We start from the raw sequence: 57,671 nt of genomic DNA on the forward strand, positions 1-57,671 counted from the left end.
CATCGAAACAGCAACAAATAAAATGTCTTTAAAAACAATATTAGTTAAGAAAAACACGATTTATCAGCAAAAAAAAGTTGCTTAATGTAAAAACTTTGTTATTTTTACTTAATCGATTAAGTAAAAATAACAACCCGCTGGGTAAGTAATCAACGAGGCACACAATGACAACATTCAACACATCACTATATTTACTTAGTTCTCTCGCTTTAGCTGTTAGCCAAGGGCTATACGCTGAAGAAGCACAAAAACCTGACCAAGCCCAAAAGGGTTTAGAAACGATTGTCGTAACGGGCGTACCAAAACGTACAACCATCATGGAGTCTAGCGTATCAGTTAGCAGTGTATCTTTAAGCGAAATTGAAGTGGCAACACCTCGTTCGACAGCTGAAGCATTTCGAATTATCCCCGGGGTTCGCTCAGAATCAACAGGTGGTGAGGGTAACGCAAATATCGCTGTTCGCGGTTTACCTGTCGCATCTGGTGGCGCTAAATTTTTACAATTACAGGAAGATGGCCTTCCCGTAATGCAGTTTGGTGATATTGCATTTGGTAATGCTGACATCTTCATGCGCCTAGATAGCACAGTGCAAACTGTTGAGTCTATCCGTGGTGGTTCAGCATCGACAGCCGCCAGTGATGCCCCAGGCGGTATTATCAATCTTATTTCAAAAACAGGTGAAGAAGAGTCAGGCAGTGTCGCAACAACGATTGGTTTAGACTATGACTCTTTAAGAACTGATTTTGAATATGGCACCTACTTAAACGACAGTGTACGCTTTCATGTTGGTGGCTTTATTCGCCAAGGCGAAGGTCCGCGTGAAGCTGGCTACACAGCAAATAAAGGCGGTCAAATTAAAGCCAATATCACGAAAGAGTTCGATACAGGTTATGTGAGACTTTACTACAAGCATTTAGACGACCAAAGCATAGGTTACCTACCTATGCCTATGTACTCTGATGGCAGTTCAATCGAAGGGTTTGACTCACAGTCAGATACACCACATTCAGCTCAGTTTTTATCAACAACACGCCTTGATGGTGATAACCAAATAAGTCGAGGAGACATGCGTAATGGTATGAATCCACAAGTTGATGCCGTTGGCTTTGAAGCTGCTTTTGACCTAGATAACGACTGGCGTATTGAGAACCGCTTTAGAAAATCATCAGTCAGTGGCAACTTTATTTCATTGATCCCTGCTGAGGTTGGCAACGCAAACAATATTGCCGCAAGCATTGCTGGCGCAGGTGCGACATTAAGCTATGCAACAGGTGGATCACAAGGACAAGCATTTACCGATGACCTTGCTATGCGTATTCATACTTTTGATGTAACCATGAATGACTTTGGCTCTATCGTTAATGACTTAAAACTAACAAAAGAATTTGGCGAAGATACCAGCCTTACATTTGGTTATTATGCATCAAGTCAAACCATTAGCATGTCATGGCTGTGGAACTCTTATTTAATGGAATTAAAAGGTGATAATGCTGCTTTATTAGACGTATACGCAGCGAATGGCGAGAGTTATTCTGACAGCGGTTTATATGCATACGGCACTCCTTTCTGGGGCAATTGTTGTCAGCGTAACTACGATACTGACTATGAAACACGCGCCCCCTATGTGGCTTTTTCGACAAAGTTAGGTGATGTAAGTATTGATGCCAGTGCCCGTTATGACAGTGGTGAAGCACGCGGCCATTATGCTGGTGCTGTAACATCAACAGTTGATATGAATCGTGATGGGTCAATTTCAATTCCTGAACAAAATGTAGCTGGTATTGATATTAGCAACCCAAGTATTGTTAATTACGACTGGGATTACGCATCCTATTCTGTTGGTGCAAACTACCAAATAGATCCAAGTTTTGCCGCTTTTGCCCGCATAAGTCAAGGTGGTCGCGCCAATGCAGACCGCTTATTATTTGGTAAAGTGGCAACTGATGGCTCTGTGGCTGATGAAGATGCTGTTGATGAAGTAAACCAGTATGAGTTTGGTGTTAAAAAGCGCTTTGATTCATTGTCTGTTTTCGCAACCGCATTTTATGCTGAAACAGAAGAGCAAAACTTTGAAGCGACGTCACAAACCTTTTTCGACCGCGAATATGAAGCAAAAGGGATTGAACTTGAATCAACCTATTTTATAAGCGCTTGGGATTTTCGCGGTAACCTAACTTGGACTGATGCTGAAATAGCTAAAGATGCCTTAACACCTGATGTAGTCGGTAATACGCCTCGCCGCCAAGCAGATTTAATTTACTCACTTATGGCTCGTTATAACTTTGAACAAGGTTCTGCTGGCTTGAGCTTTATCGGCACTACCGGTGCATATGCGCAAGATAGTAACGACCTTAAGTTTGATGGCTATACACAGGTAAATGGTTTTGTAAGCTATGACTTAACAGAAAACCTTAATATTGCATTTAATGTTAACAACCTCTTCGATACAGTGGGTATTACTGAAGCTGAAGAAGGCAGTGTACCTGAGAATAACATTATTCGAGCACGTGCAATCAACGGCCGTACTACATCACTCACATTAAAATACATGTTTAACTAATTAAGCTCACCTCCCTCTGTTTGTGCCCAGTCTCTAACTGGGCTTTTTAAGGTTTCAGAACATGAACAAATTACTAAGTTATGGCGAACTACTCATAGATATGTTGCCTCATGACAATAGAAATTCAGCCTACTCTCCGATACCAGGCGGAGCACCCGCTAACGTAGCTGTCGGCTATGCAAAACTTGGCGGTAGCGCTACTTTTTGTGGTGGTATGGGGGATGATAACTTTGCAAAACAATTAACAAAAGCGTTAATTGAGTACAACGTTGGCACTGATTACTTATTCACCATTAAAGATTCCCAAACTGCCATGGTCATTGTCAGTTTAGATGAGCAAGCCGAACGCAGCTTTAACTTTTATCGCCATGAAACAGCTGACTTATTAGTTAATGAACAACACCTAGAACAAATTCAGTGGCAGGATTTCTCTGTACTGCATTTTTGCTCAAATACCCTGACCGATCCCCTCGCAGCAAATGCGACCGTAACAGCGTTAGAGTATGCTTGTCAGCATAATATATTAATCAGCTTTGATGTTAACTTACGTTATAGCTTGTGGAAAACCCCCGACCAAATAGCGAAAGTTATAGCACGCTGCTATGGTTTTTGTGACATCATTAAATTATCCCGAGATGAACTACAATTCTTAGCGAATACAAAAGGTACAACTCCAGATTGTTATCTTGAAGAATTACTCACTCTGGGAGTTAAGCTAATCTTTGTAACTGACGGGCCTAACCCTTCCAAAGCAATAAGCCGTAAATTTTCTATAGAACAAAATGCCCCTAAGATAACAGCATTAGATACCACCAGTGCTGGAGATGCATTTATTGCCGGTGTTTTGTATTATTTCCACCATTTCAACTCGAACAGCCCAGTAAATGAGCAAATTACTAATGAGAAAATTGTCGCCCAAGCGATGGCTTTTGGCTTACGTTGCGGTTCAAAGGCATGCTTAAAGAAAGGGGCTTTTCCGGCATTACCCATTTTAGACGATGTAATTTAATCCACCTTACAGTATAAAAGCTATGCAGTAACTATGTTACTGCATAGCATCAAATACCACTTTACTATCTACTATTTGCTCAAAATGAGTAATTTTTTGATTTCTGAGCTGCCAAATGTGCACAACTCTTGCCTGCATTTTTTTACCTGTTTTAATATACTTACCTGAATATGTGCCATACACAACAACCGTATCATCATCAGATAAGTAATTTTGCGGTGTGAACATATAGTTATCCCATTCACTGGCAAGCTTTTGAAAAACGTGTTTCGCAATATCATCCACACCGTAGTAGGTACCGGCATAAGCAAAACCGTCAGCTTCTTTCCAAATAATGGTATCACTTGCATGAAGCGCGAAATTCTGGCTATTCTCTTGCGATGTTTTTCCTTTATACGTACTTTTAATAATGTCTAAGTTGTTCATTTTCGCCCTTCAACGATAAAAAGTTAACTCGGTATTACTACGATGTAAACCGAAAAATATAACGATAACTTAAAACTTCCAGCGCATTAGCCAAGAGCAAGTGATTGTCGCAAATAGTTGGACCATTGAGCCGTTTTTCCATAAAAACTTGCGATATCAGCGTATTGCCATTGACAATTGTCAAATTCAAATGCTGCACTAGGAAAGCCCTGCCCATTAATTTCACGTAATAAGCCTCGGCTTTGCGCGATATGTTGCGCTGTTGCATCCCCCTCAAGTGCATTAAAGTGAGTTTCGAAAGTACGTTTATTTAAACCCAGTTCAGCTGCAACCTCAGTAAGTACATTAAGCTGCATTATGTTTTGACCCTGAGCATAATAGGCATGCTGAACACTACTTAACATTTCACCAGCCGAGATTCCAAGTTCTTGCGCAGCTAATATAGCTGTAATAGCCGGGGCCGAGTCAAGAGTAATACCGCTCATCTTTAAAAGCCCATCGGTATAATTAGTACCAAACAATTGACCTGTTTTTTGTGCAATAATGCTATCGTTTTTAATTGCAAATTCACGCCATGCTGCACTAACCGGTTTTACATTGTGTCCAGTTAGCATACCACCGTTATGAATTTCCACAGTTAAACCAACTGTGCTTTCAGCCGCGATAATCAAAGGTACACTTGCGTAAGTCCATCCACATAGTGGATCAACAATAATATGTAACGTTATTTTTTTCATAAAGTATTTCCTATTAAAATAGCTACTTAGCATAGTTGCGCTTAGTGCCATTGCATTTCGCCCATAACCACTTTCGAGCTTAAATCTAAAATACTTTTTGCACCTAAGTCTGGATACGCTTGAGTCATTATCTCTACAAATTCAGCTGAATTTTTTGCACTTTTAGCTGCACCATCTGCTTTATTTAAATAATCTTTCATGAACGAAACAGCTGAAAGGTCTTGTTTACTACCAGCTAAAAAATGACCGGGGATCACCACTTCTGGTGCTAAACCTTCAATATTAGTCAAGGTTACTTGCCAAGTTTTACGCTCTGCTACAGTGCTAGAATCAGCTAACCATGCATGCATTTTATCAAACACCACAACCCCGCCGACAACTGTTTTTATAGATGGTATCCATAAATATGTATGCTTAGGGTCGTGCTGTAAATTTTTAATAAAAATATCAGTACCATCTATTGTTAGTGAATTTGATAGCGTCACCTCTGGCACAAAAAGTTGTGTAGGGGCATTGGCTTTTAGGATTGGTCCCCAGTAGTTTAATTTGCCTTGCATTGAATGTTTAATATTGTCTACCGTTGATTTAGTCGCCAATATTTTTGCATTCGGAAATGCGGTTTTTAATACATCTAAACCAAAATAAAAGTCAGGATCGCTATGACTAATAAATATAGTGGTCAATTTTTTTCCGCTTGCTTTTATCTTTTCAACGAGTGCTTGTGCATCGTTACGTTGAAACTGCGCATCTACTAATAACACTTCGCTATCACCACTGATAATGCTTGAAGACACAGCAAAAATGCTTTTATTTTGTGGGTTGTATATATCTACAGTTACTTGGCTTTGAGCTAGAACGGGCTGTGTTAATGTGCTTGCTAATAAGGTGCTTGCTAAAACTTGTTTAACTTTTTTCATTTTGAGTATCCTATTTGTTATTTCGTTAAGATGAAGCTATTGTATGTTGCAGTTTAAGAGTTAAAAACTAGAAATAGTGCAACCATCTGTTGCATATTTCGGTCATATAGGAGAGTGAATGGATAGGATAATTGCCGCAGATGTATTTATTAAAATTGTAGAGCAAGGAAGTTTAGCGAGTGCAGCTCGTGCTTTGGATATGTCTAGATCGATGGTGACACGGTATTTAAATCAAATGGAGGAGTGGGCAGATACACAGTTATTACATCGCTCTACCCGTAAATTAACACTCACACAGGAGGGTGAAAAAATACTTAATTACTGTAGAGAATTAGTTGCGATTGCCCAAAATATTAGTTCGCCCATAGAAAGCGACAATGCCATAAAAGGGTTAATTCGACTTTCTTGTTCACCATTTTTAGCACATGACGTACTACCAAATATGATACAACCGTTTTTAAGCGCCCATCCAATGGTCAGTATTGATATTCAAATAAGTAATCACGTTACAAACTTGGTAGAAGACCGAATAGATTTAGCAATTAGAATCACCAATGATTTAGATCCCAATATAATTGCGCGTTCACTAGGTAAATGCCATTCAGTATTGTGTGCAAGCCCACCCTATTTAAAGAAAAACACGCGACCTGTTACTATCGATGATTTAAGTCGGCATAATTGCTTAAACTATTCACGGTTTGAGAAAAGCGTGTGGCACTTTACACATAAAAAACAATCTCTATCTGCCGCCATCACAGGTAACTTTAGCGCTAATGATTCAAGCTTACTACTCAAAGCAGCTCTTCACGATCAAGGCATAACCTTACAACCAAAATTTGCCGTGCAAAATTACATAAATAATGGTCATCTTGTTCACTTACTTCCACACTTAATACCAAAAACGTTAGGCATATATGGTATTTACCGTTCTCGAAAACATCAATCACTTGCACTGCGTGAATTTATTGATAATTTAGTAATTTATTTCGATCAACTTGATACCTAACAAGAGATTTAGCCATTAAACCTCTCTATCGCTGCAGTGCTACTTGCTAAGAGAAGCTTTTCAGCTGTGTATCAACTAACACATTAAGAATTCGGTCTATCACAAAGATGATTATTTATTAGTCGTTACATATGTGTAACCTAGCTCTTAAGTTTAAAAAACGCTTATCCCGCACACTGAAAAGATATAGATACACCATCCGTTGTGTACCACAGCGTTAGGGGTGCTATTCAAGCAATTTAATTTTAGCGCACAAAAAACGAGCTATTTAATAGCTCGTTTATATTTAGCCAAATAACATAAGAAATTATATTATTTAAAGGTAATTATATTGCAGGTTTAGCCTTATGCTTTGAATGCACAACAGCAAGCCCTATTAGCCCTACTACCGTAACAACGGCACCAATTGGCTTGCCTAAATCACTTGATAAGTTAAAGCCTATAGCTGCGGTCATAATGTACGAAAGTGTCACAGCAGAAGCGATTACCGCAGGTACACTTGCTATCCAGTGGAACGCACCGCGATCAAATAAGTACTTAGTTGCAAGCCACAATACACTCGTCGACAACAACATATTTGAAAATGCAAAGTAGCGCCAAATAAGTGAAAAATCGAGTTTTGTCATAAAGTAAGCTATGGTCAAAATTGGCAAAGCTAACAATAAACGGTTACGTAGACTTTGTGGAATATTAAAGGCATCAACAACAGTCAAACGCAGTGAACGAAACGCTGTATCGCCTGACGTAATAGGGAAAACAGCCACCGCAATAATTGCCATAATACCACCAAGCACGCCTAAGTAACTATTGGCGATGTGATTAACCACAAGGCCAGGGCCACCCATATCAAGCATTGATTTTAAGCCTGCATAGCCCTCTGGAAATGCAGCAATACCGGCAAGTGCCCATACACAGCCCACAATGCCTTCACACATCATGGCGCCATAGTAAACTGGACGTACATACTTTTCATTAGTTAAACAGCGGGCAATGATAGGCGCTTGCGTTGAGTGGAAGCCACTGATCGCACCGCAAGTAATAGTAATAAACAATAATGGCCAAGTTGGTAATCCATCGGGGTTCGGTGCTAAGAAGTCATGAGCGTGATCGGCTTCAAAGTAGGCCAAAAAGTCACCCGCAACAGGTAGGTGTGGTGCATTCATTAATAACGACACAGCAACAGCAACTGTCATTACAATCATTAGCAAGCCAAAAATTGGGTAAAATTTAGTAATGATTTTATCGATAGGCAGTAAAGTGGCTAAAAAGTAATAAGCTAAAATAACCAATACCCAAAAGGTGTTGTTAGCTAAAAACGTGTCTTTAAATAGGTCTAAGTTACTTAACAAACCTGCTGGGCTCATAATAAAAACCACACCAACAAAAAACAGTAGCATAGCGGTAAATATGAGCATAAAGCCTTTAAATACAACATTGTAGTACTTACCGGCTATTTCTGGCAAACTTTTACCGTCTTCTTTGATGCTCATCACACCTGAGAAAAAGTCATGTACAGCGCCGCCCAAAACATTGCCGAGAACGATCCACACTAATGCCACGGGACCATATAAAGCACCAAGAATAGGTCCAAAAATTGGCCCTACACCAGCAATATTTAAAAACTGAATTAAAAAAGCACGAACAGGATGAATTGGCACATAGTCAACACCTTCGCTAAATCGTGTTTGCGGTGTTGCTGCTTTTGGGTCCATACCCGCTTGTTTTTCTACAAAGGGGCTATAAAACTTATAACCCAATATTAAAATTGTTAAACAGATAAAAAAGATGATCATTAGCACGTTTTCTCTTTTTGTATGAGTGATATAGAGCGTATTGTCGGCCGCTCCGCCTTTCGATCCATGAATAATCGACGCACGTTAACAGGGCTTATGAAAATGCACAATAAGACTATGTGATAAGAATGCTATTTACATCGGTACACAGTGTTCTGGCAACAAAAAATAGACAAAAAAAAGCGGCTTTTAAAAAACCGCTAACAAAATATTACTAGATCAAGCTGGATCCATAAAATCATTAATTTGCTTATGAGTTAATACTGGCGTGGCTCCTTGGCTCTGTGCAACCATCGCGCCCACGGCACATGCAAAGTCGACACTATACTGGGGGTCATCACTACTACATAATTGATATATAAGTGCGCCAAGAAATGAATCACCTGCACCAACGGTATCAACGACACTAATTAAATAACCTGAGTTATAGTAATTAACACCTTTAATTGAAAGCAATGCGCCATGACTGCCTTTTGTTACACATAAATAATCTGTGTTGGTTTGTTCAGCAATAAATGCTAGGTTCTGCTCCAATGAGTGATATTTACACCCCAATGCTTTTGCTATTTCATACAACTCATCATCATTAAGCTTTATAAAATCAGCTTTATTCATCAGCTTTAGTAAGGTGTCGAGCTTATAATGTGGCGCACGTAAATTTACGTCAAACACCTTAAAGTTCGCGACATTAAGCAACTGCTGTAAAGTATTATATGAAACTTCGCTTCGCCCTATTAAGCTACCAAACACAAATACATCATCACTGGACACTTTTGTTAATAGTGAATCAGTTAAGGAGATGTTATCCCATGCGGTGTCTACAATAATTTCATACGTTGCACTACCACTGCTATCTAGGGTTACTTCAACTGTGCTGGTAGGCTTATGTTCATTAAGCGCGATGTAATCACAACTCACTCCTCTTACAGTGATCTCACCTAGTAACTCTTGCCCTAATGCATCTTTACCAACAGCACTGATCATATCAGCCTTTATACCCAGCGCATTAATGCGAACACACATGTTCAAGGGGGCGCCACCTAATCGCTTACCTGAGTCAAAGCAATCCCATAACACTTCACCAAAACAACTAATTGTTAATTCGCTTGCCGCTTTTTGTTTTATCAATACGCTCATTTTCAATTACTCTTTTTAGCTAAAGTGGCCGCCATTACACTTTTTATTTGGCTACTCGGTGCATAGAGCGCTGCAATAGCTTGAGCATAGTGACTAACAAACTGTTCATTATTTACTAAATCGCCAAAAATACTACTAAGCTCAACAAATGAAGTTGTGTTTGTAGCGGTCAACTTTGCAGCAGCGTTAAGCTCTGCAGCCATCACATCATGAATTTCTAACGCTTTACTTTGTTGGTTGACTCTCTTATCACTGTACAAACACCAACTAGCAATTACCAATGTTGCCAACGATATATCCCTATTTTTAGCAAGGTTATCAGTGATAGTAGCGATTAAGAATTTGGGTAACTTAGCCGAACTCTCAGAGCAAATACGCGATAAGCTATCTTTAATATTTGGATTAGCAAAACGCTCAATTAGGGTGTCTTTATAGCTCTCAATATCGATACCTGGTAGTTCATCCAGCAATGGGGTTACTTCTAAATCCATAAATGCACGCAGATATTGAGCAAATAATGGGTCAGAAACCGTTTCATCTATGGTGCTGTAGCCATGAAGCTCCCCTAACAAACCAAGTACCGAGTGACCCGCATTTAATAAGCGGATTTTCATTTTTTCAAATGGGGTTACATCGCTAACAAATTGCGCCCCAACAGTATCCCAGTTTGGGCGACCATCACTGAACGTGTCTTCAATCACCCACTGGGAAAAAGACTCACAAGTAATTGGCCAAGCATCGGCAACACCATAAGCTTGAGTGACGTAATCGATATCTGATTGCTTTGAAATAGGGGTTATACGATCAACCATTGCATTAGGAAAAGCAACATGCTGCTCAATCCATTGAGCTAATTGACTATCTTGCTTATGGGCAAACGCTAATAACATTTTTCGTGTGACATGGCCGTTATGTTGAATGTTATCGCATGATTGCACTGTAAATGCCGCCATCCCTCGCTCCATACGTAACTTAAGTGCTGCGGTGATGTAGCCAAATGCAGTGATCGGTTGTAATGGGTTTTCAATATCATGAACAATATCAGGGTTTGCATAATCAAACTCACCCGTTGCAGGGTGAAAGTTATACCCGCCCTCTGTAATGGTCAAAGACACTATCTTAGTGTCTTCATGGGCCATTTTATCAATAACAGTTTGTTTGTTTTCTGGTGCAAACAAAAACTCCACCATTGCACCAATAACCGTGTTATCAACACGACCATTAGGGTGACGAATTGTTAAAGTGTAGAGGTTATCTTGCTTATTTAGTACATCACGTAAACCGCGATTGGCTTCTAATAAGCCGACTCCACAAATTCCCCACTGCTCATTACCTGGAGTTTTGAGTAACTCATTAATGTATGCAGCTTGATGTGCACGATGAAAGCCACCGACTCCAATATGCACGATACCCGTCGTTACTTTACTACGATCGTAAGTGGGTACATCAACATTACTTGGTAAGGTTGTCATACTTTGTTGATTGAGCTCAACAATGTGAGTGTGTTGTGATTGGTTCATGCTGTTGTCTACCTTACTAAACAAAATTACGATGCTGTATTCAATACTTTATGGCGTTTTAACGACCAATAAGCACTTGCAAAATAAAGGAGCGTGCAAATAAAGCACACTATTTCAAAAAGTGATTTGTTGTCTTTATAAATGCTCATAGTGTCGCTAAAAAACATCACTTGGCTGGCAAAGATAACAATAGTGACTAACGATAATGTAGAGACTGTATTTAATACTTTAGTGAATACCGAAGAGTCGACAACCACTGGTGAAAGTGCCTTTGCTGTTTCTTGCTGGTAAGCTTTAATTGCGTGTAACTCTTGTTCATCAGCAACAATGGCATCGCTATAATCTTCATCTGCTCCGTACTTTTTGGCTAAAAGCGTATAAATAACAATGGTGAACAACCAGGTTGGAATAAATAAATAATAAAACGACATAACATCAAGCGCATTTAAACCAAAGCCAAATACTAATGCTGCTGCCCATGAACCAATAGCTGGCACATTACGCGTAATATTTTTATATTTAGCCCAATAACGCGTTAAACCAATTCTAGGAAACAACACATGTTCAGCAAACACGATGCCGCCAACAGGGACCACAATTAAACCTGCATAGGTGAGCAGCGGTAGCATTTGCGAAAACACAAATGGAAAGCAAGCAATAATAACAGTAACAACACCCACAACTGCTGTGGTGCGCTCACGCGAATGGTTAGTAAAAATAGATTGAGCTGCTAAACCAGCACGGTAAAGGTTAGCATTGGCAGTCGTCCAGCCTGCAATGATGATAATTACAAACCCAGTCCACCCAAGCGCATGATAGGCAACATCACCCGGATCAAGCGCTGAAATAGTCGTTTTAAGTAAAACAGCAGCCCCAGCTCCCATAATGCCTGCAGAGATCCACGCTAAATAATGACCAAAGAACATCCCCACGCCAGAGAACAAGCCATAGCTTTTACGTTTAGCAAATCTAAAAATTGCCATATCAATCAAGCCAAAGTGAGTAATTGAATTAGCAGCCCATGCAAAGCCAATCACTTCAAATAGCCCGATACCGGCTTCACCATCCGCATTTGTGCCAGTCCAAATTGAAGAGTCACCTATGGTGATAAAATCACTAAAACCACTTAATGATGTTGCACCTAGCACATGATTTGATAATTCAGGAAACAGCGCAAACGAGCCACCAATAAAAATAACAAACAACCAAGGCGCACATAGTTTAGAAAAGTCGGCTACGGTAGAAAAACCATACATTGCAACAAACACCACGATAGAGCCAACAGCCAGCACAATAGCTACAAACCAAAAGCTATTTGGATACCAGTTTAACTGGGCTGGTATATCAAATAAAAACCTAACCGCGGTGGAAGATACCGTGATCATCGCCGCTGATATCACACTAAATATAACCACGTTTGCCCAGTTATAGAGCTTGGTCATTGAGTTGCCTGCAATTTTATTTAAATAGTTATATAAACTTAGTCGTGTTTCTACGGCAATTGGCGCTGTCAGTAACCACCACGAGCACATGGCAAGCAAGTTACCGATCAATAGGCCTAATAGAATGTCGATTGTTGAAGCACCAAGCGCAACAAATGTTGCACCAATTACAAACTCAGTGGCGGCCACATGCTCACCGGCATATAAGCCCGCAAAATGTTTCCAACCATGAAGCTTATGTTGAGCAACGGGTAGCTGCTCTTCATTTACCTCACTATAATTAGGTGTGCTTTGATGTGTTGTCATTATCACTTCCTGTGCCCATACAATTACTCGTACCCTTGTTCGAATAACGGCTTAAGGCGTGTTATAAATTTTTATGAAATATTTTTCAGAATTTGTTCAGCCGTATACTCGTTAGTGATCAACGCATTGATCAGCTTACCTTTTAAGGCACTCGTAATTGCTGTAACTTTTTCTGGGCCGGCCGCAATGCCAAATACAGGTTTGTCGGCATTAATTTGTAAGGGGGCACTTAGTAAACACTGCATTAGCGAATTATCAATAAGCTCACCGTTGTTATCGTAAAGCCAACTCACTACCTCGCCGGCCACGCCTGTATTTTGAAATGATTGCAATTGTTCAGGTTCAATAAAGCCATCCATCAGTAACGGCGAGCTCTGAGTCATATGACCAATACCAACAAAAGTCGCATCAGCATTTGCTGCTAAATTAAAAATATTTTTAACGGGAGCTAAATCATGCAACAACGCTTTTTGCTCGTGTGTTTGTGCAAATAACGGTAGCGGTAATGGAAAGTGCTTTGCATTCACTCGATTAGCCATACTCACTACAATATCGAACTTTGAAGCTGAGCCGTCTTGCATCATATTACCCACGATAGAAACCAAGTTATGCTGCTCACATTCCATATTAGGTAACTCGTCGATACAGGCTTTTAATGAACGCCCGGTTCCAAAAGCAAGTGTTTTAGGCTGCTTTGATTTTAAATAGCGCTCTAAAATTTTTGCTCCACTTTGTGCAAGGCCATAGGTAGAATTTATATCTGACGGATCACTCGGCGCTATTTCACACTCTAATAAATTAAATTTACTTTTAAGTTGCTCAGCAAGCTCCATGCACCGGGTAATAGGATGATCTAACCGTACCTTGATCAAGCCTTCACTGACAGCAAGTGCGACTAAACGCTGTGCCGATTGACGTGATACATCTAATTTCTGTGCTATTTCGTCTTGCGTATTTTTTGCAACATAGTAGAGCCATGCCGCACGTGCAGCATCTTCTAACTTTTTTAGTTCACTGTTTGATTTTTTGTTCATAATAATGACTTACGTTTAAGTTCTGGGTAGGCAATAAAAAAAGACTGCCAGTGTTCGAGTAGAGCAACGTCTGGGAAGTTAATATGTACGTGATTGACACCGGTTTCTAAATGCTGACCGCCAAAGTAATGCAGCACTTGCATACCCGCACTATACCCAGCTTGAATACCCGCGCTGCTATCTTCAATTACTAGACAGTTTTGCGGTGAAACTCCCATAACACTCGCGGCATGTAAAAATAAATCCGGTGCAGGCTTACCAAATCTAACTTCTTCACTGGTAAAGACATCTGCAAATAAAGCGTCTAACTGAACGGCATGCAATGCTTTTTGCGTTCTTTGTAAACTACTGCTTGTAGCGATACAAAAAGGCACATTTAAATTCAATAAGATATTTTTAATACCTGCTGTAGGCTGCAAATGATCCGCAAACATAGCGACTAACGCTTGCCTATAATCATGCTCAAATTGATCAGGTAACTCGACACCAAAAGCTGACGTTATCTTTTCGCTGACAGTCTTAAAGTTACAACCTAAAAAGTACTGTTGAACATAATGTATGTCGATATTGATCTTTAATTTACTCAACATTTGAATTAATACATGAGCACTTAGGATCTCACTATCAATAACAACACCGTCACAATCAAAAATAACTAGCTCTATATTACTGGTCATTTGCCACCTTTTAGTGCAATTAAACTAACAACTCACCACTTTGGGCATTGGCCCAACTGGTGGGCATATTCTCTTTTACACATAAGAATGTCAATAAAAAGTGAATAGGTAATGCACCAATATGAGGTTTATCGCCGTTTTTATGAAATAAAAGTCAGTAGTTTCAAGGTACTTAGCATTAATCACTAGACTTAGGTCTAAGAACTAGCAATTAACTCGATTCATTCAATCCAAAATACAAATCACACCAATCTAAACAATCAATTTTACCGAACGAAAAACAATTCATACACTGAGCTCAGTTAAAACGTTTGCACGGCGCAAACGAGTAAATTACATGAGGTCAACTATGAATACTCAATTGAACAACACAAACAAAAAATCACTTCTCACACTAAGTGCACTTACACTAGCAATGGCACTACCAGTCACTGCCGCAACGATGCTCACAAAAGACAATGGCGCAGCTGTTGGCGATAACCAAAATTCAATTACTGCGGGTGAGCGTGGCAGTGTATTGCTTGAAGATGTGCAGTTAATTCAAAAGTTACAACGCTTCGCACGCGAACGAATTCCTGAGCGAGTAGTCCATGCCCGAGGTACAGGCGCACACGGTGTGTTTGTTGCGAGCAAAGAATTAGACGATTTAACTATTGCAGCTCCATTTAGCGAAGCAGGTAAAGAAACTGAAGTATTTGTACGTTTCTCATCCGTTATTCACTCTAAAGGTAGTCCTGAATCCTTACGTGACCCACGTGGCTTTGCGACCAAGTTCTACACTGATGAAGGTAACTGGGATTTAGTGGGTAACAACCTACCAGTATTCTTTATTCGTGATGCGATTAAATTCCCAGATATGGTGCATTCATTAAAACCATCGCCGGTTGATAACATTCAAGATCCGAATCGCTTTTTTGACTTTTTCTCATATGAGCCGGGGTCAACTCACATGCTGACTTGGGTTTACAGTGACTACGGTACACCAGCAAGCCTTCGTAAAATGGATGGTTGGGGCGTTCACGCATACAAAATGATCAATAAATCGGGTGATGTTAAATACGTAAAATTCCATTGGGTAAGCCAACAAGGCATTGATAATTTAGATGCTAAACAAGTCGCTAAAGTACAAAGCCAAGACTTTCAACACTTAACACGTGATCTATATGAAGAGATAGGCAAAGGTAACTTCCCTAAATGGGATCTTTACATTAAAACCCTTGATCCATCACAGCTTGATGACTTTGACTACAACCCATTAGATGCAACTAAAATGTGGTTAGATGTAAAGGAAACAAAAGTCGGTACTATGACATTAAACCGTATGCCAACTAACTTTTTCCAATCAACTGAACAGGTTGCAATGGCACCGGCAAATATTATTCCGGGTATTGAGCCATCTGAAGACCGTTTGTTGCAAGGTCGTGTGTTTTCATACGCGGATACACAAATGTATCGCTTAGGTGCAAACCACCAACAACTACCTATTAACCGAGCAAAAGTTGATGTGGTTAATTACAACCAAGATGGCGCGATGAATTACGGTAACACCACCAGCAATGTGAACTATCAACCAAGTCACGAAAATGTGAGTGAAAACCCAATAGCCCGTAGAAGCCAAACGCAGCTTAAAGGCTACGTACAACAAGCCGCTATTAAAAAGCAGCAAAACTTTGCTCAAGCAGGTGTGTTATACCGTGGGTTTAGCAAGCAAGAACGTACTAACCTAATTAACAACCTAGCGGGTGATTTAGGCAAAGTACAAAACAGCGATGTTAAACACAAAATGCTCAGCCACTTTTACAAAGCCGACACTGAATATGGCACACGTTTAACTAAAGCCGTAAACGGTGACTTGAAAATGGTTAAGCAACTGGCAAGTAAACTTTAAGCGATATATCCATTCCCAACCTTGATGAGGAAGGTAAACCCTTCCTCTTTTTTAAGGACACACTTTTTTAAAAGGCAATCTGATGCGTAAATTCTTTATTATTCTAATTACTGTTTTAAGTTTTAACTCTGTTGCAAATGAACCAACAAACACCGACACGCAATCACAATACGATAACCTACTTGCTTACTACTTTGCAGCAGCGCGAACAGGTGATGAGCAAGTCATTAAACAATTCGTAACCGCTGGTATTCCAATCGATAGTTATAACAATAAAGGTTACACCGCCTTAATGATTGCAACCTATCACGGTCACAAAAGTACTGTCGATTCATTATTAAACTTAGGCGCCAATGCGTGTCTAGAAGACAACCGCGGTAACACAGCACTCATGGCGGCTATTTTTAGAGGCGAATTTAGTATTGCGAAAACCCTAGTAAGCCTAGATTGCGACACCGAGCATGCCAATAAAGCAGGGCAAACAGCTGAGCAGTTTGCTCAAACCTTTGGTCAAGACAAAGTGCTTGAATTATTAGATTCAATAAAACCAAAGCAATAAAAGCCCTGCAGGGGAAATAACAGGGCTTAGCTATTTTGGTTAAAATGTAATTAATTTATTCGAATGTCACCGTCATGATGTTCGAACATACATTTTCTGTAACACATAATTGGTAGTCATATGCAGGTAACGTGGCATTACGAGCGAAGTCACGATAGCGACCAGTGTCTGCGGTTGTACCAACCAACTCGCCATTTCTATATACACTAAGTGTTTGCTCGCCAACTTGTGGCCAACTTAACTCTACGCGCATAGTATTAAGGCGTGTTTTGTTCGCACGTACTAAGCTCAACTCAATTTCAACATCACTCACAACCACTGTTTGCATTGATGTATCAGTATTGCCTTCGCTATCAGTGACCGTCAGGGTTACTTCATAATTCCCAGCTTGCGCATAGGTATGGGCTGGGCTTGCATCTGTTGACGTAGCGCCATCACCAAAGTCCCAGCTCCACTGCGTGATATCGTTATTTGCATCACGGCTAGTGTCTGTAAAGCTTACTGCAAGGCCTTGTGTGTCAAACTCAAAACCGGCCTCTGGTGGTTGCGGGCTAACTTCGCCAATAGCACTAAAGGTCAATGACCAATTGTTTAAATTCCCCGTGTCAGCTGCAAAGGCATCTTCGACATATAATGTCCAATCACCCGTTGCCACTTCGCCATTAAAATCAGCCAGTGCATAACTTTGTACTAAATCATCAGCACTCCCGCCTGATTGACTATGCAAGGTTGACGTGGTGCCTGTTGGTGAAGTTAACGTAACAATTAAATCACCAATATAACTATGTGAAATATTAATATCTGCTTGAGTCGCAAAAACAGTCAGCGGATCATTTACTGTGATCACTGAACTGATACCAGCCACATCGTTATCGGGAATATCAACTGGGGTTTCATTTGTGTAAGTGAAATCATTTAAGCCCACAGGGTCAACCAATAAACCTACTGACTTTTGCTTAGCAAGCTCACCTGAGCTGCCATTTACAGTAAAGTTATAGCTTCCCCATTGGGTAGATTCTAACGTGGGTACCGTTAATGTTACGGTATCGCCTGGCATTGCGGTTGTTGCAGATAAACTCGCCTGCGCCAAATCACTCACTAACTCTAGATCAACAACGCCACTCCAATCTGCTATGGAGCCAATTTCGAATGTATAGGTTGCCGTTTCACCGGCAGTGATCTGCTGACTAGTTGGTGTTACAGATAATTTAAAACTTGGTGTTGGATCGGCTTCTTCAAGCGCTCTATTAGCATTAAGGCGTTTACCTGATACTGTTTTACCTTGTAACTGGGTGTTGTCATCACCACTGCTCATTAGCAACTGTTTAAGCTCACTTGTTGATAGGTCAGGATTTAGTGACAACACCAAAGCCGCAACACCCGCAACATGCGGCGTGGCCATTGACGTGCCAGAATAAGTTGCATAATCATTGCCTGGTACAGTTGAATAGATAGCGCTGCCTGGTGCACCAAGATCAACACTGGTTAAACCCCACTGAGAAAAATCAGACATATAATCGTTACGATCAGTACTGGCCACTGACAACACGCTTTCATGCTCATAATTTGATGGATAATGTGGATTTTGATCATTATCAACGGCGTCATTACCTGCAGCGGCAACAAATAAAATGTCCGCTTGTTCACTGGCTGTGATCGCATCAGCAAGTGCTTGGCTAAAACCACCACCGCCCCAGCTATTATTCAGTACGCGAACATTCACACCATCATTTTTTAAGCTCACCATGTAATCAATACATTTAATTGCATCGGATGTAGAACCTGATCCTGACGCATCTAAGAATTTACAACCAACGATCGCCGCTTCATGGTTAACACCCACGATACCGTTATTATTATTGCCTGTGGCGCCAATAGTTCCTGATACATGCGTACCATGACCTTGATCATCCATTGGATCGCCAACATTAGTTATGGCATTAATACCATGCACATCATCTATATAACCATTGCCATCATTATCAATGCCATCGCCCGCTATTTCATTCGGATTTATCCACATATTAGCCATTAAGTCGCTATGACTGTGATCAACACCGGTATCAATAACCCCAATAACAACATCTTTACTGCCTGTGGAGATTGACCAAGCCTCTAGCGCATCAATATCCGCATCTGCGGTACCACTAGATTGGCCTTCATTATGTAATCCCCACAGCTTTGAAAAATCAGGATCGTTAGGCGCACTGGCAATACTCACGCGATAATCAGGCTCAACGTACTCTATCGCAGCATGGGTTTGCAGCAATTTAATCGCTTGCTTGGTGCTCATTCCTGCAACTTCAAATTTAGCTAAGCGGCCCGATAGAATCGACGCATAATTGTCATCGACCCCATCTTTATTTAAATCACTCACTTTTGCTTTTACTAAACTGCGAGCTTGACTGCGCATAGCCTGCGAGGTGCCTTTTTTATACATTACAAGTAACGAATTTTCAGAAGCGCGAACAGTTGGCTCTGCGGACATAGTCGTCACTTGTGCTGCTGCTAAACATGGCAAAATTGCCAAACTTAAAATAGATAATTTAGTTTTCATATTCTGTATCCATAGTTAGAAATATCAACTTGTCGCATAAATGCAACTACGATTTGCTAACTTCACTACTTTTGAAATATCACATGGCAAGCTTTATAAATGAACAGAAAAGCCATAACACACAAGAAAAATTCGCATGATCACTAAAAAATCAGTCATTAACACTATTTTTACAGGCAGACTTGTTAACAACACATTCATTTTTATGAGTTAAGGGCACTACAAAGGCACTTACTTAATCCCATTATTTTTTACCAACTTTTATTTAAAATGGGTAAATAAATTCAATAAATAACATAACCAACTGAAAATAAAGTAAATTAAAAACCCTAAAAAGAGATGATTTAAGTCTTTTTCAATTCACCATAAAGTGATCATTCGTTGATAACTGTTACCAACTAGTGCAAACAGTTTAGTGCTACTAGTACGGTGCCGTTATCGGCATCACTCTTCACTCTCTTTTGCAAGAGTGGGCTTTTTTGCTCTTGATATCACAAAACTTAATCAGCAAGGCATGCTGAAATACAACAACGCAGCTAGTTTGGGTGCTCAATAGCACTGAAATAGTCGCTTTAATAATTATAAGTTAAGGAAAAATCATGAAGTTAAAGAAATCATTATTAACATGTGCAATCGCAATTGCATTAAGTTCAAGCTTTGTGGCACACGCAAATATTGATGATAAAAATCAATCAAGCTCCGTATTAGCAAGCCAAGTCTCTAGTACTGCGGTGGGTAATGTACTCACCATTGAACAAACCTCATTGCAAGGTATTGGTAACGATGTAATGGTCACGCAGCAGGGTGATGGCCTTGAAGCAAACATAACAAGTTTAGGCGATAACAACAGCATTAGCGTTGATCAAAAACAATTTCAAAACTTGTCGTTAACCTACACCACTGGCGATAACAACACATTAAGTCACACTCAAGATGGTGAGGTTAATGGCGCATTGTCTGATATTACGGGCAATGATAACACCGTAACAGTTGCGCAATACGGTACTGGTTTTTTTGGTATTAATAACGAAGCGATTAACGTAGTTCAAGGTGACAGCAACGATATTGAAGTAACCCAACAAGATGGCGGCCATTGGTTCTATAACTTTGATTTGCAAGGCAGTGGTAACCAAATTAGCGCATCACAAGCGGGCCTTCTAAATGAAGCCACGCTGTCGCTGATCAGCGGTGACGAAAACACCATTGAAGTGACTCAAAACGGCTTGTTTAACGCTTTTACACTCAATGAACTGGTTGGTAATGCTAATGAAGTTGTGATCGATCAAGACGGTAATTTCAATGCTGTTACCGCTTTATCTATGCGTGGCGATGATAACAGCTTAGAGATTGAGCAAGCGGGTGACTCGAATACAGCATCATTCGCGGCTGTTGAAGGTAACGATAACGACCTAGCACTCGATCAAGAAGGCAACAGCAATAGCTTTACTTCAGAGTTATTTGCCGGGAATGACAACCAGGTTTCTGTTGATCAGCAACAAGATAATAATCAAGTCGGTGTTGATGTACTCGGTGATAACAACGAACTAACGGTAATGCAAAACGGTGCAATGAACGAAACTTACCTAGGTGCGATCGGTGCTGATAATGAGTTTTCAAGCACACAAATTGGTAGCGAAAACAGCGCCCATATTGCTAACTTTAATGGTGACGGCAATGATGTTGATTTAGCGCAAGCTGGTGATATGAACACCGCATTGATCCAATCTTCATACCCTGACACATCACTTACATCAAACGATAATGATATTAATATCAATCAACTGGGTAGCACTAACGAAGCAGTTATCACCTTTGCAAGTGTAATCGACAGTAATAATAACACGGTCGATTTTGTACAAAGTGGCGACCTAAATGCGATAGATTTAGTCATGGAAGGTAGCAATCACTCAATTGATATTGCCCAACAAGGCGATATGAATATGGTTGCTGGCATTGACGGCGGTGCATTTGTTGTTGGTGGTGACAATATCAACTTTGAAGTATCTCAAGTAGGTAACGGTAACTTGGTCGAAGGCTATATTACCAATTCTAATAGCTCTGTGATCATCACCCAAGTAGGTGATTACAACACAGCTACTGTGACCCAAGAATAGGGATATGGGGGGGCATGCCCCCCCATATTGAAACAGATGTTAGTGAAAACCTTTATTACAGCCCTAAGCTTACTGTTTTTAACCACATTCACAGCCTTATCTCAAGGTGCTGAGGAATTAGAGATAGATGGCCTAGTGCTTGATCGCAGCATTAGTCGTTTTGGTCACCAGTTTTATTTTGAATTTTCAAATCTTTGGCGCGACCTACCTTCAACTGCTGGTTTTAATATCGAAATAAAAGAAACAGTACTTCCTCGTGCGGGCACACAACTGACCTTAGTAATGAATAATCAAATTGTATATATCACCTATTTAGGCCGTCGTTTAGAGCCAATAGATGAGCGTGTGGAACACGCTTTATACAGTGTAATGGATGCAATGGCGCGCTCTAATTTACATAAAGCGTCGCCTGATATGGCAAAAAATGGATGGTAAAATGACCCCCTACTCAATAAAAAATATAACAACAATAATAGCCCTGTTATTTCCCTTATCAATCTCTGCCACAGAGCTTGTGTATACGCCTATTAACCCGAGTTTTGGTGGTAGCCCGCTCAATGCCAGTATGTTGCTCAACAAAGCACAAGCGCAGAACAAACATAAAGCGCCAATTATTGAGCAAAGCTACGCGGAGAAATTTCAAGACTCACTGGAGCGAACTTACCTAAATCGTATGGTAAGAGAGATCACCGATATTGCCTTTGGTGAAGATATTGACGAAAGTATTTTTAACCAAGACTCAATTTTTTTAAGCGGCGATTATGAAATTCAAGTGATCACCAGTACCGTAGATTCAATAACTGTGCGAATCACCAACACCACCGACAACAGTGTTTTGGTGATTGAAGTGCCGAGGTTTAGCTAAATGAAATCGTTATTCATTGCAGTACTCAGCCTTACTTTATCCGCATGCAGTAGCATGGGTAATTTGATCCCACCATCACAACAGCAAGCAACCAGTTTGGAGCCAACGCAAACCTTCCAAGCATTACAAAAATTGCCAACACCTGCGGGCAGTATTGCAGTTTCAGTTTACTCCTTTCGCGATCAAACTGGGCAGTATAAACCACAAGGCAATGTCAGTTCATTTTCAACCGCAGTCACTCAAGGTGCTAACTCAATTTTGATGCAAGCGCTGCATGAATCAGATTGGTTTATACCCGTGGAACGTGAAGGTTTACAAAATATCCTGACTGAGAGAAAAATTATTCGCGCCGCGCAAGCAGAACAACCCAATGCGATAGAACTACCACCCTTAACCACCGCCAAAATCATTTTAGAAGGCGGTATTATCAGCTACGACACCAATGTAAAAACCGGTGGTTTTGGGATGGAATATTTTGGTATCGGCGCATCAGAACTGTACCGAGAAGATGCCATATCAATTTATTTACGCGCGGTGGATGTACGTACAGGACAAGTGCTGCTCTCAGTTGCCACCAGTAAAAAAGTACTCAGCCAAGAAATGCGCGCAGGCTTTTTCCGTTATGTCAGTTACAAACGTCTAGCAGAAGCCGAAGCCGGTTTTAGTGATAACGAGCCGATGAGTATTTGTGTAACCCAAGCAATTGAAAAAGCCCTCAGTGATTTAGTTATCAAAGGCATCGACAAAGGCATATGGGCAAGCAAGCGTAGCTAAACGCGAGGCACTTTAATCATCGCTAGTAGTTATTGCCAACGGCAATACATAATCCTGCGATACAAAAAAAGAATAGCCACGACAAATGCTTGCCTCGGGTAAATGCCAGCGACATTACACCACTTAGAATAAACACCACAGCGATAATATGCAGGATATCAATACTGTAATTACCGCTGGAGTATAATATACAGCAGATGATAGCCGCAAAGCCCCACCAAGCAATGGTGGTTAAGTGCCAAGCAAATCGCAATACCCGTTTTGTAAACCAATCACTGCCTAATAATTTTGGTAAATTGTCGCGTTTAAATAGGCGGATCAAAATATACTTTTCACCCAAGTATGAGTGAATAATTCCGCAAAATAACAGTAAAAAAGCTGCTGCTTCTAACATGATGATCCCTTGTTCTGATTTAAAATAGCCTAACCTCTAATACCTTACGCATGTTCTCGAAGTAATTGAGCTAAAGCGGCAAGTTCATTGTCGTCAGCTCTTTCACAATCATGGGATGATAAATACCCTTGGTACTTTTCTATAAATGGCCCAAATGTCGGCTCTATATGGTGAAAATCAGATCCACTACCGGTACCATGCATTGGCGATAACTTACTATGCAAGTGATCAATTTCATATCCTTCTAAAAACATACCGGTTCGCCCCACACCTTCTAGTGCAGAGTCTAAAATAAGGGCTACTTTTTTAGTTGCTACAATCAATTTTTCAAGTACGTGATCAGATTGCGCAAAGGCATAGCTGGAAAGGTGCTGTTTAGGAATAACCACCGTCGCCCCTTTGGTATTTGGGTAGATAGTTAAAAAAGCCAAATGTTCATCGTCTTCCCATACTTTATGGCAAGGTTCTTTACCCGAAACAATATCGCAAAATACACATTGCGTCATAATTCATCCTTGATCTTTCTATATTTTTTATAGCCACTCAGTGACTAATGCCATAAAAGTTGAAGTTGAAAACAGTATATTAAACAGCAAATGTACCGATTGCAATTACATCCACCTTTTTGCTTAACGCAGCTCCGTTAGTTCTGCAATGGTAACCTAATCGCCATATAACGCTGTGCCCAATTAGATAATTCGATGCGATTGCGTGAATTAGTTTTTTTAAACGCGCTATAAAGGTGGGTTTTTACGGTGTGATCACTAATATTCAAACGCTCGGCGATACTATGATTATTCGCCCCTTGTGCGAGTAAGTAGATCACTGATTTTTCACGTTTAGTTAGATTTGATAATGCTTCAGGTTCACTATCTGCATCGTGATTAGATTGCGGCTCAAAACGACTTACCATGGCCAGCACTTCATTAAATGTCGCTGATATTATCTTGCGGCTAAACCAAAGTTCATCATTGATTATCCGCATTAACCCTTTGAATACATCTTCGGGTAAATCATTATTATAAAAAACACCTTTAAAATTATTAAGTAACAGGTTTTTTTCACAAATAGCATCTGACTGCGCATTAAACACAATAACTGGTTTCACTTTAGCCAATGCCAATAAATCTGCTGGAATTAAGTTTTGCCAATTACAGCCATTGCTATCAATTAAAAAAAGGTCAAACTCATTGCGATTGTTACAGTGAGGTAGACTATCGTCCATCTTCACTTTGCTAAAAAAAGCATCAAGAATTTTAATTAAGTAGGGATAGCACTGCGAGCGAACAGGCATTTTTAAAACCGTTTTAATAAATACAGAGGTTGGTTGAATCATTGCATCTCGTCCTTGAAACATTTTGTTTACAATACCTAAATCAACTACAACATTCAACCTGTTTTTTATTCAAATCCATTGATTTATAAAGAAATAAAAATAGCTAAACGTCTAGACACCTAACTATTAAGAATCTCTTGCAACAACCCTTTTTCATTAAATTAAAAACAAAAAACAACCTTTTGTTATTAATGAATTATTTAACTAAATTATAAAATCGTGACGTAAGTTACGAGTTCTAAAATTAATACCCATTAGCTCAATACCCAAAGCCGCTATGTGTGAACTAGCGGCTTTTTTAAATCACATTTTGAGCTAATAATTGTCCTTGCGACTCGCTCTCTTGGCGCTTTAAATAACTAAATAATAATAAACAACTCAGCGCAAGACTTGCCGCGATAAGCGAGCCAAGTGTAGCAAAACGAAAACTAAACCACTGTGCAATTAAACCCGTACTGGCAGTACCAAGCATCACCCCTACTTTAATTGCATTACCATAAAAAGCAGAAGTAAAACCAATCCGTGACGGCAGCTGTTCTTGTAAAATTGTTAGACCGATACCCGCAAAAATGCCATAAAAAATAGCATTAACACCTTGCAGTATGAAGAATTGCCATACTTGGTTGGCAAAAAATACACCAAGGTAGAACAAAATAGCACAGCTAAAAGCAAAACCTAGTAAGGTTGTTTTAGTGATGCGTTTGCTGAGCTTTGCGGTATACAGCATTACAGGTATTTCAATTAATGCCACCATGCCCATAAATATTCCAGGCATATTATTGGCAAAGCCCAGTTCATTAATTGTATAAAGCGGTAAGGCACTGGCGTACATAATATTGCCAATTGAGCCAAAGGTTATAGCAGCACCTAAAGCCCAAAACGATAGATTGATAGGCTGATTTGGCTCAGCCTTTTTAGCTCTGTCGTTAGCATCAGTGCTTGGCAAAAACTTCATTGCAAAAATTAATGCCAGTAATGCAAACGTCGCCGCGGTATAAAATGAGCGGCTAAAAGCAACGCCAGACGCAAGTAGGTAACCAAGTGGTGGGCCTGCGACCCAGGCAAATGAAATAGCGGCTCTTAGGCGAGTATTAAACTGAGTGATATCAATATGTGCTTGCTGATCAGCCCACTGGCGAGCAATGGTCATAACTTGCGGTATCGCAGCGTTTCCCATCGAGAGCAAGAGAACTCCGGCTGCAAACACTTGCCAAAAAGACGTTGCGTTGGCAAACACAACTAATGCCATCCCCATGCCAGAGACCGCGATCATAAACATCTTTTTAGCACTCACCCCCTTATCAGCCAACCCACCTAACCATTGACTAAAAAGAATGCCCATCAAAGTGACCCCTGTGGTGTATACACCCAAATAAATAGGTGGGCTTTGTAAACCCTCAACAATAAACAAACTCATAAGTGGATTAACAAATGCGCCAATTAAGCCCGTTAATAAGCTTAATAAAATAAAAACCACACCATATTGTTTGAATATTGACTTCAAGAAACACCACACAGACCTAAAAATAAGCCGCGCATTATACGCAGCTTTAAGTAATATTAAAATACAAATTGGATTATTAATTAATCAACATCGACGCTACAATTAACCAGAAAACCTTTCTCATTACGCAATAAGCTATCCAAGTGCTCAGCAAGCAAATTATGTGAAGCTGGTGCTAGATGGATCCCTTCATTAGGGCATGGATTTACTAGCGAATAAGCATCTAAAAAATGACATTGGTGTAATTTTGCAATCTCAGCATAGCGTGGTGCTAACTGTTGCGATTTAATTTCAGCACCAGCGTAGATACGTTGATATTGGCTAACTTCATAAACTTTAGACGGGCTAATAACAATACGTTTTGGTAGCCTAATATTGGTATAAAAGTGAGTAATCTCTAGCAGTAACTTATTCAACCCTTGCGCTATTTGTTCAGGCGTTAAATTAAAGCGGGTTTTTAAATCATTGGTACCAAGCTGAATAATAATCACATCCAATTGATTTTCTTCAAGATAAGGCTTTAAATATTTTAATCCAGACTTATCTCCGTTGAACGGCGGGTTATTCACCAAAGTACGATTAGGCTGCCCTGCTTCAATAACTTCATCACCCTCTCTCATTAACTGCTTTAATAAAGTAGGCCAGCGTTCCCCCTCAGCCAGCCGTTTGCCATCAACCGGTGAAATTCCAAAGGTATTAGAATCACCAAAACAAAGGATATTCATCTAAAACGGATTCAATGTATAACCTTGTTGCTGCAACTGCGCATGGGCAGTCATGGCTGAAAGCGCCATTTTCACTCCAGGTATTAGTTGCCCAGCCGCCACTTTCATATGAGTTGCCGATTGCCCACACACATACACAACTGTATTATTAGCAAGGAGTTGCTCAATCAAAGATTGGGTTTTGTTATCTTTGTCAAAACGCGCTTTATAAAAGCTATTTTCAAGCACATCAACACTCGCACCACCATGTACAACTAACGCCAACTGAATGTTTTCTGGTTTTACTCCATGGGCAACATGCATATTGATAAAACGCGCTAGCGAGTTAATATGATTATTTTGTGAGCCCTTTGCAGCGCCATCGCCTACATCAAAGGCAATCTTAAACTGTGCTTGACTCAAATCAGAGACATGAGCTGGCACGTTATAAAAATAACCATAGTCTTTAATTACAGGAGCTGGCTCGTCTGCCAAACAAGTTAGGCTAGTTAAGAGTAGGCTTAAGCCAGTAAGTAACGTTTTCATAAATCATCCTTTTTACTTTTTTACTTAGCCTAACGCTAATTAGCATAATTAACTAGCCTGAACATGCGAATGGGCTTTAAAAGTCATCCCTAAATAATTGAATGTATGTTTAAACATATCAATAAATGCATCCGGCGCAGTCGCAGATGCTGCATTAGACAGAATTGAAAACTGTTTTTGTCTTAAGGTTCTCAGCTTTGGCTTAAGTGCTTCGTCATCCATATAGTCGGTAATTCTATCCATAAACGCCTTCATTTTCGGTGTCGTACTATACCAATACACAGGGGATGCAAACACCCAGTGTTCATAACGTAATAGCACCTCAAACAGGTTATAGAAATCATCATTTTTATATTGCTTATCATAGCGATAAGGTGAAATAACATAGTCATCTAAGCAAAAAACAATGCCACTTTGTTGTTTGCTATACGCATTAGCTTGTGCGGTGGTATTGCCATTTTTACGGCCACTTGAATAAATGATTGCGGTATTATTTACTGATTTGTCTTGCATTGAGTTAACTCCTTTTTTTATGATGGAGCAAAGCTTAAAACCTCAAGTTAACTTAAGGTCAACAAGCAATTTAGAAACTTTTTTAACAAGAAGAAAAACGATGACCATTCAACAGAAGAAACTCATCGAGGCTAACTTAACAGTGGGCTTTGTGGCTAAGCGCAGTGGTGTAAAGGTATCAACACTACACTTTTACGAAACGAAAGGGTTAATACGTAGCTGGCGCAATAATGGTAACCAACGCCGATATAAACCAGACGTGCTACGCCGCGTTGCCGTTATAAAAGCGGCTCAAGCAATGGGTATAACGCTTGAAGAAATAAAGCAAACTCTTGCCACCTTACCCGACGAACGCACGCCCACCAAAAAGGATTGGTCAGCCTTGTCTAAACAATGGCAAGCCCAACTTGATGAACGCATTGCCTTTATGCAGCGCTTACGCGAACGAGTCGATGGCTGCATAGGCTGCGGCTGCCTGTCGATGGACAAATGCCCTATTTATAATAAAGACGATTACTTAGGTGATATACAAAACGGTGCAGTATTATTGAATAACAACTAAATTATAATCAATTTGTCAAAGCTTACAGGTTGTGTAAATAGTAAAACTTTGGCCTTTATTTTCTGCAATAGGTATATCGTATGTATGCGGCTCTTGAGCAATATCACACACAAGATTGCCTAATAGTTTAACAAGCGTTTGACTATCAGGATTCAAGGAAATAATTGAATACCATATAATTACGCCCTCTGGCGTACCATCATCAATATAAATATGTTGATGAACGGACTCGTTATCAAACATATTACTTGGTTTAGCCGTCCTAATTACCTTTTCTGGAAATGAAAAACGACCATAGTGATCGGTAACAGACTTATCAATATATTCCTTGCTATATGTAAGCGACCTCAGCACCTCTACTCCTGCTTGAGGTTTGCCATCACTTAACAAAACACCTTTAACTGGCGCTGATAATACATAATCCTGCTTTTGAAAAAAACCAAACATATCTGCGTAAGCCTGCATTGTCATAAGTAAAATGAGGGTACTTATTGAATAAAACATAAATCTGCGCATTAACATATCTACTTTCCCTTATTTTTCTTCATAGAGCCTAATAATGAGATATCACTCAAATGGAGAAAGTAATTCTAATTACCTGATAACAAAGTTATGTGGCATCTATTACGGTAGCTAAATCATTTTGCAATTAACTACAGATCTACCATAAAAAACGATGTGAATTTTTGCCACAAGGTTTTCCCGAACTTGATCTCGCTTTCAGCTTTTATGTTATCTGCATATTTCCATGGAAATTTAAAAATATCCGGTGGTGTTAGCTTTTTGATAGGTTTACTCATCAATAAGTTGTCGAGCTGCTCCTCGTCACATAGAGTCACGCTCATCAGTCGCTATTTCATCTCTAAATTTTGCGTCTTGCTTACCTCTGTAAGCGGTCTCTGCATACTGCTCAAGCATATTCTATTTCCTTTATTATCCATGCCTTATCAGGTACTTCACCGTCTTCCCAATCGTTTCGCTCATCTATATCAACGTAAGGCAAGGTGACATTTTTATCTAACCGATATTGCACTTTTACTTGCCAATCAACTTCAAAATGTTTCGGCCACATTGATAAAGTTGGGATAGCATAGACCTAAATTAACTAGCGTTGTTAAGCTGAAAAATAAAATCATTAATTTGCTGGTTATTTTTAGCAATAATAAACTTATCCTTATCGTACATCCTTAGCTCATAACCATTGAAGTCTAGCTTTTCTCCTTTATAAATCACCTCAACATGATTAATAAAATACACTTCCCAATATGACTTATTGATACTAACTAACTGTGTACACCCATAAGTTAATAAAAAGCCAATCGTCGCAATAGGGCCTGGGTATAGTTGCCAAAATTGAGTCAACGACATATCTCCTCGAATATAGAGAGAATCAGGCCCTGTTAGTGACGTAAAAATTGCAGACAGTGTCAATAATGCAGAAGCAGCTACTATGACAGTCCATATAGCCACATTCAAACTGGCGTTGAAGTGTGCCTTATAATTAGCCGTAAAGTTTACAACCGTGAATTTGCTTGGGATACTTTTAATTGTTGCGTTCATCTTTTCGTCCTTGTTCATGACTTCCCTCTTAATAATTTTAGAATATTGTATTTACGGTATACCGCAGGTTAATTGCATATATAACCGTTTGGCTTTGTATTTCCAATTTAAGGTTTCTTTTCTTTCAGGTTCAGGGGTCCAGCGTTGCCATGGTTTGGTGATTTCGGGCTGGGGGGCGTCGTTATACCAATCTATTTTGTATGCTTCATCATATAACTCATGGTAGATTTCAGTTTGTTGGGCTGGGCTCATATCACGCCAGTACACCTCTGGGCGATTGTTTTGTTTATCAAACTCAGCGGTGATTGGGTCAAGGTATCTGTAGCCTTCGTACTCAGGAATATCGGGTAATGGCTTGGTATTATCCATAAAGCGCACTAAGCGCTCCCAAAACAACAAACAATAGATAGGGTTTTGTGCAAGTTCAGTGACCACTATGGTCATTTTGGTTTGTGGGTATTTATCTCTATTTTTATGCGATATCACCGGAAAAAAAGCCCGAGAGCCTCCTTGGTCGGTACTTTGGTTTACCAGTACACATTTCATATCACGCCAGTCAAAACAGCAATTACCAAATTCATCCCGTTCCTCACAACCGGGAATATCAAAGGTATAACCGACTTTGCCTGTAAGGCGGTCAAAATAGGCATGTTTAGGTGAAAATACCAAATCCCAAAGAGGGAATAAATTTAAAAATAGTAAGTTCCAGCCTAACACTAAGTATAAGAACCACAAAGGGTAACTATCTGAGCCAAATGGTAGCCACCATAAAGTGAATAAACCTAAAAACGAACTCCCAACAAACCCTAAAAACATAGGGCCAAACAAAAGTAGCCTAATTAAACTATTGCCGCATGAGTGAGTTTGAAATCGTTGAGGGTTCTTCTCAATCGTTGTTTTTTTTGTGTAATACCATTTAGCTAACAAGCATAAGCCACTAAACTTTGTTTGCAAGTCGAGTGTATTACCTTGCTCGAAAAATTGGTTATAAATTGTTTTCCTAGGCAAAGTTCCACCCAAATATTTCAATATACTCATATTATTCCTTTCTTAGTAAACCTAGGCAGCACTTATGCCACCTAGGTTTGAATTCCTTTTCTGATTGCTAAAGAGCGGTAAAAGGTAAATATTAAAATAGAGTATTCACGGTATACCGCAGGTTAGCTGTAGAAATAACCGTTTGGCTTTGTATTTCCAATTCAAGGTTTCTTTTCTTTCAGGTTCAGGGGTCCAGCGTTGCCATGGTTTGGTGATTTCGGGCTGGGGGGCGTCGTTATACCAATCTATTTTGTATGCCTCAGCATATAGCTCATCATAAATTTCGGTTTGTTGTTTAAAGCTCATATCACGCCAGTACACCTCTGGGCGATTGTTTTGTTTATCAAACTCAGCGGTTATTGGGTCAAGGTATCTGTAGCCTTCGTACTCAGGAATATCGGGCAATGGCTTGGTATTATCCATAAAGCGCACTAAGCGCTCCCAAAACAACAAACAATAGATAGGGTTTTGTGCAAGTTCAGTGACAACAATGGTCATTTTTGTATCTGGGTATTTATCTCTATCTTTATGCGATATCACCGGGAAAAAAGCCCGAGAGCCTCCTTGGTCGGTGCTTTGGTTTACCAGTACACATTTCATATCACGCCAATCAAAACAACAATTACCAAATTCATCCCGCTCGTCGCAACCAGGGATATCAAAGGTATACCCGACTTTACCTGTAAGGCGGTCAAAATAGGCATATTTAGGTGAAAACACCAAATCCCAAAGAGGGAATAAGTTTAAAAATAGTAAATTCCAGCACAGTACTAAGTTTAAAAACCACCATGGAAAACTATCCTCAGAAAAAGGGTAAACAATAAAAAAGATCGCAACAACACAGCTCCCAACAAACCCTAAAAACATAGGACCAAACAATAAGAGTCTAATTGGACTATTGCCGCATGAGTGGGTTTGAAATCGTTGAGGGTTCTTCTCAGTCATTGTTTTTTTTGTGTAATACCATTTAGCTAACAGGCATAAGCCACTGAATTTTTTTTGCAAGTCGAGTGTATTACCTTGCTCGAAAAATTGGTTAAAAATTGTTTTCCTAGGCAGAGCTCCACCCAAATATTTAAAAATACTCATACTACTCCTTTATACAATCCATGGGTTTGGATAAGTTGGGTTGGCAATTGGTGTTGCCATTGCCTCAAAATCGAGGGGTAATGTGAGGTTTTTATCATACCTTAGCTCTGGGTATGGCCTTACTTTATCTATTTTGAGCACTTGATTTGGGTTAGCAAAGGTGATGTTGATGGTGTATAGCGCTTTTATTAGTTGGCCCTTTTCATCATAAACTGGTTGGTATTCTTTTGTGCCTGTAACGCCTGAATAATTATAATTTTTACTCTCAACATTATAAGGCGCTAATACATTCTCTAGCTTATAGCCAAATTTTAGTACTAATTCTGACTCCCCTTTAATAAAGTTAGGAATACTCACCTCCACTGTGTATTGATTTTTAGCGATTTCGGTATAATCCGCTTTGGGTGAAAACAGTACGGCCATAATAAATTTATGGTAAGTCTCTGGGTTGGAAAAATCATTATACATAGCACCATGCTCTCCAAGCCATATACCTTTTTTATTTTTTGCAAATGGGCCAAACTTACACCATTTTTCGGCCGCTGTATCCATTAGGCTTACCGCCACAATAGACAGTACTATACTGCCTAAAAATAACCCCCAACCTATGGGGCCCATACTTGCGAATATGGCACCATAAATTGCTGATGTCATGCCCATCATACCGGCTATCATGTTCACGGTTGCGGCATCTCGGTCATGCTTATTCCACATTTCGACCGCATCAGCCATTTGCACGCCAGACATCAATATGCCCATAGCGCCACCAAAGGTTCTTAAATAAGTAAACTTAACAAGTTCCTTGCCGGGTTTATTTATATTTTTAGCTATATTATCTAAGCGCGCTTTAGTAAGTGCGCTATTGCCTGCTGCTGATGAGTAATTTTCCCATACAGAGCCAGCGGCTGCTATCACTCCACCTATCACCGCAATATGTTTCATTGTTTGATAACCAACATCTTTTCCTGCAAACTCCTTTTCATATTCTGCATAAATGTAATAGGCGGTTATACCTGTTAAAGCGAGCAGTGCAATGGATGAGCCTCGCTTTGCTTCAAACCACATTTTGCCAAAATTATTTGGCGAGACCATTCGGGTTGCTACTGCGGGGGCTAGGTCTCGGTTATGCTCATACACAATACTTGCTGGGGTATCACCTACGGGAGCGGTAAGTACTTTGCCTACAGCACCTGAAACCGCTTTAAACGTACCTTGAATATCATTAACCTCGTTGAGCATTTGCAATACTTCTGCGCGTACTTGCTTGAGCATATATGGCTGACCACTTTGCGTTTTAAATTGAGCCGCTCCTTCTGGGTTTATGTCCATATGGAGCTCACGGGCAATGGTGATCAGCTGGTTATTATTAACCGGTTTACCTTTGGCAATACTGGCTAATGCATTTTTAAGCGCAGCTCGCCCTTTCGTTGATTTGATTTTTTCAATGAGGGGGTGGCGCACAAAACTCATACTGATAATCATTCTATCACTGGGCACGGCGTCCATATCATGAAGTTGAATATCGTGCAGCGGTGATATGCCGAAGCTTTTAGCTAATGAGCCTACTCGGGCATAAAATAAGCTTTCCTCGCGCCCTGCAAATGTTCGCTCTTTAAAAATTCGCTCCCAATACATGAGTGTCTCTGAGAGGATTTTCTCAATCACCGAGAGCAATCGAGACTCTACAAAAAGTGCCGGTATCCCTGGTTGTTTTAGTTCAGCATTTATTACCTCTTGTTGTAGCTTTCGTGGATCAAACGCCCCTAAGTCTTGGCCTATTTTATCTTCATCTGCGGTGGCTGCACTTAAATCTTGCCCGTATAAGTCATCATTTGGGCAAAACTGTATATTGAACCAAGAGCTATCATCCCCCACCAACCCTTCGTTATAAGCTTTGCCGTTATTGAATAATTCATTTAACTCGCTTGATAGCCGCTGTTTTTCGGTCTTATTCGTCAAGGCGGGTATAAATGCCGGTATGAGTGTATTGGGTAACATTAAACTTGCTAATTGCTCATGGCAAAGCTCAAATGCAAACGGATAACCACAAGGCGATAGCGTGGTAAAGTCACACATCATTGCTTGCCAGCTAGGGGGAGCTTGAACGAGATTACCTGAACATATATTACTAAAAGGTTGATCTGATTGGCTGCATTTCAACTCATGTAAGCCTTGTAAATATTTACGTGCAGCGATGTAATTATCTAACCGTTTTACCACCCACGCAGGATTTAAACCGACTAAGTATTTTTCTAATTCTTTAGGGGATAAATGTCGCCCAGCATCACGCGCTTGTTCACTTTGCTCATCACTTTTTACAAAGTCCTGCTCTTGACCTAATATCATCCCACCTGTAGAAAATGATGTTTCGATAGGCTTAATCACAAGCTGGGTTTCCCAGAGCTTTTCATTTAAAAACAACTGATGAGCAAGCATTGCCGATTTGTAAAATGGATTGCTTTGTAAAATAGCTTGATGCTCTTTGAGCAACTGTAGCTCATAGTCAGCATCCAATTTTTGTGACTGCGCAATACCCACTACGTCATGAACATAAATACACGGCTTACTATTAGGTGCCCCCATATTCTCTATACTTGCCCAGCTTGGGGCGCCCGTTAGATCGATAGATTGCATCCGTGCCGCACGATTGTCCGTTGCTTGATTGGTATTTTCACATTTTGATAATTGAGGGCTTTTATCAAAGCGAGCATCGCTGGGCCACATGCCCCCCATGTTGTTTATATAATCCCATGACCATTGCACCCTCGAAAATGCAATTTGTAAATCAGGCACATCGGCACTGGTACTTGTCGATAATAAACCTATCGCCCTCGTTGGAATAACCAACTCAAATGCATCGGCAGTATTAAACGAGCGAAAGTTTTTGTCGTGATATAGCCTTAAATCAACCTCACTTAATGCCCCTTGTGGTAAAGCGGCCACTTCGCGCCACAAATATCCATTGATGAATATATAAAAATAACCAATAGCCTCGCCTTCTCCCAGTTTATCTTTTCCTTTAAACATTGGGATAAATTCTGCTTTACCCGCTTTACTTTTATCAAGGCTTGGGTCTTTAAACACCAATAAATCGACAGCCACTAAATCTGGCAATTCTACCACTTGTTTAGGGGCTGACTGCTTTTGTGTCGCGGCTTGACCATACGGGATCACACAGGCTTCACCGCCTAAAGTTGGCATTTTTAAATCAAGCGCACACTGTTGCGTATCATCAGCAATTTTAGGCTTATGAACATATTGTACCGTCACATTACTCTCCTTGATTTAACATGCGTGAAGATTTCTGCCCGCCTTGCGACACTTCAAAATGACCTTGCCCTAATAATTCAGAACTGGATGGTGCATTCACGTTATAAACAGCCTCTGCGGGATCTTCACTTTGTGCACTTAAATCCCTTACTTGCACGCTCAACCCTCTTGGGGCGGGGCCGCCTGATTGCATCAGTGGCATAGGTGGGGTGTTTTTAGAGTTAGAGATCATTAAATCGCCTTGGCGTACGGCGGGTTTGCCTTCTATGAGCACGTTAAATGAGCCGAGTATAAATTCGGCTTCGCCATCATTGGTGCCACTGATAATGCCTTTTTTATTACCTGGAGAGTCGCCTGAGCTTTGTGAAAAGGTGCTTTTTATATTAGCGGCACCATTGCCATTTACTTTTACTGAGCTGGCAACGTCAGTTACATCGCTGGCTTGTGCTTTGTTAGGGTAAGGTATTGGCACAACACTTGGCCCTACGGTAGTTAAACATACGTCAATGGTCATTAATTTTCCGCCACTATCAGTATGAACAGCGGTGCGGCCATTTATAAGCACATTTTGCCCTGATACGGTGGCGGTTTGAGCCGCCTGTGATTGAGTGTCTTTGGTGAGCTGCTCTTGGTTACCAGCTTGCCAACCTAAATGCGTTGATACTAAATCTAAGAATGCTTGCGCGTTACTAATGGGTTTATTTACATCCATATTGGTTTGCGCCTCGTTCCATGGCAGCCTAGGTTCGTTTTTTTGGTTATCCCATTGTGGTGGTGGAATAATGTAATCAGGTATAAAAATATTCACCATTTCACCAAGGGTTTTCTCGCGGTATTTGGGTCGGCCAATTTCGGCTAGAAAGGCGGCGTCACCACTGGCTTTATCTTCAAAGATAGCAATGCCGTTGGCTTTGCCTAGTGCGCCATTACTGCGGGCGCTATTGTTAAGGGCTAATAAGGTTGGATTATTATGCCGCCATGTGACTGAGCCACCGGTGCGCACATCAGCACTCAGCGCGTCAATATCATATTGTACACTGCCTGTTTGCTTGCCTGCTGCGGCGTTAATATAAGGCATTAGTTTTCACTCCTTGAAATTTTAACTAGCTGCTCATTAGGTGCATTAAAAATAGCAAACACTTGCTCAAGTGAACGGGTAAGGGGGTTGCATAAATAGCTCTGCGCTAAGGTCAGTGCAGCTAAAGTGTTTGCAGTTCCTTGAAACCCTAAGGTGGTTACAAGCTCTGCACTCTCGATAAGCGGCTGGCCTTGTTGGTACAATTTTTGTGTATTAGCGTACCATTTTTTTTGCCATGCAAGTGATTGATCACCTGCAAATATGTAGCTATCTTGACTAGTGCAATTGGCCTGTGTGAGCTGTGTGCACAATGCTCCTTCATAGATATGTGCATTAAGGCTACCTTGAGGATGTACTAATAAGGCGTATCCGCCCTCACCGTTGATCACCCCTGGCGGACCATTTAGCACTTGCACTGTGGTGTGTTTGGCTTGCTCACTAACAAACTGATAACTAACACATGAATCAACAGCAATGACTAACGTGTCGTTGCTAAGTTGAGTTAAGTCACAATAAGCCATTTGCGTATAAGCTGGGATTTGTTCGAGGATATACTCGTTGAGCAGCTCATTGAGTATTTCGTCTGCGATAACAGGTTGTGCCAGTTCATCAACTGGCAGTAAAAATAGCATTTGGCTGATACGCTCGGTTTGCCTAAGGGTGGCAATATCTATTTGCTCAAGTAGATGCGAGAGCATTAATATGCAGCGCGTTGCTCTATCAAGTTGCGCAAGCTCTTCTATTTCAACAAAAATATACGGCGCATCTAAACTAATATCACACCTAATTAATGCTTTACTAGGCTTTGAAAACAGCATTTTATTAGCCACTGCTGTATATAAGCTGCTTGGCGTACAGCCGGCAGCATTAATATGATAAAGACTGTCAAAAGTAAGTTGTGCCATATTATTTTTCTTCACCGCTATTATGCACTGAGGCAACCAGTATCTGGCTATTTGCGCCGATTTTTTTAATACTGATATGGCCGCGCCAAAGCAATGAAAAACATTGGGCGTCAGCGTCAATCACTAAGGTATCGCAACGCATACTTAGCCGCTCGCGCGCGAGTGTATTTACAACTTCCACTATAGGTGGCAAGTGTGGCAACTCTATACGTTGCTGTTGCCCATATTGCTGCAAAGGGTAAAGCCCAGTTAACTGACATGCCCAGCCTTTGCTAAACTCAGCATCAATTTGCTGATCAACGGGCGCTGTGTTGTATAAATCTTTTGGTTGTGCGGTTTTAAACGGGTACTCCCCCGCCATTAGGGCTGTTTCGTCTATTTCTGGTAAGCGTTCAACTCGTGGCGACCAGTGACTTGGTATTGCTGCAAAGCTTGCGACCGGTGTGATGTGGCTTGGTTTTCTGAGTAATGAGTTAGCGTATTCAACACTGGGTAACTGCTGGCCAACCGCGTGCTTATTTTTAAGTTTAAAACCACGGCCGATTGGGTTTTCTAAGAACGTGTTGCTCTCGTTATTTAGCTCTTTGCCACCAAAAGCCTGCATATAATTGAGTGCCACTGGGGTAATAATATCTGGATCTGTAGCTACTGGCCCAAGCAACGAACGTCGCCAATAACGTGCTCCGGTTACGCGTAAACGTTTTTTAAATAACGGCTGAGAGGGAGAGTCAAGCCCTAGCTCAACTTCAATGACGCGCGCGTCTTTACCTTTTGGTGGATAAGCAGTGCAATTACCGTACACTTCAAAACCCTGTTTAAAAGCAACCTGTTCGTTTACTTCATAAAGAGGCGAATTACTGGGCTCATCTTGGTAATCATCAGCAATTATAATTTCAGGGCCAGGCTCAATTGCGGTTACTTTACCTTGCTCATTAAATTCATAACTTTGTTTAACAAGTACAATTTGACCTTCAGTACTATCCTCTAGCCAGCCGCTGAAAGTACTTGCTTGCCAGGGAGAAAAATTATGCAGCATGGTCGCCCTCCGCTTTTTCACTTAACAAACTTTGCCACTGCGATGCACTTTGTTGAACGTGAAATAACGCGCATGCAATACTGTGTTCAAAATGTGGCGCAATAACGCGTTGTACGATAGATCCTGCTAATTTTTCGAGTTTTTGGACGCTATTGGCCTTACTAAAACTTATTCCCATCAGTAATTGCTCACCTTTTTGCATTGCAAAGGCTTGCCTTGCGTGCTCAGCATCATCAAGGTTAATTCCGCTTTGCGGTTTTACTTCACTGTTATCACTGACGACTGACATTTTTTCAGCTTTGGCAAGCGGTCTATCGGTTAATGTAAGCCAAGCGGCATAAGCACTTTGCTGGGTGACGGCGACTGCCATTAAATCCATCACTAATGGCAGCGCTTGTTTATAAACAAAATGACTTAATACAAATAAACAGTGATCAGGGTTTGCTTTGCAAAATAATGCACAAGGCTCGTACCAACGGCTGTCATTAAGTAAACCCGCTAACGCGAGTAATTGTGCTTTTTGGAGTTCATCAGCGGTTTTTGCAAACACTTTAAATAGTTTATCGCTTACATCTTCGTGCCCTGCACAATAGCTATTTACCAGGGTCGCAAAGGCTATATTAAAGTCCTCATGTAATATTGCAGCATGTGATTCACTAATGGTAAGTGGTTGTGAAAAAACTATTTTTTTTACTACTTCAGGGGGCTGTTCTTTGCCTTCAAGTATACTGGTTCGTAGCGCTTTTAAGCCATTTAGCTGCCAATGATCTCGATGGTGTTGCAACAACTCAAAGTGAGCTAACTGCTGGGTGTTTCTTAGGTTATTAAAGTGTGCAGTAATGTCACTCACCGGCGAATAAAATAAATCACAGGCAACTACGCGATAGATATCACTATGCTCGTCATTGTTAAGCGCCAGCTCGCACAATGCTTGCCATGTCAGTTCGCTGACTTGAGTTAAGCTTTTTCCAGCAAAATAGTCCGTTGGCGCATCACTTTTCAAGTCGCTCAACGTATATAAATGATTGAGTAACTGATTGTCGATCACACTAAAACGAGCGAGCGAAAATACCCCTTGTTGCAACAACTTTTGCCGATGCTTTAACAAAGTAGTTAGGCGCTGTTTATGCAGTTTTACTTTATACACAGGTGCAAACATAGTGCTAATTAAGCCTAATTGGCCAACCAGCCAAGGTTAAATCTTGTTCACTATTCGCTGTTATATCTTGCCCTTCAAGCACGATAGTGCCATCAGCAAATACCTCAATGCTGCCTTTGGCTGTTTGCAAGCTAACACTTTGCTGTGCTGCAATCACAATGTGGCCTTGAGCATTATTGATCTGCGCTGCCGGTGCTTGATCAGGTTGTGCTAATAGTGCAGTTACAATAAAACCCTGACCGGTATGCGCTAATAGTACATTTGCGCCAATCTCTGCTGTGCTGACATGGGCACCTTGAGCCACTATTGAGTATTCAATATCGTTAATCACCACCGCTTTAATACGACCAAAGCTGTCTATGCCACTCACTGTAGCAAGGTGTTGATCGTGCTTAAAAATACTTTGAATGTGTGCACTCATCGCTATTCCTTAGTTATTACTAATTGCACTGCCTTTCACAGCAATGTTGCTCGCTGATAAGGTGATTGTAGTGGCGTCTATAGTTAAGTTGCCTCCTGCATCAATCTCAATGCTGGCGCCTCCTTGGCTTAATTGAATTGAACCTCGGCCATCGGCTTTAATCGTGAGATTAGCACCACTACTAATATCAATATCGCCATTAGGTGCTTGCAGCGCTAAGTTACCGTCAACCGAATAAACGCTAACATCTTGATCCCCTTGTAGTTTAAGTTCCTGATCGGCTTTAAGTTCTAAGCTGCCATCGGTTGCTTCAATGCGAGTGTTTGCAATGGCCTTTAGGGTAAGATCCGCCGCGGAATTAACGGTAATATCGCCTTCACGGGTTTGTATTTGTAGATTATTTTCAACTCGCGTAGTGAAGTCATTAGCAACCGTAAACGTAGCATCATTTTCAGCCACAAATTGTAGGTTTTCTTTGGCTGAAATTTTTACATCACCATCTACAGACTTAAGTGTTGCTTGATGAGCGCCATTGGTGGCATCGAGTAATAACTGATTTTTGTTATTTTTATTAGCGAGACTGATCTTTTCTTCACCACTTTTATCATCCATTATCAAACTATGGCCGGCTTTAGTGACGAGTTTATTTTCGGTTGGATTCTGGCTTGTGACTGGGTTAGGTGCGTTTTGATTATACAACGCACCTAAAATAATCGGTCTGTCTAAATCGCCATTTTCTCCACAGACTAATACCTCAGTGCCTTGTGTGAGCGGAAAGTGCATGCCATGACCGCTGCCGCCATAGGGCTGCATTAAGCGTGTGGAGCGACTTTGTTGACCTTGACCGTCTTGATTAAAGGGCAGTTTTACAACGTAATTCCCATCATCATCAATTTCTTGCTCAATCAGTGCGTTAAAAGTTGCAAACACACGTCTTTCTGGCAGTAACGGTGCTTTGAACTGTTGATCCGATGGGATCAAGTACGCTTGATTTTTATAGGTTAACCCTTTGACATTAGCACCATATTCCACACCGGCTTGTTGGCTGCCTTTATGATCAACCCGCACAACCAAATATTGGCCATTATGATCTGTATGATCATAAATAGTTAAAATCATTCCAGGTCTAAGTGCTCTGCAATCACTGTCGATAATCAATTGCTCGCGTTGACAGTCAAATGCTTGCTGGCGAGTTGTAGCAAGCGTACTGCCCTCGCCTGATGTAGCATAGTTATTACCATAATGACTGTCTTCACCAAACCCTGGTTGCGACGCGCTATTTTGCGCCGACACTTGTAAATTGCCTGGGGCACGATAGTTATAATCGTTTAATGTTGTGCTTTGCGGCTGGAGCTGGCCTTGACGGCTGATCGCGAAGATTGTTTCGCTGGTGCGTACTTGTCCAGACGGCGGCACATAACTTAAATTTACCTCATCAAAGCTATTCGCTATATCTTTACTACTATTACACACTTTAAAAGTACACTCTGCGCCAGTTTGCTCTACAAAACTATAAACAAAGCCATGTTTGCGCATTAAACGCGTCACAAACTCATAATCGGTTTCATTATATTGTACAGTCATGTCGAGGCTGGGGCCACTGGCTTGCATGCTAAACTTTTGCATTGGAAAGCCCGCTTTAGTAAACACACTTTTAATGATGGCCGCGGGATCCATAGCCGTAAACACACGATTAGAATGTTGATGTTTAAGCAAGGTTAAATAAGAGCTCAACACTAACGTGTAATGGTAGCCTTGATGACTTTTACCATGAGCGATAAAACGGCTCAGCAAACCTGAAATAGTGCGATCAGTCATTGACCACACTAAACTTAAACTCGCATCTTTGCCGAGTAATGATTGCGCTGTTAGATGCTCCTGACTCAATACTTGAATATTAAATTCATAGTCTTCACATAGGCTATCATTAGCCGATGTGAAATCAGTTACCTGCACCATGCCATCGGGTAACCCTTGTATACTTACACTAAAATGACTGGTATTTGCTTTGTGTTCACCAAAGATGTCCATGAGTCCCATTTTCTATCCTTTCGTACCTATTAAATTAGGCGTTATCGGCAAATATTGCGGTGATCTCATCTTGCTCATCAACCGTTAACGTTAAAATATCAGGCATATCTTCTTGTGCCATAAATTCCAAAATAGATTTAGCAATGCCTGGTAGAATTTGTCGTTCGATCACGGCATTCACCATCCGTGCACCACTATCTGATAACTGACACTGCTGAGTTAATTTGTTTAATACACTTTCATCAACACGCAGCTGCATTTTATGATTAGTTGCAAGGCGGCTAGCAATTGCTTCTAGCTTGAGGCTAACAATTGCTTGCAGCGCCTCTTTATCCAGCGCTAAATAGGGCACTACTTGCATGCGTGCCAGTAAAGCTGGCGCAAAAAATTGTAGTAACTGCGGCTTAATTAATTCACTTAATGCAGCAATTGACGGCACTTGCCATGGGCTACCATCTTCATTAATCGGTGCATCCGTTGGATTTAGTGCGTCATTAATGGCTTGTTGATTTTCGGTTTGTTGATCGTGGGACGTTTCCTCATCACCTTGTGGGCTTAAATCAATAACTGTAGGTGGTGTGCACGCATCTATCAGCTCGGCTGAGCCTAAGTTAGACGTCATAATGATCACCGTGTTTTTAAAGTCAATTTCGCGGCCTTCACCATCACGCATAGTGCCGCGCTCAAACACTTGGTAAAACATGTTAAGTACATCTTTGTGCGCTTTTTCTACTTCATCTAATAGAATGACTGAGTACGGGCGCTGTCTTACCGCTTCAGTTAAAACGCCGCCTTCGCCATAGCCAACATACCCCGGTGGTGAGCCTTTGAGTTGCGATACGGTATGCGACTCTTGATATTCACTCATGTTTATAGTGGTTAAAAACTTTTCGCCGCCAAATAACTGTTTAGCTAAACAACGTGCGGTTTCAGTTTTACCAACCCCAGAAGGCCCAGCAAGTAAAAACACCCCTAACGGCCCTTGCTCATTACTGATCCCCGCTTTGCTGACCCGTAATGCTTGAGCAATTTTAGCCATACCCGCTTGCTGACCAATCACTTCTTGACCAATTGCCGTTTCTAAATTAATTAAATTACTGATCTGATCTTTAACCATCGCCCCCACTGGCACGCCGGTCCACTGAGAAATGATCTGCGCGACCGCATCGGCATCCACTTCACTAAATAAACCGTTATCTTGGCTATTTTGTTCTTTTAAGGCTTGGCGTAAGCTAAGCAGAGCAGCGCTGTCTTGCTCGCTTGCATTAGTTGCGTGTTTAAATTCGTTGATCTGGCTTAAAGTGGCAATTTGTGACTCACGGGCACTGGTTAATGCTGCAAGTTTTTCTTGTGAAGTCGTAAGCTCCTGTTGTAAATACAATAGCTTATCCATATCAACAGCAAGCCCTTGCTCGCTTTCACTGGCGATACTGGCAATCCGAGTTTGCAAGTAATTAATATGCTCTCGCTCTGATTCAATCGCTGCGGGATCGGTTGCAAACGACATTCTTACCCGAGCAGCAGCGGTATCCAATACATCAATTGCTTTATCTGGTAACTGCCGGCCAGTTATATAGCGAGCTGATAACACGACGGCGGCTTCAATAGCATCATCGGTAATTTGGGTATTATGATGTTGTTGGTATTTTTCCTTTAAGCCCGCCAGCATCAGTTGCGCTGCTTGCTCTGTAGGTTCATCAACTTTGATTAATTGAAAACGGCGTTCCAATGCAGCATCACGTTCAAAGTATTTTTTATATTCACTCCAGGTGGTTGCTGCTACGGTGCGCAGTTCACCACGGGCAAGTGCAGGCTTGAGCAAGTTAGCCGCATCACTCATACCCGCATCGCCACCAGCACCAATTAAGGTGTGTGCTTCATCAATAAACATAATGATCGGTGTGGTTGAGTTTTTAACTTCATCTATAACTGTTTTTAAACGGCGTTCGAATTCACCTTTTACGCCCGCACCCGCTTGCAATAAACCCATGTCGAGCACTAATAAACGTACGCCTTTTAATTCATCGGGAACTTGGCCATCAATAATACGTTGTGCAAACCCTTCAACTACGGCTGTCTTACCAACACCCGGATCACCCACTAAAATCGGGTTGTTTTTACGGCGACGACATAATACATCCACCATCATGCGGATTTCGTCGTTTCGCCCAAGCACCGGATCGATTTTTCCTTGCTTGGCTTTGTCGGTTAAATCTTCACAATACTCATCAAGTGCTCCCCCTTCACTTTGCCCGCTGCTGTGCGCTTGCGGCGCTGTTTTTGCCTGCGGGTTTAAACGTTCACTTGAGTTTTGGCAAATTTTATCAAGGTTTTCAGCTAAAAAGCGTGAATCAATTTTGTCTAGCAGTGCCGGTAGCTGTAACACAGGGCTATAAGGTAATAACTCTGTTAGCGCGTCAATTAGCGCTGCGCCGTTGATCCAATCGCTTTTGTGCTGCACATTCGCACTTAACCATGCGCGCTCTAACCATTCATATAAGCGACGCGAAAACACCGGCTTGCTTTGATTACCCGCAGGTTGGCGATTTAAAAAATCCAGTAATTCATGCCATACCGCATCTTGGTTGATATTAAAGAAATGAAAGATTTGCTCTAAATCACCGCTACTGCCTTCTTCCATCAACTTAATTAATAAATGCTCAGGTAGCACTTCAAAGTGGCTGCGACTACTGGCAAACCCTGCGGCAGACTCAAGTGCGGTCGCGGTGTGGCCATTTAGCTTGTCGATAAGTTGTTTAATGCCTTTTGCATCCATTGTTTTGTCCTTAAATCTGATTACTTACTAATGTTGATATTGAAGATGGGTATAGCTGTGCACGGTAATATTTGCCGCAGCACTTCCTAAATAACTGTTGTGCCCTAATATTAACGGTGATACGCCGATTGCCTGTTGCTCAACAGCCTCATTAGCCACTTTTATTTGGCAAAGCCATTGCACATTATTAGGCAAGTGAGTAGTTAATAGCGCCGCCATTTTTTTACCTTGCTCATGCAAAGGGTTTAAACTAATCGCAGTTTTACTGTCTACAGGGCCGATCGCTATCGTTAAAATACTGCCACTAACCAACACTTTATTACCTAACACTGCAGAGCTACCGAGCACCATTTGCGAGTCATCACCAAAGGTGCTTGGGGTGTCAATGGTTTGCCAATTGGCTCGGGTATCATCAACATGCAGCTCATTTACCGCTAACGTGTGTTTAAGTAACTGGGTTAATCCAGCAGCGCTGGTTTGTTTTAAGCTGGCAATGCCGCATTGCACTTTTTGATCTGTTTTTGTTGATAAAATAGCTTCAATTAAATGATCAAATTGCTCTGCACCACGCCCTGCAATATTGATTTGTGACTTTTTCCACGCCTGAAACAGCTGACAATAAAGAATATGATTAAACATATCTAAAAATTGTCGAACTCGGTCACCACTTTCATCATCACTGGCAGCTTGCTCTAATAGGTAATGCGGCATGGGCGCATCAACTCCATACAAACCCAAAAATGACGTTGATAAACTGAGGCGCCCGCGTCCGTGATTATCTAAGCTGCACGCACGTACATCGGTCGCAGGAAAGCCAAGCTCTTTATAGGGTTTAAACATCACCCGCTCGCTGATCCCTTTTTCAAGTTCTTGCGGCGTTGCCCAATGCTTTTCAATTAAGCTCATCGCTTTAAATAGATTAAACTGCCAAGGCTCAGCAATTAATTGCTCAATCGGTTTTGGCAATTTGGCCCAGACTGGGTGCTTTATGACGGGTTCATGCATACTCATAGTTGATAACTCTTGCCCGGCTCAATATCCCAACACCAAGTTTTATAGCTAGGGATGGCATTTACACGGGTTTGTACACTTTCATTAATGGGGGCGTACATTAAAAAGAACTGATGCAACATATTACAAAAATGATAAAGGTCGGCATCACAAACAAATTTACTTTCATCAATATCAATGAGTACATCCACGCCTTTAATGAAAATTCCACGTTTTATTTGACTGATCGGAGTCGCTGTTATTTTTTGAATGCTTTCAATACGTAAACGGTTTTCAGCTTTCTGCGACCAATCAAACAACACGAGTAAACGTTTCAGCTCCGTCACTTGGGTAATTTGCGAAAACTTCACATTGAGTAAACTAATGAGTTGCCAATGCTTTGGTTGATCAGGACAAGAGAGGTAATTAGTTGGCCTAATTACATTTTCAACATCCACAATACTCGGCATATCGCGGCCACCAATATTTAGGTCACCTTCTTGTAATAACTGCCTCGGCCAACCGGCATTAAATGCTGTTAAATCAACAGAGAGTGTTTCTTTTTCATCATTTAGATTAAAAGGCAGTTGTAAATAATGCGTTGGCGCAGCGGCGCCTACATCTTTGGTTAATACGGTAAAAAGTTTTTTTTCATCTTCAAATACACTTTGATAACGCGGCGTATAATCATAAGTTTTACCACTGAGTGAGTTACGCCCCATTACTGAATCAACCGTGTAGCTAAAAATATGATCAGTACGGTTTTGATCTGCAGTGATCATATAATCGGTTCGATTAGGCTCTATTCTGATAGGCTCTGCCGCTTGCGAGAATAAATTAACTGCTGGTACACAGTTGATAAGTAAATTTTCGCGGGATAATTGGTGTCCGGGTGGCAATTTACTCGAACCACGAAATACAATTTCAAAACAGTCTATGTGATCAGCAAACTCAACGCCTTGCAAACCAGTAAAAGTTAAAAAGTGAAAACGATCTTTACCATTAAAATAGTCAAGTAATAATGCATAACCTGGGTGACTTTGCTCGGCACTAGGTAAAAAAGCCCCATCAATATTTAAGTAAGTAGCGCTACAGCCTTTTACTTTAAGCTTTTTATTATGCTCAAAATGCGCAGGACCAAAATCAAGTTCGGCTTGTTTTTCTGCGGTTTGTAGTAACTTAAATAAAGAGCTGCACAGCGGAGTATCACCACGTAAGTAAAACTGCAAGTTTGATAAGTCATAATTTTTACGCTCGCCTTGACACACAAATCGTAAACCAATGCGCAGCTCAGCGCCCAAATGTGATTCTTGGTATCGCACATGCTCAACATCAAATGGCGCGACCGTTAAATTATGAGTCGTGGTAAAAGTAATGTTTTTATGATCAACAACAGCGTTATCTGCTTTTAATGTAAGACCTTTTTCAATCAAGTGGGTCTTTTGCATTGCCAATTTAGGACTAAATTTTACCACCGTACTTGACGGATAATAACTGAGTAAAATAGGACATAATTGACGCAACACCTGCTCAGACACTTCAGGCACTGATTCGTCCAAACGTTTTTGTGTGTGCGCGGTTAAATACGCCATACCTTCGAGTAAACGTTCGATATGCGGATCGCGATCTTTTAAGGCATCAATATTCAACATGCCCGCATGTTCAGGATAGTGTTGAGCAAACTGTTTACCGGCCTGCGTTAATAAACGCATTTGTGCATCAAAATACTGTTGCATAAAGAATATCCTTATAGTTACTCGCCATTTCTAGCGTGCTGCATTACATCAGCTTTACCACCCGACTCAAATCGCGTGTTTAACTTAATACATTGACCACTGGTTAGGAATGCTTGAATATCCAATCGGATCACGCAATTTTCTTCACGTATTTCCATTGGAATTACATTGGCATAACGCACTCTGGGTTCGTATTTTTCAATCAATTTCTTAACCTCAAACGCCAAAGTATGCTGCGAGTAAGGCAGCCCTTCGTAAATGTCTTCCACATCAGGCAAACCATAATCAGCCAAATGCTTTAACACCCCACGGCGTGCATTTAACAGCTCATTAAGGTGATTACAGACACTATTTTGCTCATCAGTTTGAAAACCCGGATGACCATTACGAATGACAGGTTGAGTTAAAAAATCGAATAACGCCATAAACTTACCTCGAATAAAAGGATATGCTTGCGCATATCCTTTAAAAATTCTGATTTATCGACCTTCAGTCCATGAATCAGAGAACTCGATGTTGCCATCAAGGTATGTCCAAGTAATGCGTTTATAGCGTAAACATACTGTTTCAAGGTGCGGATAACGCTCCTTGTCTAAGTCTTTTACGTTGTGCATTGTTGGTGAGATTGACGTAATTTTTACATCTTCCAACTTGTGGCAGAAATACTCACGTTCAGTCCCTGTGTCATCGATACGGTACCATTTAAGCTCAAGTTGCTTAAGTGTTTGACCGTTCGAGCACGCTTTATATAGATACGGTGTAGCTGCATCTACCGCTTTAGTAATTACAAACGGTTCATGCTTACGTGTACCTGTAAGTTCACCCGTGTCGTTATCTGTAGGAATGCGAAGTTCATGATCAAAGTGTAGGATCTCAATTGAACCTTCACGCTCTGCAACAGTTACAGAACCTTTGATGTCATTACCTTGGTCATCCTTTAACCACATATACGCTGGAATTGCCATTTCATTATTCTCCTTTTAGAATGAAGTGTTTCCTGTTAGTTGGCATTGGCATAAACAACCATGTTTATGCCCCCCAAAAAGCCCTCTGCTTCATGCCACTGGGGAACATGTCCCAAGTTGGGTGCAACCAACTTGGGGCAATCTTTTCCATCTACATTTTTTACACCAACCAGCTACTCACCAAATTGACGTATTTACACTTTAAAAGCCTGCGTTAAATGCGTTTCATCGGCGGCTTGGCAGTTCATTTTTCGCCAGGCATCTGCCCTACAAGTGCTAAACGCACATCAATACCTTCCACTTGGAAATGCGGCACAATGTAAGTACTAACACGGTAATAACCTGGGTTCCCTGGGATCTCAGCGACCGTTACTTTGGCATCTTTTAACGGATGCGTTGCTATTAACGACTCATCAGGGTTATTCATTTTTGTAACTAACGCGCCTAACCAATCATTAAGCTGCTGCTCTAATTCATGGCGTGGTTTGCTTGAACCAATATTTTCACGCTGTAACACTTTTAAGTAATGCGCTATACGCGACACTAAGAAGATATACGGCAAACGTGAGTTAATCCGCGCATTTGAAGTGGCTTCTGGCGTTTCTAACACTTGTGGCTTTTGCGCACTATTCGCAGAGAAGAAACAGGCAAAGTCTGAATTTTTGTAATAACTCAGTGGAATAAATCCTTGGTTAGCAAATTCAAGTTCTTTAGTCTCTGAAATAAGTACTTCTGTTGGGATCTTAGTTTCAGAGCCTTTACCTGCTTCAAATGAGTGAAGTGGTAAATTTTCAACTTTACCGCCGGATTGAGGACCGCGAATATTTACAGCCCAACCATTATCATGGAAGCTGCGAATAATATTAGCGGCAAATGCAAACGTTGCGTTCCCCCATAAATAGCGCTCATGATGTTCGCTATTTACGTCTTCTTGGTAGTTAAAATTACGCAGTGGATTAGTCTCGCCATACGGTAAGCGCAGTAAGAAACGTGGGAACGCTAAACCAATGTAACGTGAGTCTTCTGATTCGCGGAAGTTTTTCCAACGTAAGAATTCAGCGCGTTCCATGTACGAGCCAATATCTTGAATTTTAGACACTTCATCCAATGAGTCTTTCAAGAAAAACTTCGGTCCTACACTACCCATAAACGGACAATGTGCCGCCGCTGATACGCGTGAGATCTCTTGCAGTAATGACACATCCGGCGCAGAGCAGTCAAACTCAAAGTTAGATACCATAGTCGATACGGGCTCACCACCTGGGGTGTCGTAATCTGAGGTATAAACATGTTTATATAATGCAGACTGGGTGGTATCTGGCGCTTCTTCAAAATCATCACGCAGGGTTTCTTTATCTACATCGAGCATTTCGATTTTGATATTGGCATTATTTGGCGTGCGGTTAATTAAATAACGTAATGAACGCCATGCAGACTCCATTTTTTGAAAATTCGGGTGGTGTAAAATCTGATCTAATTGCTGCGAAATAATGGTATCAACTTTAGCAATATAGTCATCTAACAATAACTTATCGATACGAGTAACGTCTTGGCCACTGCTACCTGCCATATCTAAAAATACATTGATTGCAGCTGTTAAGCGCTCATTGGCACGTGTTTCAGCAAGGTTGCTAGCATCACGAAAAGTATCAAGTTTAATTTCATCTGCAACTGGGGCTATATCAACCAGATTACATAGGCTTTCGTAGGTTGATACCGGTGCTTGTTCAATAGTATGAGCAGCAACGTTTAATTGTTCTTGCATTGACATGGTAACGTCCTTATTCAGTAACTGGGTGTTTTTCGTCTTCAGAAGCAAGCGGAGCAATTTCATCCAGCTTAGCTTTTAACTCATCTAGCTCAGGCTGGTTTTGTAACACTCGCTCAAGCTCTTTACGTAATGATGAGTTATCCAGAAGGTTCGATTTCAAGTCACGTAGTAAGTTACGCATTGCCATCATTTTATTTAATTCCGGTACCTGCGATGCGACTGATTCTGGATCAAATGATTTAAACGAATCAAACTGTAAATTCACGTTAATTTCGCCATCGCCTTTGATTTTATTTGCTACCTGAAAATTAGCTTTTGGCGCCATGTCTTTAAGTACTTGCTCAATATTATTTTTATTGATCGTCACGCGTTCGCGTTCAGCAAGCTCTTGACTGTTTTGGCCATTTGAGTAATCACCTATCACCAGCATTTTTAATGGCAATTCACTTTTTTGCGATGCCCCGTCGGTATCAAGCTCTAAAGAGATATTGATCCGAGCTCTTGGGATCTCTTTTTGAAATGTATCTGTCATGTTTTTTCCTTTGCAGTTTGTTTGCTAAATTCCAATTAGCCTCACCCATTAGTCAGGCTCTTGTAACTATATCCATGCTATTGCTTGAGCTGGATTTGTTACCATCATTCGCTGACTAATTTGCTTAGCAGCTAAACTCATTTCATCACCTTCTGCCAAAGACAGATTGGCGTAACATTGCTTGGCAAAACGCCATACTTCCATGCAAAAATGTTGTTGCCACTTCGCTAATTGAAAAGTTTCAATTTGCTCAAGTAATTCGGTTAAAATTGCCAAAGCATGTTCATGGTGCTCCGCTTTGAGTAACAGTTTGGCTTTTAAGAGTTGGCTTTGTGCTTGGTCAAACCCAGTTGGGGTACTCAATTGCTCAACCTTGCTTAACGCCGTACTTAGTTGCCCTTGCACCACTTCTTCAGCCAGTAAGCTATAGTGCTCATCAAAAACATTACCCTGTGAGCTGGTGCTTTCAGGCGTTTGTGCATTGGCAATTTCAAGTAGTGTTTCTTTATTAGCTGGGCTGCATAACCCTGTGCCATCGTCATACTGTAAATGAGTTAATAACGGAAACTGACTGGTTAAATTTATCAACTGCTGCTCTAGCCAGTAACTCAGTTTGCCTTTATTTAATTGCTTTAATGCACTTAAAACTAACATTTGTAAATTGAGATTAAATTGCATTGCTCCTTCCATAAACAAACCTTCGGCAAGTAACAATGCTTGCTCTGGTTGCTCACTGGCCAACGCATTTTCAATCGGTGCAAACGCTGCCGCTCTTGGCGCTGGCAGGCGTGTTTTGCCATTTTCATTGGCTGGGATCTTTAAACCGGCCCAGCGGGCTGCACGAGATAATTTAATTACCCGTTCAACATTATTATGCTCTTTGTCAAAATTCAGTAATTCACGAATGGCCGACAAATATGCAGTATCACTGCTAATATCGGCAACGCTGATACTCGTCACCTGACTACTCGACGAACTAACAGGCGCAGCAACATTAGTCGCTGTTGTTTCTTCTGGTACTTGTTGCTCTGTAACGTCTTTACTAACAACTGGCGGGGTGGCAACTTTTGCAACTGGGTTGCGCTTCATTTGTTCGCCTGTCCACTCATTTAAAGTAGATAACGGACCTGACTCACTGTCTAAAAGTGGCACCGAATATTGGTTGTAAGCGGTTAATACCGCATCTAATTCAGCCCATTGCTCTGGTGTTGCACTATGGCTTTGAGCGATCCCCTTTAGGCGCTCTTGCTGTTGTAAAAACCAAGTATTTACTGCACTGCGCATTCGCTCTTTAAGTGGGTGCACGTCATTAGTAAAGTCAGCCAATAATTGATTAAAAAGCTGGATTGAACTAATCAGTCCCTGCACGCCAAACTCGCTAGTTGCAGCAAGGCATAAGTAACTAACAATACGGAGATCTTTACTTTTATTTTGTAATAAGTCAGTGGCTTGAATGAACATCACTTTAAAGTCAACTTCACCAACACCAGACGAAGATGCTTTGAGACTTTTAAATGTTTCTTCATATTTTAAATCTTCACCACAAGGTAATCCTTGCAAAGGCGCCGTAAGTTCATCCAGCCAAAGCTGCCAGCTATTATGCGTATGGGGGTGTTTTAAACTCATGCTTTGCACCACCGTCTTAAGGCATCGTAAACACTCATATTATCCATATCTGCAAAGTTAAGGCTGTAATCACTTGGTATTTTGCTCAATGATAAATTTGTTAAATCAATTACTTGTGTTGATTTATCTTCATTTAGCCAAACTGAGTTAAAATAAGATGCCGGCACAGGTCGACAAAAAATCGTTAAGCTAGGTGCATCCTCACCGCAGCCAAGTTGATAGAAAAACCATGGTTGCCAATTATGATCCGCCACGACAGATGCCACTAAATGCAACCAAAACCCTGCAACTAACGCGCTTTCATGGCTAAACTGTGGCATAGGTAAACGAATGCCAAATTGACTACGTAAACAGCCCCTATTAGCTATTGATTTTAATACCGCTGAGAGCTCTTCAATCAAGACTGCACGCTGGTGAACATCATCCATTTGTAAGTGTTGCCACAGCACACTCATCGGGATCATTCGCAGTTTATCAAGCTCTTGGTTTAAATTAGGTTGCTGTTTTAGTGCATCAGCCACTTTATTGTACGCCTGAGCTTGCAACGCCATAGCATCGATTGAAGGTGCTTCTTTGATCCGGTCGTTAACACCAATCAAGTGTTCAATTACATGACTTGCAAACAAGAACAAAAAGGCGGGATGGCGCTTATATGTATCTAATCCACTGTGTATAAATGAACTAAAAGGATAAAAACGACCACTGCTGTCTTTGCTCGGTTGCAAAATGCCCAGCAGGCTACTTTCTTCGCTATTGCCAGAGACAAAAAATAATGATTTAACGCCATTCAGCGCACTCACATTAGTTGCCTTACGGCCACGGTTAAGATGCGCAAAGCCTTCTTGTAACCAGTGATCAAACGCCACCGATTCACGAGATGAAATGTTTAACTTTACAAAATCAGGCCGAACGGGTGTTTTTCCCATATACCCATAGGAAAACTGTTTAACCAGTAGCGGGGATTTCTTTTTGGTAAATAAATTAAACATATTCACTCCTACTGTACCGAAGTAGTATTCGACTGCGCATATTGCGGCGATTTCGAAAACAATGAGTTCGGTAAAGAGAACGAAGTCAGCATATATTTTGAAAATATCCCACTATTGCGTCCTGACTTTAAAGAGAACTGAACCGTTAATTGTTGCTCAGATTTATCCTTTAATTCCCAGGTAGCTAAAAACTCAGTCCCTTTTATCCACTTCACATTCGCATCATTAAGCACTTTAAGTAACGCCCAAGGACCATCTTGTTCGATGCTAATGCGGGTACCTTTATTATCTAAACCATAAAGAATTGCTTTTTCTGCTGCGCCTCGTCCAGGCCAAGAGAAATTACGCCACTCTTCAGGTTCATTACGATAACGATAGCCTTGCTCTGAAAAGCCTAAGTAGGTTTCGCGAATACCCTTTTGAGGAACTGGCATCATTTGAAAATTAAAACCAGCAATATCAGCTCCACTGGTAAATAACGAGCGTGTTACTTTATTTGCTTTTGTTAGACCATCAAGTAACTCGTTGCTAAAGCCAATACCAACACCATTCCACTGTTTTTCTTCCCATACACCACGACGCACTTTCATAAAAGGCTTTAATTGGGTATTGATAAAACTCCATAACACACCCGTTTCACTGTTTAAAAACTCAGATACGTCAGCAATAGCAGCATCAGGCCCCGTTAAATTAAACGGGTACTTTCCAGCAATACTGTTGCTATACATGGTATAAACTTGATTTTCCCACTCTTCGTTTAGTTGACTACGCGCTTTGGCCATAATTGTGGCAATACCACCTTGCAGCGGCGCTTTAAACAGTTTGTCTAATGTTTCTTTGGTTTGTGGATCTAAGGCGCGAGTTTGACTTTCGATGATGATCCATGACGATTGCAAAGCATTTGTTTGATTATTTCCAGAAAGCAGATCTTGAACAAAAATCATAGCTTGACCATCATCTTCATTACTCGCCGCCATCGCCTTGATATCGGAATGAATGGTACTTAGTGAGCTAATATATTGCCCCATATAATCTGAGCTACGTTTATTTTCGTCATTTTGCGTAAAACGACGCAGATCAGCAAAGCGAGACTCCAATTCAGGGGCTCTTACTGTACTCATTTGTGAGAAATCTGAACTGCCCATTGCTTGTTTAGCGAGTTTGCCTTTTGCCGCTTTTTTCTCTGCAACATCGGCGGCCCCCGCAACTATGGTCGCAATTTTGTCATTGCTTGCCGTCACTGCTGACGGCTCATCAGCAACCATAATGTTGTCATTCACCATTGCCATTAAATCTATTAACGGGCCATCGTTTGATGAAAGACGAGCAAAATCAATGCTGGCGTCGTTGAGATCTCTAAATGCTGGTACTTCAATACTATTTAAAAACTCAAACCACGTATTGCCGTAATCTTTAAAGTAATAAGCACGCATAGCTTTTGCTAGGGTATCAGCTTGTGCTTCATCAACCGCATTTTGTCCTTCTTCATTGCTGGTTCCCATTACCCAATCACCTGAGAAAACCAAACGTGAAATGCGTTTAATTTCAGGGTATACATACTCACGCCAACCCGCATTGCTGTATATATAAGGAATTTCATAGTCGCTTTTTAATACATCACGATTATTAGCAGACATAAATTGATTAAGCTGCAATGCTTTTTTACGCTCAGCAAAACTCGTGATCACTTGCTTATAAAGGGGCTCGGCTTCTGGTTGCGTGTTTAAACTTTCACGTGCAATGTAAGTGGCCGTTTCATTAGTTTGCCAAAAATCAATCTTTCCAGGCTGCTCTATATCTTTACTTACATTAGCTAAATACACATCTAGTAATGCCGTTAACTGATTATAAATTGGGGAATCTTGCTGCGCAGTTAAGTCAATATTAAAGTGCGTGCTAATAAAGCTTAGTAGCTGCTCTTTCGCAAATTCGTCATTTTTATGCTCTGGATGTGCACTGAACATTAAATGCAATTTAAGTGCATCGTAATATGGTTGACGAATACCCACTCGAGACTCTGCTTCGTCTGAGTTCCATAATCCTTCATAGTGCTTTAATTGTGCTAGAACATGTTTTTCCGCAGGAAGTGTGATCAGTTGATTTAACTGATTAAATAATACATTAGCTACACTTTGAGCTGTTTCGTCACCTTCATAAATACCGAAAATAAAATACCACGGCAGCGTCGTCTCATAGCTTTTAAGCTCTTGATAGTGTTCAAATAAAGCAAGTGTCGCAGCTAATTTCTGTTCAGCCTTCGCCTTATTTACATTCACTTCAACCACGGCTTTTACGCGGGCTTCACCTTGATTTAGTAATAACTGATTACTGGTATAAGATGTGATCAACAAGGCGGTAATGGCGGCGATTGAAGCAAGCCCAGTGGTCACCGTTAGGCCTTTTAACCAGCGGCCAACTAAACGTTTTTTTCGATTCCCGCGGGTTAAATCTTGCAACTTGAAAATAACGTCGTTAAACACCCGGTTAATAAAGTAGCTTTGAGTAATCGTTTCTTGTTTTTGCTCAACAACTACCGCACCAAATTGGTCTCGTACGCCGTTGGTGATACGCTCTATTGGCGTGCCTTCTTGCGTACCTGAGGTAAAATATACTCCGGCAAACCAAGGTACCTCTTGGTACGGATTGGCTTTAAATAGCAAATTTACAAATTCTGTTAGTTTGGTTGAGGCTGACTTAAATTGATTCGGAAAATCAAGGATCAACTGCTTACGATGCTCATTACGTTCACGTGCCACTTTACTTAAGCGTTGTTGGCATAAACGCTCATAAAGCTCATCCATTCTTAGCTCGAACATCTCCGCAGGGTCGGTTTTTTGATCTTCACTAATATCAAGTAAATAGGCACCCCAGACTTGCTCACGTTCTTTTTCTGTCAAATCGTTAAAGAAAGGTTCAAAACCACTGATCAAATCGGTTTTTGTAAACGTGATATAGACTGGAAAAATAACCCCAAGCTGCGTGATCAACTCTTCAATACGTTCACGAACGAGTTTAACGTGATGACGAATTTCTTCACTATCAGAAGTTAAAACATCGGCAACACTAATAGCGACCATTACCCCATTAATCGGCAATTTTGGACGATACTTTTTCAATAAGTTTAAAAATGATAGCCACTCTTTATTTTCTGATTGCTCAGTTGTATAACGTCCCGCGGTATCAATTAAGATCGCTTGATCTGAAAACCACCAATCACAGTTACGTGTACCGCCAAAACCTTGAATATGCAATTCGCTAGAATTTGAGTAAGGAAAATGTAAGCCGGAATTAGCGAAAAGTGTACTTTTACCTGTCGCCGAAGGACCAATAATCATATACCAAGGTAATGCATATAACGCGGTATTGCCTCGATAGCCTGCGCCTAAGTGCGATGCTTTTAATGAGCCAAGCGCTTCTTGCATCTTTTCTTTTATTTCATCAAGCTCAGCACTCGAACCGGCATTATGACTAGCTAGTTCTGAGGCTAGTTTGTCACCAGATCGTTTTGTCCATAACCACCGCGTAAAAATAAATACAAGGAATACAGCCGTCACTGCTCCCATAGCAAGTAATTTCTTATCTGTGGTATCTAGGCCCACCATGCGTCCTGCGAACCACACAATACTTAATACAGCAATCAAGCCGATTAATTGCCCCGTTGCACGAGATGACACTAAACCCAGTAAGAAATGCACTAGGCCACTTTTATTAACTCTTCCTTGCATCGTATTACCCTATCGTGTCTCGTTGGTTTTATTCAATTGCGTGAGCACTTCCACCTGGTTATTGATGGTTTGTGTACTTTGTGTGGCTTGTTT

50 protein-coding genes (1 of these 50 running past the window's edge) are annotated in these 57,671 nt (G+C 40.9%); 10 read left to right on the forward strand and 40 right to left on the reverse strand.

Annotated features, from left to right (window positions below; translation table 11 throughout):
- The first annotated feature begins 164 nt into the window (after window positions 1-164).
- On the forward strand, window positions 165-2,561 hold the full coding sequence (locus tag CWB85_RS06530; protein ID WP_138554452.1) for a TonB-dependent receptor: 2,397 nt from the start codon (window positions 165-167) through the stop codon (window positions 2,559-2,561).
- A gap of 61 nt (window positions 2,562-2,622) precedes the next feature.
- Window positions 2,623-3,570 (forward strand): carbohydrate kinase family protein, encoded by a 948-nt coding sequence (locus tag CWB85_RS06535; protein ID WP_016707063.1) that lies wholly within the window; start codon window positions 2,623-2,625, stop codon window positions 3,568-3,570.
- Between the two features lie 36 nt (window positions 3,571-3,606).
- On the opposite strand, the gene CWB85_RS06540 is transcribed toward CWB85_RS06535, so the two are convergent.
- The 3 genes from CWB85_RS06540 to CWB85_RS06550 all read right to left on the reverse strand — a co-directional run bounded on the left by CWB85_RS06540 (window position 3,607) and on the right by CWB85_RS06550 (window position 5,650).
- Window positions 3,607-3,996, reverse strand: coding sequence for a nuclear transport factor 2 family protein (locus tag CWB85_RS06540; RefSeq protein ID WP_016707064.1), 390 nt, complete (start codon window positions 3,994-3,996; stop codon window positions 3,607-3,609).
- An 86-nt stretch (window positions 3,997-4,082) separates the two neighbouring features.
- Window positions 4,083-4,733, reverse strand: coding sequence for a DsbA family protein (locus CWB85_RS06545; RefSeq protein ID WP_138554453.1), 651 nt, complete (start codon window positions 4,731-4,733; stop codon window positions 4,083-4,085).
- Window positions 4,734-4,774: 41 nt separating this feature from the next.
- Complete coding sequence (locus CWB85_RS06550; RefSeq protein WP_016707066.1) at window positions 4,775-5,650, reverse strand: MBL fold metallo-hydrolase; 876 nt, start codon at window positions 5,648-5,650, stop codon at window positions 4,775-4,777.
- A 118-nt stretch (window positions 5,651-5,768) separates the two neighbouring features.
- Here CWB85_RS06550 and CWB85_RS06555 point away from each other — a divergent pair, with 118 nt between their 5' ends.
- Entirely contained in the window at window positions 5,769-6,656 is an 888-nt protein-coding gene (locus CWB85_RS06555; RefSeq protein WP_138554454.1) for a LysR family transcriptional regulator, read from the forward strand.
- A gap of 326 nt (window positions 6,657-6,982) precedes the next feature.
- Here CWB85_RS06555 and CWB85_RS06560 read toward each other — a convergent pair whose 3' ends face one another.
- From CWB85_RS06560 to CWB85_RS06585, 6 genes are all read right to left on the reverse strand, one after another.
- Window positions 6,983-8,449 carry a carbon starvation CstA family protein gene (locus CWB85_RS06560; RefSeq protein ID WP_016707068.1) on the reverse strand — a complete coding sequence of 489 codons (1,467 nt, stop codon included), beginning with the start codon at window positions 8,447-8,449 and terminating at the stop codon, window positions 6,983-6,985.
- Between the two features lie 219 nt (window positions 8,450-8,668).
- Complete coding sequence (locus tag CWB85_RS06565) at window positions 8,669-9,586, reverse strand: carbohydrate kinase family protein (protein WP_138554455.1); 918 nt, start codon at window positions 9,584-9,586, stop codon at window positions 8,669-8,671.
- A 2-nt stretch (window positions 9,587-9,588) separates the two neighbouring features.
- A complete protein-coding gene (locus tag CWB85_RS06570) occupies window positions 9,589-11,106 on the reverse strand; it encodes a mannitol dehydrogenase family protein (RefSeq protein WP_138554456.1) in 1,518 nt (505 codons plus the stop codon).
- A 26-nt stretch (window positions 11,107-11,132) separates the two neighbouring features.
- Entirely contained in the window at window positions 11,133-12,854 is a 1,722-nt protein-coding gene (locus CWB85_RS06575; protein ID WP_138554457.1) for a purine-cytosine permease family protein, read from the reverse strand.
- A 71-nt stretch (window positions 12,855-12,925) separates the two neighbouring features.
- On the reverse strand, window positions 12,926-13,888 hold the full coding sequence (locus tag CWB85_RS06580) for a sugar-binding transcriptional regulator (RefSeq protein ID WP_016707072.1): 963 nt from the start codon (window positions 13,886-13,888) through the stop codon (window positions 12,926-12,928).
- Window positions 13,885-14,565, reverse strand: coding sequence for an HAD family hydrolase (locus CWB85_RS06585; protein ID WP_138554458.1), 681 nt, complete (start codon window positions 14,563-14,565; stop codon window positions 13,885-13,887). Before CWB85_RS06585 ends, CWB85_RS06580 begins: the two co-directional genes overlap by 4 nt.
- Before the next feature lie 349 nt (window positions 14,566-14,914).
- Here CWB85_RS06585 and CWB85_RS06590 point away from each other — a divergent pair, with 349 nt between their 5' ends.
- Window positions 14,915-16,453: a catalase gene (locus CWB85_RS06590; RefSeq protein WP_138554459.1), complete on the forward strand. Its 1,539-nt coding sequence runs from the start codon at window positions 14,915-14,917 to the stop codon at window positions 16,451-16,453.
- An 82-nt stretch (window positions 16,454-16,535) separates the two neighbouring features.
- Window positions 16,536-17,012, forward strand: coding sequence for an ankyrin repeat domain-containing protein (locus tag CWB85_RS06595; RefSeq protein ID WP_016707075.1), 477 nt, complete (start codon window positions 16,536-16,538; stop codon window positions 17,010-17,012).
- A gap of 55 nt (window positions 17,013-17,067) precedes the next feature.
- Here CWB85_RS06595 and CWB85_RS06600 read toward each other — a convergent pair whose 3' ends face one another.
- Entirely contained in the window at window positions 17,068-19,569 is a 2,502-nt protein-coding gene (locus tag CWB85_RS06600; RefSeq protein ID WP_138554460.1) for a S8 family serine peptidase, read from the reverse strand.
- Window positions 19,570-20,168: 599 nt separating this feature from the next.
- Here CWB85_RS06600 and CWB85_RS06605 point away from each other — a divergent pair.
- The 4 genes from CWB85_RS06605 to CWB85_RS06620 are packed head-to-tail and all read left to right on the forward strand — an operon-like array spanning window position 20,169 to window position 23,322.
- Window positions 20,169-21,683 (forward strand): curlin, encoded by a 1,515-nt coding sequence (locus tag CWB85_RS06605; protein WP_016707077.1) that lies wholly within the window; start codon window positions 20,169-20,171, stop codon window positions 21,681-21,683.
- Window positions 21,684-21,719: 36 nt separating this feature from the next.
- Window positions 21,720-22,118 carry a curli production assembly/transport protein CsgE gene (locus CWB85_RS06610; protein WP_016707078.1) on the forward strand — a complete coding sequence of 133 codons (399 nt, stop codon included), beginning with the start codon at window positions 21,720-21,722 and terminating at the stop codon, window positions 22,116-22,118.
- The gene (locus tag CWB85_RS06615; RefSeq protein ID WP_502705315.1) at window positions 22,108-22,548 is read left to right on the forward strand and encodes a curli assembly protein CsgF; all 441 of its coding nucleotides are present in this window, start codon (window positions 22,108-22,110) and stop codon (window positions 22,546-22,548) included. The genes CWB85_RS06610 and CWB85_RS06615 overlap by 11 nt, the downstream gene beginning before the upstream one ends.
- Window positions 22,549-23,322, forward strand: a complete 774-nt coding sequence (locus CWB85_RS06620) for a CsgG/HfaB family protein (RefSeq protein ID WP_016707080.1) — start codon at window positions 22,549-22,551, stop codon at window positions 23,320-23,322.
- A 22-nt stretch (window positions 23,323-23,344) separates the two neighbouring features.
- On the opposite strand, the gene CWB85_RS06625 is transcribed toward CWB85_RS06620, so the two are convergent.
- From CWB85_RS06625 to CWB85_RS06655, 7 genes are all read right to left on the reverse strand, one after another.
- Window positions 23,345-23,716, reverse strand: coding sequence for a hypothetical protein (locus CWB85_RS06625; RefSeq protein ID WP_016707081.1), 372 nt, complete (start codon window positions 23,714-23,716; stop codon window positions 23,345-23,347).
- A 44-nt stretch (window positions 23,717-23,760) separates the two neighbouring features.
- Window positions 23,761-24,222: an HIT family protein gene (locus tag CWB85_RS06630; protein ID WP_016707082.1), complete on the reverse strand. Its 462-nt coding sequence runs from the start codon at window positions 24,220-24,222 to the stop codon at window positions 23,761-23,763.
- Window positions 24,223-24,359: 137 nt separating this feature from the next.
- On the reverse strand, window positions 24,360-25,052 hold the full coding sequence (locus CWB85_RS06635) for a response regulator transcription factor (RefSeq protein ID WP_029216007.1): 693 nt from the start codon (window positions 25,050-25,052) through the stop codon (window positions 24,360-24,362).
- A 298-nt stretch (window positions 25,053-25,350) separates the two neighbouring features.
- A complete protein-coding gene (locus tag CWB85_RS06640) occupies window positions 25,351-26,556 on the reverse strand; it encodes a sugar efflux transporter (RefSeq protein WP_138554461.1) in 1,206 nt (401 codons plus the stop codon).
- Between the two features lie 80 nt (window positions 26,557-26,636).
- The gene (locus tag CWB85_RS06645; protein ID WP_138554462.1) at window positions 26,637-27,281 is read right to left on the reverse strand and encodes a GDSL-type esterase/lipase family protein; all 645 of its coding nucleotides are present in this window, start codon (window positions 27,279-27,281) and stop codon (window positions 26,637-26,639) included.
- Entirely contained in the window at window positions 27,282-27,806 is a 525-nt protein-coding gene (locus CWB85_RS06650; protein ID WP_016707086.1) for a DsrE family protein, read from the reverse strand.
- Between the two features lie 48 nt (window positions 27,807-27,854).
- Window positions 27,855-28,319: a flavodoxin family protein gene (locus CWB85_RS06655; RefSeq protein ID WP_016707087.1), complete on the reverse strand. Its 465-nt coding sequence runs from the start codon at window positions 28,317-28,319 to the stop codon at window positions 27,855-27,857.
- 100 nt (window positions 28,320-28,419) lie between these two features.
- On the opposite strand from CWB85_RS06655, the gene soxR reads away from it, so the two are divergent.
- On the forward strand, window positions 28,420-28,881 hold the full coding sequence (gene soxR / locus CWB85_RS06660; RefSeq protein WP_138554463.1) for a redox-sensitive transcriptional activator SoxR: 462 nt from the start codon (window positions 28,420-28,422) through the stop codon (window positions 28,879-28,881).
- Window positions 28,882-28,896: 15 nt separating this feature from the next.
- On the opposite strand, the gene CWB85_RS06665 is transcribed toward soxR, so the two are convergent.
- The 23 genes from CWB85_RS06665 to icmH form a co-directional block, all read right to left on the reverse strand.
- Window positions 28,897-29,403 carry a DUF6795 domain-containing protein gene (locus CWB85_RS06665; RefSeq protein ID WP_016707089.1) on the reverse strand — a complete coding sequence of 169 codons (507 nt, stop codon included), beginning with the start codon at window positions 29,401-29,403 and terminating at the stop codon, window positions 28,897-28,899.
- Window positions 29,404-29,791: 388 nt separating this feature from the next.
- The gene (locus tag CWB85_RS22460) at window positions 29,792-29,953 is read right to left on the reverse strand and encodes a hypothetical protein (RefSeq protein WP_171038992.1); all 162 of its coding nucleotides are present in this window, start codon (window positions 29,951-29,953) and stop codon (window positions 29,792-29,794) included.
- A gap of 29 nt (window positions 29,954-29,982) precedes the next feature.
- On the reverse strand, window positions 29,983-30,441 hold the full coding sequence (locus CWB85_RS06670) for a hypothetical protein (protein WP_138554464.1): 459 nt from the start codon (window positions 30,439-30,441) through the stop codon (window positions 29,983-29,985).
- Window positions 30,442-30,492: 51 nt separating this feature from the next.
- On the reverse strand, window positions 30,493-31,479 hold the full coding sequence (locus CWB85_RS06675) for a hypothetical protein (protein ID WP_138554465.1): 987 nt from the start codon (window positions 31,477-31,479) through the stop codon (window positions 30,493-30,495).
- A gap of 105 nt (window positions 31,480-31,584) precedes the next feature.
- On the reverse strand, window positions 31,585-32,568 hold the full coding sequence (locus CWB85_RS06680; RefSeq protein WP_138554466.1) for a hypothetical protein: 984 nt from the start codon (window positions 32,566-32,568) through the stop codon (window positions 31,585-31,587).
- Window positions 32,569-32,577: 9 nt separating this feature from the next.
- Entirely contained in the window at window positions 32,578-35,838 is a 3,261-nt protein-coding gene (locus CWB85_RS06685) for a hypothetical protein (RefSeq protein WP_138554467.1), read from the reverse strand.
- Between the two features lies 1 nt (window position 35,839).
- A complete protein-coding gene (locus CWB85_RS06690) occupies window positions 35,840-36,916 on the reverse strand; it encodes a DUF4150 domain-containing protein (RefSeq protein ID WP_138554468.1) in 1,077 nt (358 codons plus the stop codon).
- Window positions 36,916-37,821, reverse strand: a complete 906-nt coding sequence (locus CWB85_RS06695; RefSeq protein WP_138554469.1) for a hypothetical protein — start codon at window positions 37,819-37,821, stop codon at window positions 36,916-36,918. Before CWB85_RS06695 ends, CWB85_RS06690 begins: the two co-directional genes overlap by 1 nt.
- A gap of 1 nt (window position 37,822) precedes the next feature.
- Entirely contained in the window at window positions 37,823-38,857 is a 1,035-nt protein-coding gene (locus tag CWB85_RS06700) for a DUF2169 family type VI secretion system accessory protein (RefSeq protein WP_138554470.1), read from the reverse strand.
- Window positions 38,847-40,016, reverse strand: a complete 1,170-nt coding sequence (locus tag CWB85_RS06705; protein WP_138554471.1) for a hypothetical protein — start codon at window positions 40,014-40,016, stop codon at window positions 38,847-38,849. Before CWB85_RS06705 ends, CWB85_RS06700 begins: the two co-directional genes overlap by 11 nt.
- A 4-nt stretch (window positions 40,017-40,020) precedes the next feature.
- Complete coding sequence (locus CWB85_RS06710) at window positions 40,021-40,437, reverse strand: hypothetical protein (protein WP_138554472.1); 417 nt, start codon at window positions 40,435-40,437, stop codon at window positions 40,021-40,023.
- Window positions 40,438-40,446: 9 nt separating this feature from the next.
- On the reverse strand, window positions 40,447-42,468 hold the full coding sequence (locus tag CWB85_RS06715; protein ID WP_171038993.1) for a type VI secretion system tip protein TssI/VgrG: 2,022 nt from the start codon (window positions 42,466-42,468) through the stop codon (window positions 40,447-40,449).
- Window positions 42,469-42,502: 34 nt separating this feature from the next.
- Window positions 42,503-45,244: a type VI secretion system ATPase TssH gene (gene tssH / locus CWB85_RS06720; RefSeq protein WP_138554474.1), complete on the reverse strand. Its 2,742-nt coding sequence runs from the start codon at window positions 45,242-45,244 to the stop codon at window positions 42,503-42,505.
- A 27-nt stretch (window positions 45,245-45,271) separates the two neighbouring features.
- Entirely contained in the window at window positions 45,272-46,255 is a 984-nt protein-coding gene (gene tssG / locus CWB85_RS06725; RefSeq protein ID WP_016707100.1) for a type VI secretion system baseplate subunit TssG, read from the reverse strand.
- A complete protein-coding gene (gene tssF, locus CWB85_RS06730; protein WP_138554475.1) occupies window positions 46,252-47,970 on the reverse strand; it encodes a type VI secretion system baseplate subunit TssF in 1,719 nt (572 codons plus the stop codon). The genes tssG and tssF overlap by 4 nt, the downstream gene beginning before the upstream one ends.
- A gap of 17 nt (window positions 47,971-47,987) precedes the next feature.
- On the reverse strand, window positions 47,988-48,395 hold the full coding sequence (gene tssE / locus CWB85_RS06735) for a type VI secretion system baseplate subunit TssE (RefSeq protein WP_016707102.1): 408 nt from the start codon (window positions 48,393-48,395) through the stop codon (window positions 47,988-47,990).
- Between the two features lie 54 nt (window positions 48,396-48,449).
- On the reverse strand, window positions 48,450-48,935 hold the full coding sequence (locus CWB85_RS06740; RefSeq protein ID WP_007584479.1) for an Hcp family type VI secretion system effector: 486 nt from the start codon (window positions 48,933-48,935) through the stop codon (window positions 48,450-48,452).
- Between the two features lie 244 nt (window positions 48,936-49,179).
- On the reverse strand, window positions 49,180-50,706 hold the full coding sequence (gene tssC, locus CWB85_RS06745; protein WP_016707103.1) for a type VI secretion system contractile sheath large subunit: 1,527 nt from the start codon (window positions 50,704-50,706) through the stop codon (window positions 49,180-49,182).
- Between the two features lie 10 nt (window positions 50,707-50,716).
- On the reverse strand, window positions 50,717-51,238 hold the full coding sequence (tssB, locus tag CWB85_RS06750) for a type VI secretion system contractile sheath small subunit (RefSeq protein WP_016707104.1): 522 nt from the start codon (window positions 51,236-51,238) through the stop codon (window positions 50,717-50,719).
- A gap of 66 nt (window positions 51,239-51,304) precedes the next feature.
- Complete coding sequence (locus CWB85_RS06755; protein WP_138554476.1) at window positions 51,305-52,864, reverse strand: TssA family type VI secretion system protein; 1,560 nt, start codon at window positions 52,862-52,864, stop codon at window positions 51,305-51,307.
- The gene (gene tagF / locus CWB85_RS06760) at window positions 52,861-53,853 is read right to left on the reverse strand and encodes a type VI secretion system-associated protein TagF (RefSeq protein ID WP_016707106.1); all 993 of its coding nucleotides are present in this window, start codon (window positions 53,851-53,853) and stop codon (window positions 52,861-52,863) included. The genes CWB85_RS06755 and tagF overlap by 4 nt, the downstream gene beginning before the upstream one ends.
- 8 nt (window positions 53,854-53,861) lie before the next feature.
- On the reverse strand, window positions 53,862-57,578 hold the full coding sequence (tssM, locus tag CWB85_RS06765) for a type VI secretion system membrane subunit TssM (RefSeq protein WP_138554477.1): 3,717 nt from the start codon (window positions 57,576-57,578) through the stop codon (window positions 53,862-53,864).
- 9 nt (window positions 57,579-57,587) lie between these two features.
- Window positions 57,588-57,671, reverse strand: partial view of a type IVB secretion system protein IcmH/DotU gene (icmH, locus tag CWB85_RS06770; RefSeq protein WP_232321822.1) — the final stretch only. It continues 642 nt past the right edge of the window; only the last 84 of its 726 coding nucleotides appear in the window; its start codon lies beyond the right edge, outside the window; it ends in the stop codon at window positions 57,588-57,590.

It is taken from the genome of Pseudoalteromonas sp. S1727 (genome assembly GCF_005886375.1).
Classification (GTDB): Bacteria; Pseudomonadota; Gammaproteobacteria; order Enterobacterales; family Alteromonadaceae; genus Pseudoalteromonas; species Pseudoalteromonas haloplanktis.

Excerpts from the sequence above, each read along its gene's own strand:
- CWB85_RS06530 (WP_138554452.1), top strand. The coding sequence starts at position 165 with ATGACAACATTCAACACATCACTATATTTACTTAGTTCTCTCGCTTTA.
- CWB85_RS06535 (WP_016707063.1), top strand. The coding sequence starts at position 2,623 with ATGAACAAATTACTAAGTTATGGCGAACTACTCATAGATATGTTGCCT.
- CWB85_RS06540 (WP_016707064.1), bottom strand. The coding sequence starts at position 3,996 with ATGAACAACTTAGACATTATTAAAAGTACGTATAAAGGAAAAACATCG.
- CWB85_RS06545 (WP_138554453.1), bottom strand. The coding sequence starts at position 4,733 with ATGAAAAAAATAACGTTACATATTATTGTTGATCCACTATGTGGATGG.
- CWB85_RS06550 (WP_016707066.1), bottom strand. The coding sequence starts at position 5,650 with ATGAAAAAAGTTAAACAAGTTTTAGCAAGCACCTTATTAGCAAGCACA.
- CWB85_RS06555 (WP_138554454.1), top strand. The coding sequence starts at position 5,769 with ATGGATAGGATAATTGCCGCAGATGTATTTATTAAAATTGTAGAGCAA.
- CWB85_RS06560 (WP_016707068.1), bottom strand. The coding sequence starts at position 8,449 with ATGATCATCTTTTTTATCTGTTTAACAATTTTAATATTGGGTTATAAG.
- CWB85_RS06565 (WP_138554455.1), bottom strand. The coding sequence starts at position 9,586 with ATGAGCGTATTGATAAAACAAAAAGCGGCAAGCGAATTAACAATTAGT.
- CWB85_RS06570 (WP_138554456.1), bottom strand. The coding sequence starts at position 11,106 with ATGAACCAATCACAACACACTCACATTGTTGAGCTCAATCAACAAAGT.
- CWB85_RS06575 (WP_138554457.1), bottom strand. The coding sequence starts at position 12,854 with ATGACAACACATCAAAGCACACCTAATTATAGTGAGGTAAATGAAGAG.
- CWB85_RS06580 (WP_016707072.1), bottom strand. The coding sequence starts at position 13,888 with ATGAACAAAAAATCAAACAGTGAACTAAAAAAGTTAGAAGATGCTGCA.
- CWB85_RS06585 (WP_138554458.1), bottom strand. The coding sequence starts at position 14,565 with ATGACCAGTAATATAGAGCTAGTTATTTTTGATTGTGACGGTGTTGTT.
- CWB85_RS06590 (WP_138554459.1), top strand. The coding sequence starts at position 14,915 with ATGAATACTCAATTGAACAACACAAACAAAAAATCACTTCTCACACTA.
- CWB85_RS06595 (WP_016707075.1), top strand. The coding sequence starts at position 16,536 with ATGCGTAAATTCTTTATTATTCTAATTACTGTTTTAAGTTTTAACTCT.
- CWB85_RS06600 (WP_138554460.1), bottom strand. The coding sequence starts at position 19,569 with ATGAAAACTAAATTATCTATTTTAAGTTTGGCAATTTTGCCATGTTTA.
- CWB85_RS06605 (WP_016707077.1), top strand. The coding sequence starts at position 20,169 with ATGAAGTTAAAGAAATCATTATTAACATGTGCAATCGCAATTGCATTA.
- CWB85_RS06610 (WP_016707078.1), top strand. The coding sequence starts at position 21,720 with ATGTTAGTGAAAACCTTTATTACAGCCCTAAGCTTACTGTTTTTAACC.
- CWB85_RS06615 (WP_502705315.1), top strand. The coding sequence starts at position 22,108 with ATGGATGGTAAAATGACCCCCTACTCAATAAAAAATATAACAACAATA.
- CWB85_RS06620 (WP_016707080.1), top strand. The coding sequence starts at position 22,549 with ATGAAATCGTTATTCATTGCAGTACTCAGCCTTACTTTATCCGCATGC.
- CWB85_RS06625 (WP_016707081.1), bottom strand. The coding sequence starts at position 23,716 with ATGTTAGAAGCAGCAGCTTTTTTACTGTTATTTTGCGGAATTATTCAC.
- CWB85_RS06630 (WP_016707082.1), bottom strand. The coding sequence starts at position 24,222 with ATGACGCAATGTGTATTTTGCGATATTGTTTCGGGTAAAGAACCTTGC.
- CWB85_RS06635 (WP_029216007.1), bottom strand. The coding sequence starts at position 25,052 with ATGATTCAACCAACCTCTGTATTTATTAAAACGGTTTTAAAAATGCCT.
- CWB85_RS06645 (WP_138554462.1), bottom strand. The coding sequence starts at position 27,281 with ATGAATATCCTTTGTTTTGGTGATTCTAATACCTTTGGAATTTCACCG.
- CWB85_RS06650 (WP_016707086.1), bottom strand. The coding sequence starts at position 27,806 with ATGAAAACGTTACTTACTGGCTTAAGCCTACTCTTAACTAGCCTAACT.
- CWB85_RS06655 (WP_016707087.1), bottom strand. The coding sequence starts at position 28,319 with ATGCAAGACAAATCAGTAAATAATACCGCAATCATTTATTCAAGTGGC.
- soxR (WP_138554463.1), top strand. The coding sequence starts at position 28,420 with ATGACCATTCAACAGAAGAAACTCATCGAGGCTAACTTAACAGTGGGC.
- CWB85_RS06665 (WP_016707089.1), bottom strand. The coding sequence starts at position 29,403 with ATGTTAATGCGCAGATTTATGTTTTATTCAATAAGTACCCTCATTTTA.
- CWB85_RS22460 (WP_171038992.1), bottom strand. The coding sequence starts at position 29,953 with ATGTGGCCGAAACATTTTGAAGTTGATTGGCAAGTAAAAGTGCAATAT.
- CWB85_RS06670 (WP_138554464.1), bottom strand. The coding sequence starts at position 30,441 with ATGAACGCAACAATTAAAAGTATCCCAAGCAAATTCACGGTTGTAAAC.
- CWB85_RS06675 (WP_138554465.1), bottom strand. The coding sequence starts at position 31,479 with ATGAGTATATTGAAATATTTGGGTGGAACTTTGCCTAGGAAAACAATT.
- CWB85_RS06680 (WP_138554466.1), bottom strand. The coding sequence starts at position 32,568 with ATGAGTATTTTTAAATATTTGGGTGGAGCTCTGCCTAGGAAAACAATT.
- CWB85_RS06690 (WP_138554468.1), bottom strand. The coding sequence starts at position 36,916 with ATGCCTTATATTAACGCCGCAGCAGGCAAGCAAACAGGCAGTGTACAA.
- CWB85_RS06695 (WP_138554469.1), bottom strand. The coding sequence starts at position 37,821 with ATGGCACAACTTACTTTTGACAGTCTTTATCATATTAATGCTGCCGGC.
- CWB85_RS06700 (WP_138554470.1), bottom strand. The coding sequence starts at position 38,857 with ATGCTGCATAATTTTTCTCCCTGGCAAGCAAGTACTTTCAGCGGCTGG.
- CWB85_RS06705 (WP_138554471.1), bottom strand. The coding sequence starts at position 40,016 with ATGTTTGCACCTGTGTATAAAGTAAAACTGCATAAACAGCGCCTAACT.
- CWB85_RS06710 (WP_138554472.1), bottom strand. The coding sequence starts at position 40,437 with ATGAGTGCACACATTCAAAGTATTTTTAAGCACGATCAACACCTTGCT.
- CWB85_RS06715 (WP_171038993.1), bottom strand. The coding sequence starts at position 42,468 with ATGGACATCTTTGGTGAACACAAAGCAAATACCAGTCATTTTAGTGTA.
- tssH (WP_138554474.1), bottom strand. The coding sequence starts at position 45,244 with ATGGATGCAAAAGGCATTAAACAACTTATCGACAAGCTAAATGGCCAC.
- tssG (WP_016707100.1), bottom strand. The coding sequence starts at position 46,255 with ATGAGTATGCATGAACCCGTCATAAAGCACCCAGTCTGGGCCAAATTG.
- tssF (WP_138554475.1), bottom strand. The coding sequence starts at position 47,970 with ATGCAACAGTATTTTGATGCACAAATGCGTTTATTAACGCAGGCCGGT.
- tssE (WP_016707102.1), bottom strand. The coding sequence starts at position 48,395 with ATGGCGTTATTCGATTTTTTAACTCAACCTGTCATTCGTAATGGTCAT.
- CWB85_RS06740 (WP_007584479.1), bottom strand. The coding sequence starts at position 48,935 with ATGGCAATTCCAGCGTATATGTGGTTAAAGGATGACCAAGGTAATGAC.
- tssC (WP_016707103.1), bottom strand. The coding sequence starts at position 50,706 with ATGTCAATGCAAGAACAATTAAACGTTGCTGCTCATACTATTGAACAA.
- tssB (WP_016707104.1), bottom strand. The coding sequence starts at position 51,238 with ATGACAGATACATTTCAAAAAGAGATCCCAAGAGCTCGGATCAATATC.
- CWB85_RS06755 (WP_138554476.1), bottom strand. The coding sequence starts at position 52,864 with ATGAGTTTAAAACACCCCCATACGCATAATAGCTGGCAGCTTTGGCTG.
- tagF (WP_016707106.1), bottom strand. The coding sequence starts at position 53,853 with ATGTTTAATTTATTTACCAAAAAGAAATCCCCGCTACTGGTTAAACAG.
- tssM (WP_138554477.1), bottom strand. The coding sequence starts at position 57,578 with ATGCAAGGAAGAGTTAATAAAAGTGGCCTAGTGCATTTCTTACTGGGT.